The sequence below is a fragment of the Methanosarcina sp. 2.H.T.1A.6 genome, assembly GCF_000979455.1.
Lineage (GTDB): Archaea > Halobacteriota > Methanosarcinia > Methanosarcinales > Methanosarcinaceae > Methanosarcina.
In genome coordinates this window covers 1-57,671 of the sequence record NZ_JJOY01000028.1, presented here as the reverse complement: position 1 = coordinate 57,671, position 57,671 = coordinate 1, and the positions used below count along the sequence as shown (strand labels likewise).

Annotated in this window: 54 protein-coding genes (1 of these 54 running past the window's edge); 21 read left to right on the top strand and 33 right to left on the bottom strand. The window is 43.0% G+C overall.

From position 1 onward, the window contains the following. Positions 1-577 carry the 3' portion of an ABC transporter permease gene (locus tag EO98_RS07585; RefSeq protein WP_048137465.1) on the top strand. 329 nt of this gene lie to the left of the window's left edge, so the window shows 577 of its 906 coding nt (coding positions 330-906); its start codon lies beyond the left edge, outside the window; it ends in the stop codon at positions 575-577. After that, the gene (locus EO98_RS07580) at positions 574-1,482 is read left to right on the top strand and encodes an ABC transporter permease (RefSeq protein WP_048137467.1); all 909 of its coding nucleotides are present in this window, start codon (positions 574-576) and stop codon (positions 1,480-1,482) included. The genes EO98_RS07585 and EO98_RS07580 overlap by 4 nt, the downstream gene beginning before the upstream one ends. Positions 1,483-1,751: 269 nt before the next feature. On the opposite strand, the gene EO98_RS07575 is transcribed toward EO98_RS07580, so the two are convergent. The 6 genes from EO98_RS07575 to EO98_RS07550 form a co-directional block, all read right to left on the bottom strand. Continuing rightward, positions 1,752-2,636, bottom strand: a complete 885-nt coding sequence (locus EO98_RS07575) for an ABC transporter permease (protein WP_048137469.1) — start codon at positions 2,634-2,636, stop codon at positions 1,752-1,754. Between the two features lie 12 nt (positions 2,637-2,648). Next, on the bottom strand, positions 2,649-3,506 hold the full coding sequence (locus tag EO98_RS07570) for an ABC transporter permease (protein ID WP_048137471.1): 858 nt from the start codon (positions 3,504-3,506) through the stop codon (positions 2,649-2,651). 4 nt (positions 3,507-3,510) lie between these two features. Continuing rightward, positions 3,511-5,232: a hypothetical protein gene (locus tag EO98_RS07565; RefSeq protein ID WP_048137473.1), complete on the bottom strand. Its 1,722-nt coding sequence runs from the start codon at positions 5,230-5,232 to the stop codon at positions 3,511-3,513. Positions 5,233-5,370: 138 nt separating this feature from the next. Continuing rightward, positions 5,371-6,255, bottom strand: coding sequence for an ABC transporter permease (locus EO98_RS07560; RefSeq protein ID WP_048137476.1), 885 nt, complete (start codon positions 6,253-6,255; stop codon positions 5,371-5,373). 12 nt (positions 6,256-6,267) lie between these two features. Beyond that, complete coding sequence (locus EO98_RS07555) at positions 6,268-7,128, bottom strand: ABC transporter permease (RefSeq protein ID WP_048137479.1); 861 nt, start codon at positions 7,126-7,128, stop codon at positions 6,268-6,270. A 4-nt stretch (positions 7,129-7,132) separates the two neighbouring features. Continuing rightward, the gene (locus tag EO98_RS07550) at positions 7,133-8,854 is read right to left on the bottom strand and encodes a TolB family protein (RefSeq protein WP_048137481.1); all 1,722 of its coding nucleotides are present in this window, start codon (positions 8,852-8,854) and stop codon (positions 7,133-7,135) included. A gap of 466 nt (positions 8,855-9,320) precedes the next feature. Between EO98_RS07550 and EO98_RS07545 the strand changes: the two genes are divergently transcribed. The 8 genes from EO98_RS07545 (at position 9,321) to EO98_RS07515 (ending at position 18,304) form a co-directional block, all read left to right on the top strand. Further along, positions 9,321-10,892 (top strand): NEW3 domain-containing protein, encoded by a 1,572-nt coding sequence (locus EO98_RS07545; protein ID WP_048137483.1) that lies wholly within the window; start codon positions 9,321-9,323, stop codon positions 10,890-10,892. A 2-nt stretch (positions 10,893-10,894) separates the two neighbouring features. After that, positions 10,895-11,905 carry an ABC transporter ATP-binding protein gene (locus EO98_RS07540; protein WP_052734429.1) on the top strand — a complete coding sequence of 337 codons (1,011 nt, stop codon included), beginning with the start codon at positions 10,895-10,897 and terminating at the stop codon, positions 11,903-11,905. A gap of 162 nt (positions 11,906-12,067) precedes the next feature. After that, positions 12,068-13,666, top strand: a complete 1,599-nt coding sequence (locus tag EO98_RS07535) for a TolB family protein (RefSeq protein ID WP_048137485.1) — start codon at positions 12,068-12,070, stop codon at positions 13,664-13,666. A 14-nt stretch (positions 13,667-13,680) separates the two neighbouring features. Continuing rightward, positions 13,681-14,586, top strand: a complete 906-nt coding sequence (locus EO98_RS07530) for an ABC transporter permease (protein ID WP_048137486.1) — start codon at positions 13,681-13,683, stop codon at positions 14,584-14,586. A 5-nt stretch (positions 14,587-14,591) separates the two neighbouring features. Continuing rightward, positions 14,592-15,476 (top strand): ABC transporter permease, encoded by an 885-nt coding sequence (locus EO98_RS07525; protein WP_048137489.1) that lies wholly within the window; start codon positions 14,592-14,594, stop codon positions 15,474-15,476. A 610-nt stretch (positions 15,477-16,086) separates the two neighbouring features. Further along, entirely contained in the window at positions 16,087-16,758 is a 672-nt protein-coding gene (locus EO98_RS07520) for a YIP1 family protein (protein ID WP_048137200.1), read from the top strand. 117 nt (positions 16,759-16,875) lie between these two features. Beyond that, the gene (locus EO98_RS18355) at positions 16,876-17,028 is read left to right on the top strand and encodes a hypothetical protein (protein ID WP_156161061.1); all 153 of its coding nucleotides are present in this window, start codon (positions 16,876-16,878) and stop codon (positions 17,026-17,028) included. A gap of 496 nt (positions 17,029-17,524) precedes the next feature. Beyond that, positions 17,525-18,304, top strand: a complete 780-nt coding sequence (locus EO98_RS07515; protein ID WP_235283437.1) for an ArsR family transcriptional regulator — start codon at positions 17,525-17,527, stop codon at positions 18,302-18,304. Between the two features lie 109 nt (positions 18,305-18,413). Here the strand turns inward: EO98_RS07515 and EO98_RS07510 are convergent, their stop codons facing one another. Together EO98_RS07510 and EO98_RS07505 are read right to left on the bottom strand one after the other, a co-directional pair. Then, the gene (locus EO98_RS07510) at positions 18,414-18,998 is read right to left on the bottom strand and encodes a hypothetical protein (protein ID WP_048137206.1); all 585 of its coding nucleotides are present in this window, start codon (positions 18,996-18,998) and stop codon (positions 18,414-18,416) included. A gap of 68 nt (positions 18,999-19,066) precedes the next feature. Then, positions 19,067-20,377: a hypothetical protein gene (locus EO98_RS07505; RefSeq protein ID WP_052734414.1), complete on the bottom strand. Its 1,311-nt coding sequence runs from the start codon at positions 20,375-20,377 to the stop codon at positions 19,067-19,069. A gap of 838 nt (positions 20,378-21,215) precedes the next feature. On the opposite strand from EO98_RS07505, the gene EO98_RS07500 reads away from it, so the two are divergent. Continuing rightward, positions 21,216-23,012 (top strand): SLC13 family permease, encoded by a 1,797-nt coding sequence (locus EO98_RS07500; RefSeq protein ID WP_052734415.1) that lies wholly within the window; start codon positions 21,216-21,218, stop codon positions 23,010-23,012. Positions 23,013-23,271: 259 nt separating this feature from the next. On the opposite strand, the gene EO98_RS07495 is transcribed toward EO98_RS07500, so the two are convergent. The 6 genes from EO98_RS07495 to rpl7ae form a co-directional block, all read right to left on the bottom strand. Continuing rightward, positions 23,272-23,676, bottom strand: a complete 405-nt coding sequence (locus EO98_RS07495; RefSeq protein ID WP_048137211.1) for a 30S ribosomal protein S6e — start codon at positions 23,674-23,676, stop codon at positions 23,272-23,274. Between the two features lie 146 nt (positions 23,677-23,822). After that, complete coding sequence (gene infB / locus EO98_RS07490; protein WP_048137213.1) at positions 23,823-25,598, bottom strand: translation initiation factor IF-2; 1,776 nt, start codon at positions 25,596-25,598, stop codon at positions 23,823-23,825. Between the two features lie 157 nt (positions 25,599-25,755). Next, complete coding sequence (gene ndk / locus EO98_RS07485) at positions 25,756-26,205, bottom strand: nucleoside-diphosphate kinase (protein ID WP_048127228.1); 450 nt, start codon at positions 26,203-26,205, stop codon at positions 25,756-25,758. A gap of 37 nt (positions 26,206-26,242) precedes the next feature. After that, a complete protein-coding gene (locus EO98_RS07480) occupies positions 26,243-26,431 on the bottom strand; it encodes a 50S ribosomal protein L24e (protein WP_048134241.1) in 189 nt (62 codons plus the stop codon). Positions 26,432-26,452: 21 nt separating this feature from the next. Then, entirely contained in the window at positions 26,453-26,674 is a 222-nt protein-coding gene (locus EO98_RS07475) for a 30S ribosomal protein S28e (RefSeq protein ID WP_048134243.1), read from the bottom strand. A 24-nt stretch (positions 26,675-26,698) separates the two neighbouring features. Further along, on the bottom strand, positions 26,699-27,061 hold the full coding sequence (rpl7ae, locus tag EO98_RS07470) for a 50S ribosomal protein L7Ae (RefSeq protein ID WP_048137215.1): 363 nt from the start codon (positions 27,059-27,061) through the stop codon (positions 26,699-26,701). Positions 27,062-27,380: 319 nt separating this feature from the next. Between rpl7ae and EO98_RS07465 the strand changes: the two genes are divergently transcribed. Then, a complete protein-coding gene (locus EO98_RS07465) occupies positions 27,381-28,040 on the top strand; it encodes a TatD family nuclease-associated radical SAM protein (protein ID WP_048137217.1) in 660 nt (219 codons plus the stop codon). A 238-nt stretch (positions 28,041-28,278) separates the two neighbouring features. On the opposite strand, the gene EO98_RS07460 is transcribed toward EO98_RS07465, so the two are convergent. The 6 genes from EO98_RS07460 to EO98_RS07435 all read right to left on the bottom strand — a co-directional run bounded on the left by EO98_RS07460 (position 28,279) and on the right by EO98_RS07435 (position 36,992). Continuing rightward, positions 28,279-29,748, bottom strand: a complete 1,470-nt coding sequence (locus EO98_RS07460) for a WD40 repeat domain-containing protein (RefSeq protein ID WP_235283438.1) — start codon at positions 29,746-29,748, stop codon at positions 28,279-28,281. A 543-nt stretch (positions 29,749-30,291) separates the two neighbouring features. After that, on the bottom strand, positions 30,292-33,597 hold the full coding sequence (locus EO98_RS17465; RefSeq protein ID WP_052734416.1) for a nitrous oxide reductase family maturation protein NosD: 3,306 nt from the start codon (positions 33,595-33,597) through the stop codon (positions 30,292-30,294). 529 nt (positions 33,598-34,126) lie between these two features. Then, the gene (locus EO98_RS07450) at positions 34,127-35,485 is read right to left on the bottom strand and encodes a nitrous oxide reductase family maturation protein NosD (protein WP_235283439.1); all 1,359 of its coding nucleotides are present in this window, start codon (positions 35,483-35,485) and stop codon (positions 34,127-34,129) included. Between the two features lie 453 nt (positions 35,486-35,938). Further along, entirely contained in the window at positions 35,939-36,316 is a 378-nt protein-coding gene (locus EO98_RS07445) for a GNAT family N-acetyltransferase (protein WP_235283440.1), read from the bottom strand. A gap of 57 nt (positions 36,317-36,373) precedes the next feature. Continuing rightward, positions 36,374-36,766, bottom strand: coding sequence for a type II toxin-antitoxin system VapC family toxin (locus EO98_RS07440; RefSeq protein ID WP_048137221.1), 393 nt, complete (start codon positions 36,764-36,766; stop codon positions 36,374-36,376). Then, positions 36,753-36,992: an antitoxin VapB family protein gene (locus EO98_RS07435; RefSeq protein ID WP_048137272.1), complete on the bottom strand. Its 240-nt coding sequence runs from the start codon at positions 36,990-36,992 to the stop codon at positions 36,753-36,755. The genes EO98_RS07440 and EO98_RS07435 overlap by 14 nt, the downstream gene beginning before the upstream one ends. Before the next feature lie 204 nt (positions 36,993-37,196). Between EO98_RS07435 and EO98_RS07430 the strand changes: the two genes are divergently transcribed. Beyond that, positions 37,197-38,234, top strand: coding sequence for a DUF3800 domain-containing protein (locus EO98_RS07430; RefSeq protein ID WP_048137223.1), 1,038 nt, complete (start codon positions 37,197-37,199; stop codon positions 38,232-38,234). Between the two features lie 103 nt (positions 38,235-38,337). On the opposite strand, the gene EO98_RS07425 is transcribed toward EO98_RS07430, so the two are convergent. From EO98_RS07425 to fpoA, 13 genes are read right to left on the bottom strand one after another with little or no spacing between them, the layout of a single operon-like run. After that, positions 38,338-38,706, bottom strand: a complete 369-nt coding sequence (locus EO98_RS07425) for a F420H2 dehydrogenase subunit FpoO (protein WP_048137225.1) — start codon at positions 38,704-38,706, stop codon at positions 38,338-38,340. A 13-nt stretch (positions 38,707-38,719) separates the two neighbouring features. Next, positions 38,720-40,195, bottom strand: a complete 1,476-nt coding sequence (gene fpoN, locus EO98_RS07420) for a F(420)H(2) dehydrogenase subunit N (protein ID WP_048137227.1) — start codon at positions 40,193-40,195, stop codon at positions 38,720-38,722. A 3-nt stretch (positions 40,196-40,198) separates the two neighbouring features. Then, positions 40,199-41,686 (bottom strand): F(420)H(2) dehydrogenase subunit M, encoded by a 1,488-nt coding sequence (gene fpoM, locus EO98_RS07415; protein WP_048134267.1) that lies wholly within the window; start codon positions 41,684-41,686, stop codon positions 40,199-40,201. Next, complete coding sequence (gene fpoL / locus EO98_RS07410; RefSeq protein ID WP_048137229.1) at positions 41,686-43,704, bottom strand: F420H2 dehydrogenase subunit FpoL; 2,019 nt, start codon at positions 43,702-43,704, stop codon at positions 41,686-41,688. Before fpoL ends, fpoM begins: the two co-directional genes overlap by 1 nt. Next, entirely contained in the window at positions 43,698-44,006 is a 309-nt protein-coding gene (gene fpoK / locus EO98_RS07405; protein WP_048137231.1) for a F420H2 dehydrogenase subunit FpoK, read from the bottom strand. Before fpoK ends, fpoL begins: the two co-directional genes overlap by 7 nt. Further along, positions 44,003-44,254, bottom strand: a complete 252-nt coding sequence (fpoJ, locus tag EO98_RS19385) for a F420H2 dehydrogenase subunit FpoJ (RefSeq protein WP_048133001.1) — start codon at positions 44,252-44,254, stop codon at positions 44,003-44,005. Before fpoJ ends, fpoK begins: the two co-directional genes overlap by 4 nt. After that, complete coding sequence (locus EO98_RS19380; RefSeq protein ID WP_048137233.1) at positions 44,244-44,534, bottom strand: NADH-quinone oxidoreductase subunit J; 291 nt, start codon at positions 44,532-44,534, stop codon at positions 44,244-44,246. Before EO98_RS19380 ends, fpoJ begins: the two co-directional genes overlap by 11 nt. Beyond that, positions 44,531-44,941: a F420H2 dehydrogenase subunit FpoI gene (fpoI, locus tag EO98_RS07390; RefSeq protein ID WP_048137235.1), complete on the bottom strand. Its 411-nt coding sequence runs from the start codon at positions 44,939-44,941 to the stop codon at positions 44,531-44,533. The genes EO98_RS19380 and fpoI overlap by 4 nt, the downstream gene beginning before the upstream one ends. Before the next feature lie 4 nt (positions 44,942-44,945). Next, positions 44,946-45,983 (bottom strand): F420H2 dehydrogenase subunit FpoH, encoded by a 1,038-nt coding sequence (gene fpoH, locus EO98_RS07385; RefSeq protein ID WP_048137237.1) that lies wholly within the window; start codon positions 45,981-45,983, stop codon positions 44,946-44,948. A 5-nt stretch (positions 45,984-45,988) separates the two neighbouring features. After that, positions 45,989-47,113, bottom strand: a complete 1,125-nt coding sequence (gene fpoD, locus EO98_RS07380) for a F420H2 dehydrogenase subunit FpoD (RefSeq protein WP_048137239.1) — start codon at positions 47,111-47,113, stop codon at positions 45,989-45,991. A 10-nt stretch (positions 47,114-47,123) separates the two neighbouring features. Further along, positions 47,124-47,600, bottom strand: a complete 477-nt coding sequence (gene fpoC / locus EO98_RS07375) for a F420H2 dehydrogenase subunit FpoC (protein ID WP_048137242.1) — start codon at positions 47,598-47,600, stop codon at positions 47,124-47,126. A 30-nt stretch (positions 47,601-47,630) separates the two neighbouring features. Next, a complete protein-coding gene (gene fpoB / locus EO98_RS07370) occupies positions 47,631-48,182 on the bottom strand; it encodes a F(420)H(2) dehydrogenase subunit B (RefSeq protein WP_048137244.1) in 552 nt (183 codons plus the stop codon). Continuing rightward, on the bottom strand, positions 48,170-48,559 hold the full coding sequence (gene fpoA / locus EO98_RS07365) for a F420H2 dehydrogenase subunit FpoA (protein WP_235283441.1): 390 nt from the start codon (positions 48,557-48,559) through the stop codon (positions 48,170-48,172). Before fpoA ends, fpoB begins: the two co-directional genes overlap by 13 nt. 1,374 nt (positions 48,560-49,933) lie before the next feature. On the opposite strand from fpoA, the gene EO98_RS07355 reads away from it, so the two are divergent. The 8 genes from EO98_RS07355 to EO98_RS07320 all read left to right on the top strand — a co-directional run bounded on the left by EO98_RS07355 (position 49,934) and on the right by EO98_RS07320 (position 57,434). Then, a complete protein-coding gene (locus EO98_RS07355) occupies positions 49,934-50,095 on the top strand; it encodes a 4Fe-4S binding protein (protein WP_048133022.1) in 162 nt (53 codons plus the stop codon). Continuing rightward, positions 50,092-51,369: an NAD(P)/FAD-dependent oxidoreductase gene (locus EO98_RS07350; RefSeq protein ID WP_048137250.1), complete on the top strand. Its 1,278-nt coding sequence runs from the start codon at positions 50,092-50,094 to the stop codon at positions 51,367-51,369. The genes EO98_RS07355 and EO98_RS07350 overlap by 4 nt, the downstream gene beginning before the upstream one ends. A 39-nt stretch (positions 51,370-51,408) precedes the next feature. After that, positions 51,409-52,440: a 7,8-didemethyl-8-hydroxy-5-deazariboflavin synthase CofG gene (gene cofG, locus EO98_RS07345; protein WP_048137252.1), complete on the top strand. Its 1,032-nt coding sequence runs from the start codon at positions 51,409-51,411 to the stop codon at positions 52,438-52,440. Then, positions 52,437-53,567, top strand: coding sequence for a 5-amino-6-(D-ribitylamino)uracil--L-tyrosine 4-hydroxyphenyl transferase CofH (cofH, locus tag EO98_RS07340; RefSeq protein WP_048137254.1), 1,131 nt, complete (start codon positions 52,437-52,439; stop codon positions 53,565-53,567). Before cofG ends, cofH (EO98_RS07340) begins: the two co-directional genes overlap by 4 nt. 185 nt (positions 53,568-53,752) lie before the next feature. Next, positions 53,753-54,907: a 7,8-didemethyl-8-hydroxy-5-deazariboflavin synthase subunit CofH gene (gene cofH, locus EO98_RS07335; protein ID WP_048137256.1), complete on the top strand. Its 1,155-nt coding sequence runs from the start codon at positions 53,753-53,755 to the stop codon at positions 54,905-54,907. A 52-nt stretch (positions 54,908-54,959) separates the two neighbouring features. Next, complete coding sequence (cofC, locus tag EO98_RS07330; protein ID WP_048137258.1) at positions 54,960-55,586, top strand: 2-phospho-L-lactate guanylyltransferase; 627 nt, start codon at positions 54,960-54,962, stop codon at positions 55,584-55,586. Positions 55,587-56,244: 658 nt separating this feature from the next. Beyond that, positions 56,245-56,499 carry a hypothetical protein gene (locus tag EO98_RS07325; RefSeq protein ID WP_156161060.1) on the top strand — a complete coding sequence of 85 codons (255 nt, stop codon included), beginning with the start codon at positions 56,245-56,247 and terminating at the stop codon, positions 56,497-56,499. A gap of 77 nt (positions 56,500-56,576) precedes the next feature. Next, the gene (locus tag EO98_RS07320) at positions 56,577-57,434 is read left to right on the top strand and encodes a DUF3344 domain-containing protein (protein ID WP_369799034.1); all 858 of its coding nucleotides are present in this window, start codon (positions 56,577-56,579) and stop codon (positions 57,432-57,434) included. The last annotated feature ends 237 nt before the right edge of the window (positions 57,435-57,671 follow it).

Genomic DNA, 57,671 nt, shown 5'->3' with positions numbered 1-57,671 from the left:
AGCTCTTATTTTTGTAGTTTTTATTTCGGTCATCGCTTCAATAGGTATACTTCTGATATTAACGGGGATAGATGTTGGCTTTTCTGAACTGAACCGGATACTCATCTTTTCACTGCTCACTTTTTTGTACCTTTCAGGTTTTTTTGCCTTCAGCCTGTTAATGTCAATTATTTCGAAGAGTTCAGAAAGCTCTTTTATTTCCGGGCTTATAGTTTGGATAAATCTGGTTTTGATCTTCGGGGCTATAGTTACTGCTGCCTCATCCATCATTACCGGGGAATTGATAGTCGATCTTGGACACAATGAAGAGGCTATGAGCATGAGCGAAGACTTACAAAAACTTTCTCCTGCAAGTTATTATGCTGAAGCTGTAACCGGAGTCCGTGTAAGTTATGGAAGCTTTGGAATTTCTTCAGGTAAAGATACTAATGGAATTTTTGATACCAGATTCGGAATTGGAACCTGGCTTGCGGATTACTGGACAAATCTGGTTGTACTGACAGCCATACCTGTACTGATTTTTATACTTTCGTATATGGTATTTCTCAGAAGGGATATAGGAGGGGAGAAGGGATGAATTGTGATTTCGAAAAAGCTCTGATTATTGCCAAAAAAGAGTTTGCAGACAGGCTCTGGAGCCCTATTTTTGTGTCTTTACTCGGAACTTTAATACTGGCAATATTTGCAGTCACCTATAGAGAAATCCTTCAGACAGAATTCTATAGCCAGTTAGGAGAGATACCTGCACCTCTATCAGCAGTTCTGGAAGGGTTTTATAATACCTCATTGATGATGACCTGGTTCAGCCCACTTGTAGGTATCGCTTTAAGTTTTGATAGTGTGATAAAGGAAAGAAAGTCGGCATCTTTGAACGTTTTGTTAACACATCCCGTATTCAGGGACACGATAATTCTTGGGAAAATGCTTGGATCTGTACTTCTTCTTCTGGTGGTTATGCTGGTCTCAAGCGGAATTTCCTTAGGAACAATTATTCTCCTTCTGGGAACAAAAGTAAGCGTAATGGAATTAAGCCGAATTGCGGTCTGGTTCATTCTTACTTTCCTTTATGCTCTGGCGTTTCTTGGTATAGGGCTTGTTTGTTCTATCTTTATTCGAGAAGCAACGGACTCAGTTGTCTATAATATTGTTATCTGGTTAACTCTTTGTATTATGTTTACCTGGATACTCACTTTTATCCGTTATTCTCTTGAACCTATAGTAAGTGCTGGGTTTGATATAACCAGCAGTCTTTCTGCTTTGTCCCCAATGCACCACTATGCAGAACTAAGCACTGGAAGGGCAAACCTTGGCTGGGGGGCAGGAGGAGAAAGGGAAAATATAAGTGGGATTCTGGATATTCGTTTTACTCTGGCTCAGTGGTTAAAAGAATTCTGGACAAATCTTGTAGTCCTGTCCATAGCTCCTCTAATCCTTCTGATAGTTGCATATCTGAAATTCTTGAGGGAGGATATAAGTGCTTGATGTGAGGGAAATGAGTTTTTTGTCTTTTAACTGAGTTCTTTGTCTTGGAATGAAAGTGCTTTCAAGTACTTTCATTTTTTGTGCCTGCTATTTGGAAAAATTTCATGTGCGTTTTTTTGTGTGGAACTCTTACAACACAGGTTCGTCCTTAAATTAAGCTACGTAATCTGCTGTAAACGGCAAAGAACCTAAAAAAATATTTGTTTGTGTTTGAAACCATAGATTTTATCTCTTTATCGGTTAGTATTTCATGCTCTGAATTTTCTCCTTCAGTACGTTATGTCCTTTTTCAAAAACGCAAGTATGGAGCCTATAAGCAAGATGAATGGCAGCACAAAAAGATACGCCAGGTTGGGCCAGAATTGCCCTGCCCAGGCTCCAAGTGTGTAGCGTGTGTCAAATATCCCTCCTATTCCTGAAGTATGTCCTGTGTCAGCATCCTTGATTCCTATAGCAGTCGTAGTATACTGATAATCAGGAAGGAAATTCTTGAAAATCTGAGTCTGAGCCTGCGCTGAATGACTATCTCCAGATAAAATAAGACTTACAGTAAAGAGCAGATCGGTAATTAATATTGTTATTACAAGCCAGAAAATGATGTTGAACAGAAGAGAATTATTTGATTTTTTTGATATTGTCGAGATCATTATGGAAATTGCAAGGAAGAATAAGGCATAAAAGAAAGTCAGAAGTACGAATATCTCAATTCTTGTGATTTGCTGCATCGTAACCGGAACTCCTGAAATTATTAGCATGATTCCGGTTGCCAGATTGATGGAAAAGAAAAGCACCAGTAGAATACATAAGCCAGATCCAAGGATTTTGCCAAAAATTATATTATCCCTGAATACGGGATGTGTCAATAAAACATTCATAGAACTTGATTTTATTTCTTTGACAATTGCATCAAAACCCAATACTATTCCTATAATAGGTGCAAAACGACCTACAACCTGTACAATTCCTTCAAACCCTCTCATCAAATCAGGATTGCCAAGAACATTCAAAGTATATTCGACTTCCATGCCTTGTAAACACGAATAAGCAAGGATGACCAGCGTAAAAGTTGCCGTAAAAGAAAGGAATACAGGACTTTTCAAATGGTCAGCAAACTCTTTTTGTGCTATGACTTTGACGTTGGAGAAATTTTCCATACTGTTCCCTCTTTAAATATCATCTCTTAAAAATGAAATATATGCAGCTGCCAGAAATAGAAAAGGGAGAATTAACAAAATTATCGCATTTTGCCAGTAATATCCAGTTAGATAGGACATAGAATATCGAGTATCAAGAAACCCATTTATATCTGCCATAACATGAAACCCGAATAAACTCAAATCCAGTTTTCCAACAGTCACTTCAGCAAAATGATGTAAAGGTGAAATATTGTAAATTGCAGCTGTAGTCGAAACATATTCTTTTGTCATATCAAACAGCGATTGACCTGACACGAGAGACGCAAGTGTCATGATTGTAGGTCCTAAGGCGACACACATGTTGATCCAGACAAGGACTCCAAAGGTGAGGGATTCTATTTCTGTTTTACACCAGACTGAAGTGAAAAGTCCAAACGCTGTAAAAACTAAAAGATAAAGAAAAGTAAATATCCCGAAGATTAGCAGGCGCAAAAGGGAATCAAATGCAGCAATTTTTCCTGAAATAATAAAATCTGAAGCTGCAACTAATATTAAGGACAAAAATACCACAAGAGCAAGAGTCATTGAAATTCCGAGAAATTTGCCTGTAATAATATTATCCCTGAAAACCGGATGTGTCAATAAAACATTGAGACTTTTACTATTTTTTTCTTTAATAATTCCATCATACCCAAGAGCTATGCCTATTAACGGGAAAAATACCCCGATTGCTTGGACAACTTGCACAAAATTCTCACCACTTTCATTACTTCGCATATATATAAAAACTGTGCACATGAAAATGGTAATCAGTATAAAAAAACTAGGTTCATACAGTTTGTCCGAGAATTCTTTTTGTGCCAGTGTTAAAACACAGTTTTTGTTCATTGTATCACAACTTCCAGTTTTTATGTATTAGCCAGACTCCTAATATACAGACAAAAAGGTGTAAGAATATAAAAGAAGGAGATTGTTTGTTTGTGTTTTCAGGCTCCGTAACCTGTGATGAATTTGAAAACTGTGGGGCGTTTGTAGAGTTGGATTCATCAGTTTTAGTTTCATCAATGGTACTGGGCTCTTTGCTCCCGAGAATTTCCTTTACAGGCATATTTTTCCAGATGGGATAAGAATTTTCGGAGTTCAATTCGACCAGAGAATTCTCTCCATAATTCCAATCGCTATCTGAAGTAAACACTATAGATCCAATTGTGAGCTGTTCTCCATCAGGGTTCCACTCTCTAAACATGTCGTGTCTACCTTTTATTATAGGCGTTACCCGAGTGAGATTAGATCCATTAGAGTTAACAAGGAATAATGGAGCAGCAATACTTTGAAGTTTTGAAGGGCCGGGCTCATTTTCAATGAGCTTTCCGCTATCAGGATAAAGGGCAGATGTGAAGACTATGATATTTCCAGATGGACTTATCGAAAATTGTTTAGCCTTATATAGAGGGCTCCAGAATAAATCCCAGAAATAAGAAGATGTAAGTCCGAAATTAGTGATAAAGGTTAGGTTGGTCTCATCAATGTCAATTGAATATAGTTTATTTTTATTTTCAACGAATAGTATTTTCTTTCCATCTGAGAACCACTGGGGTTTGCTAGCATTGCCTTTATACAAAAGACGCTTATTATTTTCGTCTCCCTCTACAATATACAGATTTCCATCATTATTTACCAGCAAAAGAGAACCGTTTGGTTGCCAGAATTCTTTTGTCAAGATCTCTGTGTCTTTTCCATCGTAAGAAGAAATATTTCCTTTTAAATTCGAACCATCTGTATTAGAGATATAAGTCTGTAAATCGAAACTACCTGGTAACCCTGAAATTAAGAGTATTTTTTTTCTGTCAGGACTGAGTGAAAATTCCCAATATTTTTCATTATTGTTTTTAGGCTGGAAAGTTTGAATTAAAACACCATTCTCATTAATTAGCTCCACATTTCCGTCATCCATAACAATAAAGATTTTTTCAGAGTCATACCAGACCGGCTGTGGGTACGTAGCCGAAGAGAGTTCATGGGCGTTTGTTCCATCTCTATTTGCGATGTATACTCCAGTAGAAGCGTTTCCGGGTTTTTGCCATTCAAATGTAATTTTACTGGAATCGGAATTCCAGTTAAGATTTCTTTGACGACCAATATTTCCAATATCCTTCATTACGCTTTGAAGATCGGTAAAGTTAGTTCCTACACCCCTCAAATCTGTACCGTCTGGATTACAAATAACAAAGCAACTACCTGAGTCTCTCGGCCCGGCAAACTTTGAAACTCCAAAATAGATCTTGTCTCCAGATGGGACCCAGTTTGCTTCCAATATGCCGTTTGTATCTGACTCTTCAATTCCATAGTTGATCTCCCCAAAAGTATGAGAATTCATATCTAACAGATAATGTTTAACAATATTTTTTGAAGGAGGAACCCACTTGGAACAGGTTACAAGCAAATATTGTCCATCAGGACTCCAGTCTGTTGAAGTTATTACAAATCCTTCTTCTAACTGAAGAATTTTTTCAAGCGATGTAACGTTAAGATTTGGATCTTCTGATACTGGGTTTGCTAATGTTATATTTGTAGCAAATAATATCAAAAAAAGAATTAACATATTCTTTAACATTTGAATTCCCATCCTGAATTTTGAAAGTTAGATTTATTACAATCTAAAAAAATTAGTTCTTCTGGTTTTGGCACCAGAATGAAAGGATATTTTTGCTGTGCCACTTAACCGAGAGTTGTTTTCATAAGAGTTTCTTCTTCAGTACGTTATGTCCTTTTTCAAAAACGCAAGTATGGAGCCTATAAGCAAGATGAAAGGCAGCACAAAAAGATATGCTAAGTTTGGCCAGAACTGCCCTGCCCAGGCTCCAAGTGTGTAGCGTGTGTCAAATATCCCTCCGATTCCGGAAGTCATTCCTGTATCAGTACTCTTGACTCCCACGGCAGTTGCAGTAAAATGATAATCAGGTAAGAAGTTCTTTAATGCCTGAGTCTGGTCATTTGCTATATTTAGATTTTCAGAAAAGGCATAACTTACAGTAAATATTAGCTTGGCAAGCAATACTGTTATGATAAGCCAGAAAATAAGGTTGAACATAAGTGAATTATTTGATTTTTTTGATATTGTTGAGATCATAATAGATATTGCGAGGAATATTAAAGCATAGAAAAAAGTCAGAAATACAAACATTTCAATCCTTATGATTTGCTGCATCGTAACAGGAAGACCAGAAGCCATGAGCATAACTCCTGTTGCCAGATTTATGGAAAAGAAAAGCACCAGTAGAATACATAAGCCTGATCCAAGGATTTTACCAAGAATTATATTGTCTCTAAACACAGGATGTGTCAATAAAACATTCATGGAACTTGATTTTATTTCTTTGACAATTGCATCAAAACCCAGTACAATACCCATAACTGGAGCAAAACGGCTGACAACCTCTGCGACTCCTTCAAATCCTCTCATAAAATCAGGACTGCCAAGAACATTTACAGTATATTCGACTTCTGTTCCCTGTACATACGACCAGGCAAGGACAACCAGCATGAAAGTGGTCGTAAATAAAAGGAATACAGGACTTTTCAGATGATCAGCAAACTCTTTTTGGGCTATTACTTTGACATTTGAGATATTTTCCACGTTATTTCCTCCTTAAATATCATCTCTCAAAAGTGAAATGTATGAGGCTGCCAGAAACAGAAGCGGAAGAATTAGTAAAATCATCACGTTTTGCCAGTAATATCCAAGCAGGTAAGATAGTGAATAGCCGGTATCCAGAAATCCATGTACATCATTCTGAACATTGAACCCTCCATAAAAACTCAAATCCTGGGCTCCAACGGTTACCTCAGCAAAATGATGCAAAGGCGATATATTGTAAAATGAGGATGCTGTAGAAGCAAATTCTTTTGTCATATCAAACAGTGTTTGACCTGATGCGAAAGACGCCAGCATTATTATAGTGGGGCCAAGGGCGAAACACATATTGATCCAGACAAAAACTCCAAAGGTAAGGGACTCAATTTCGGTTTTACACCAGACTGAAGTAAAAAGCCCAAATGCGGCAAAAAGTAAAAGATAAAGAAAGGTAAATATCCCGAAAATAAACAGCCGCAAGAGGGAATCAAACTCAGCAATTTTTCCGGAAATAATAAAGTCTGAAGCTGCAATTATTACGAGGGATAAAAATACTACCAGAGCAAGAGTTATTGAAATCCCCAGGAATTTACCTGTAATAATATTATCCCTGAAAACCGGTTGTGTCAATAAAACATTGAGGCTTTTGCTATTTTTTTCTTTAATGATCCCGTCATATCCAAGGGCTATGCCTATTAACGGAAAAAATACTGCAATCACCTGGACGACATCCCCAAAATTATCTCCACCTGCACGATTTTGCAAATATGCAAATATAGTGCCCGTAAAGATGGCCAGCAGTATAATAAAACTGGGCTCATACAATTTGTCCGAGAATTCTTTTTGCGCCAGTGTTAAAACGCTGTCTTTGTTCACAATATCATATCTCCCGGCTTTTATGCAGTAGCCAAATTCCCATTATGCAGGTAAATAGTTGTAAAAACATAAAGGACGGAGATTGCTTGATAATTTCTTGACTCTCAGTAACCTGCGATGTGTTTTTGGAACCTGGTTCTTTGATTTGAACTTTATCAAAGTTGCCAGATTTTCCACCCCCGATAATTTCCTTTACAGGCATATTAGTCCACATAGAAGAAGAGTTTTGATTGTTTAACTCGACCAAAGAGTCTTCCCAATCAGTTATATAAAGGGAATAAGACTCAATCGTAAATTGTTTTCCATCAGGTCTCCACTTTCGGAGCATATCGAATCTACCCCTTGTTGTGGGTGTCACCTGAGTGAGATTGGAACCATTGGAATTAACAATAAACAAAGGGGCAGCAATGCTTGAATATTTAGATGAGTCATTCGCACTTTCAATAATTTTATCAGTTCCATTTTCATAAAATTTTCCGGTAGCTGGGTTAAGGGCAGAAGCAAATACAATAACATCACCAGACGGACTTATCGAATAAATTGAAAAACGATCGATTTTGTCTGAATTATACCAGGAATGAGATGGTGTCGATCCGAAATTAGTGATAAAGGTTAGGTTGGTTCCGTCAACGTTGATTGAATATAGCTTGTATCCATTTTCAACAAACAGTATTTTCTTTCCATCAGGGAACCACTGAGGTTCGCTGGCATTGCTTTCATACAAAAGACGCTTATTGTTTTCGTCTCCCTCTACAATATACAGATTCCCATTCTGACGTACCAGAAGAAGCGAACCATTTGGCTGCCAATATTCTTTTGTCAAGAGATTGGTATCTTCTGGATTGTCTCCATCATAATAAGAAATGTTTCCTTTTAAATTTGAACCATCGGTATTAGAGATATAAGTCTGTGAATCGAAGCTACCTGGTAACCCTGAAACTAAGAGGATTTTCTTTCTGTCAGGGCTGAGTGAAAAAACACAGTATTTTTCATCTTTATTCTCCGGTTGAAAATTCTGAATTAAATCACCGCCTTCACTGAGAAGCTCTATATTTCCTTCATCTTTAACAATAAAGATTTTATCTGAGTCATACCAGACAGGTTGTGGATATGTAGCTGAAGAAAGTTCATGTGCATTTTTTCCATTTCCATCTGCTATATATACTATAGTAGAAGAGCTTCCGGGTTTTTGCCACTCAAACACAATTTTACTATAATCAGGACTCCACTTCAGATTCCTTTGAAAACCAATATCCCCAAGGTTCTCTAATATCTTTGAAAGATCGGTAAAGTTGGTCCCTACACCCCTTAAATTCGTTCCGTCCGGGTTGCAAAATATATAACAATTACCAGGCCCCGTTGGTCCATATCCTGAAACTTCAAAGCATATTTTGTCACCAGAGGGGGTCCACTTTGCTTGCAATATGCCATTGGTATCCGGGCCATGGACCTCATAATCAATTTCCCCGAAAGTATGAGAATTCGTGTCTAATAAGTAATGTTTAACAATATTAGTTGAGGGAGGAATCCATTTGGAGCAGGTTACCAGTAAATATTGTCCATCGGGACTCCATGCTGTTGAGGTTACTATGAACCCTTCTTCGAACTGAAGAATTTTGTCAAGCGATGTAACGTTAATATTTGAATCTCTGGATACCGGGTTTGCTGACGCTACATTTGTAGCAAACAACAACAAAAATATAACTGCCACAATATTTTTTAACATATAAAATTCCCGTCCAAATTTAGAAAGCGATTGTAATCTTTAAAAAAATGTAAGTATTAAGTAATCTTAAAACTATGCAGATTTGCCTCTTTAAGGGGTTGGAGTTTAATCGTTTTTTCCACGCCGGTTGAACTCCATAACTTGCTACTTTTTTTCATGAATATAACTTTTATGTCCAAAGTCTCTAACAATTCGCACTTGTTATTATTATAAAAATGAGTTATCAAAATCTAAGCATTATTTCCTGATAGTTCGAGAAACTGGCCGGAAAACTTATAAGCAAATAATTTTTTTTAGAAAAGGATAGATATTTTTCAGGATGAAGTAGAGTTTTGGGAATTGAAGCTGATCCATGAGATGTGAAAAAAGTCAATGGTTTTTATCAGCTGAACCTTACAGCCCTGCTTAAAGCTCAACTAATTTTTCCTGATTGTTACATGTATGATGTTTTTGAGGACGGATATAAGTGCCTGAAAATGAAGCAAAATTCCTCCTTGTGTTATTCATGTTGTTTATTTTTATGCCATTTCCTGCCGGAGCTGACTTTGCCAAGATCACAGTTGGAAACGACATCAGTGGAAAGGTTGCAAGGCCAGGGGACCTTGTGGAGTTCAGCTTTACTGTGGAAAAGGGATACAATACTTCTGAGAGCACATCAGTTATGCTTTTCACAAGCAAAGTCCCCGAAGGCTGGACTGCAGGCATATATGCAGATGGAAGTCAGGTAAGCCACATCACCCTGCCTGAAAAGGCAGCTGAAAAAGAACTGGTTCTTAAAGTCAGAATCCCTGAAAATACAAAAGACGGTGAGTATACTCTAAAAATAGGTCTTCGCCCCTATGGGGAAAACGTCAGAAAATCTGATGATACGATATATAGGGAATTTACGATAACGGTTGACAGAGCTGCAATGCCTAACCTGGAAATTTATTCTGATATTCCGGGAAAAAAGACACATCCGGGAATTCCTGTCAGCTTTGGGGCTTTTGTGGAAAATAAATATGATAGTAGAGCAAACTTTCGGATATTTCTTGTATCAAAACCCGAGCAGTGGGGAGTTGACCTGCTTTCCACAGACGGAGCAAGAATTACGAGGTTAGGAGTTCCTGGAGACGGGAGTCAGGAATTTAAAATTCTCATAAATCCTCCTCTCAATGCAACAGAAGGAGATTATGAAATTTTGATAGCAGCATGTCCGGAAAAAGGAAACCAGAGCGTATTTTTGCCGGTCAGTGTAAGCATAAACCCTGAACTTGCGCATGATGAGGATCTAAGTGCGTATGTAGACCTGAGTTCCAATGTGGTCGGGATTGGAATCCGGCCTGAAAAAACTGCGGAATTTGCAGTTACCCTGAAAAACCGGTATGATCAGTCGCTTAAACTTGACCTTGAAGTCCTGAGCCTTCCTGAAGGCTGGAAAGTGGACTTTGTCAATAAAGAAAACAAGGAACAAAGGCTTGCTTCCCTTATGCTAAAAGCAGGAGAGGAGCAGGCTTTTACAGTAAAGGTAAAGCCTTCTCAGAACGCTACAGGAGGGCTTTATCCGGTCACAGTGGCAGCGGCAAACGGAAACAAAAAAGTTACACAGCAGCTTGAGGTAAGTATCAACAATAACATCGAAAATGAAGAGCTGCTCAAAATTGATTCAAGCTCCAGCGAACTGGCACTGAATCCCGGAGGTACCGCTCAAATACAGGTCATCGTCTCAAATCAGGGGGACGAAGAGCTAAAAGACGTCACTCTAGAAATTAACTCTGTCAGCGGTATCAGCACTCAGATCCGGAGTTTTGGGACAATAGAAAAGCTGGAAGCAGGAGAGTCCAGAAGCATTCCTGTAGAGATTACTGCAAATGCCAATGCAGGCTCCGGTGTTAAGGAAATTTTCATACGGGCAAAGAGTGACGACTTTATGAGCTCTGAGAAAAGTATCAAAGTAAATATTGAAAAATCAGCAAGCAGTGGGCTTCTTGGGATCGCAATGCTTGGATTTGCAGTCCTTGTGCTTGTTTTTGTAGTACGTAAATTCGGAAGGCGGTAAATATGGAATCAACAGGTTTGGAATCAACAGGTTTGGAATTTGAGCAAAGTGAAATTGTACAGCACACAGACCAATTTGCAATAGAAACCATTCATTTGAGTAAAATTTTCGGAAAGGAAAACCAGATCCGTGCAGTTGACAACCTGAACCTGCAGGTAAGAAAAGGAGAGGTATTCGGCTTTGTCGGGCCAAACGGGGCCGGAAAGACCACAACTATGAAAATGCTTATCGGACTGCTTGAACCAAGCGAAGGAAGCGGGAAAGTTGCAGGTTTCGATATAGTCCGTGAGGTAATAAACATAAGGGAAACAACAGGTGTCCTTCCTGAGCCTGCCGGTTTTTATGATAATCTCACTGCAAGACAGAACCTGCGGTTTTATGCAAAGCTCTATAATATGGATTCCAAAATCAGGGAACAGCGGATCGTAAGCCTGCTTGAAACCGTCGGCCTTGCCCGTGCCATCGACCAGAAAACAGGCGGCTTTTCCACAGGCATGCGAAAGCGTTTCGGGCTTGCTCAGGCTTTGATCAACGAACCTCTGGTCCTTTTCCTTGACGAGCCAACAAGCGGTATCGACCCCCTTGGAGCCCAGATGATGAGGGACCTTATAAAGGACCTGAACCGGAGCAAAGGAGTTACTGTTTTTCTGAGCTCGCATTCTATGGAAGAGGTCGAAGAGATATGTGACAGAATAGCAATAATAGCAAGGGGAAAGCTGCTTGCAGTAGGTTCGGTAGAGGATTTGCGGGATATTGTAAGGGCAAAGGAAGGAGTGCGTTATTTGCTTGAGGTTCAGGATATTCCTCTCTCTGAAGCTGCAGAAGCCATAAAGAATGTAGAGGGTGTGCAGGCCCTTGAAATTCAGGGTGTGACTCTGTATGTGAATACAAAAATGAAGCTCCGTACAGAGATTGCAAAAGCCATCAAAACCGCAGGCGGCACGGTATCCATGTTTGAGGAAGAAGAAATGAATCTGCAGAAACTGTTCCTCAAAATTATTGAGGGGACATAAGAGTATTTATGCATCATTTATTGATCATGGAATCGTCATAAATCACCTTTATGGAGTGGGTGCTCGTTTTTTTAGATTTGATCAATGACTCGCCCCCACTACCCAATTGATAGCATACAAGCAAGAAAAATCTTTAGCCGATGACCTATGGAGAAGGATTGAATGTTCAATAAACAGATCACATTAATACTGATGGTCACTGCTCTAATTTGTACTTCTTTTCAACCAGTTTCTGCAAGTGGTAGTCTAAACCAAACGAATGTAAGCGTAGTATCTGACTTGAATAAGACAGTGGGTAAAGATATCATAAGTCTTGTGGACACGAACCGCCTTGATATCGGAAATAAACCTGTTTTTGATATAATCTGGAGCCCTGATGGCAGCCATATGCTGATTGATGTTTTTGTTAGTGCATATCCGAAAGGAAAAACTAAGTTTGGTGGTGTAGATGCGTTGTATGCAGCAAATGCGGATGGATCTGGAATAACGCGTTTTGCATGGGCAGAAATGACTTCCAGAAATGGTGGAAAAACAATTACTCCTCCTGTATGGAGCCAATCTGGTGATTATTTTGCATATATGGAGCTGGTAGAAGGAAGCAGGTATAAGATAAAATCTGCCAGTCTTTTCGTTATGTCAAATGATCTAAATCTTATTGAAAAGGTAGAATTAGATTCAAAAATGATAGGATTAGAAACCGGTTTATCTAACTTTAAATGGTCTCCAAAAGAGAATAAAATAGCTTTACTCGTGTCTGGAAAAATTATCATTTACGATATGGATGAAAAAAATGATTTTAATTTTAGCATATCGGGTGATAACGTAGAAATAGACGATATGGAATGGTCTCCAGATGGTAAGAAAATTGTGTTTTCAAAAAACAGCCACGAGATTATTATTTTAGATATTGAAAATGGAACATTAAATCCGATTTACTCTGCAGAGCAGGTTGGAATGTATGGCGAAAAATGGAGTCAGGATAGTAAAAAATTACTATTCTATGAGATTAAAACATCAGAAAAAATAGATGATGTCAGTTACGATATATATTTTATGGATGAAGACCTGGAGAAGCCTATAAAAATTAAAACTTTTACTACTGGTTCTTCAAGGGTGATACAATGGTATCCAGACAGTGAAAAGATTCTAACTAAAAAATGTTCTGATGATTCATGTGCACTGTATTCTCTCTCAATAACAGGAGAGATGAAAAAACTGATCGAGAAGGATAAAGATATTGACGGTAGGGTGGTGCCTAATGGTTGTATCTCAGCAGTCAGTCTCAATCCCAACTCCCCGACTCCATCTTATACAAGAACTTATGACCTATTTTTACTCAACGGATCAGATATATTGACAATTGAGAATGTACTCTATTACTCGTGGGAAGGTACAGATGTTCTATTCGTTAAAGATCATGAGCTCTCAGTACTAAACACCAGCACACATGATATGTGGAACACACAACTACTATCGAACGATTTTGATAGGTTAAGTATAGACCCATCCGGACACTTCATTGCTGTAGATAATATTATTTTTGGAATACATGAACAAGGTACCCACACACAAACATCTGCAGGAAATTACTCAAACAGTACTGCATCCGAAGCTGTAATTATCAAAAAAGATATAGACGAACATTCAAAAGTAAATGGCACTGAAGATACCACTTCAAACACTTCTGGATTACCTGGATTTCCTGCAATTATTGCATTTATTGGGGTATTAATTGCATTCGTCTGCATACATAAAAAATAGTGTGAGGGTTAATTGTGGAAAAGTACCGGAATATGTTTGTAATCGCACAAAAAGAATTTGCAGACAATATATGGAGTCCGAGGTTTGCAATACTTGTCCTGGTATTCACTACTATTGTTTTCTCTCTAAGTTATGGTTCTGGAATTGGGCCCGAAGGGAATTCCATATCCAGAGGTTATCTTGACATCTCTCATATTGTTTCCCTTTTCTTGCCATTTATGGGAATTGCACTTGGCTTCGATGCAATTAGCAAAGAGCGGGAGTCCGGGTCTTTGAGTGTGCTTATGACGCATCCAATATATAGGGATGATATCATTGCTGGAAAAACACTTGGAGCAATGATTACACTAATTCTGGTAGTATTTATATCAATTTTCACAGTTCTCGGAACAATACTTTTGGCATCAGGAACCGAGTTAAGTTCACCAATTCTGAACCGATTGGTAATCTTTGCAATTCTTACATACTTATATCTATCAATATTTCTGTCACTTGGCATACTTAGTTCGATTGTGACAAAAAACGCAACGAAATCACTAGTATACAACATAGCGATCTGGGTTGTGTTATGTATTGTATTTGGTATGATTTGTGCTACAACTGCTTCTATTGTAACCGATCATAAACCCACGGATTTAGACAATAATGAGCGTTTTTTAGGACTCAACGCAGATATTCAAAAATTGACGCCAGCACATCATTATGCTATGGCAGTAAGTGGTAGTCCTAGTTTAAGTTGGGGAGGTGTCTCGAGTGAGAGACCAAACGTGAGAGGTATATTTGACATGGAATACACCCTGAAACAGTGGTGGAATGACCTCTGGATAAATGTTTTAATTTTGATTATTACTCCTATCTTTTTGATTATAATAGCATTTATAACATTTTTGCGTCAGGATGTATCAAAGGATATGGGGTAATTTGAATGAAAAATAATAATGTATTTGTGGTTGCTCAAAAAGAAGCTGCTGACCATCTTCAAGATGCCGGATTTTTGGTGTTGCTTGCAACATATACCGTAATAGTATTTGCCTCTACCTATATGCTTGGTTCCGTGATGGTCGGTTCCATGGCATATGGTAATAATTCAGTCCTCCTGAGTAGCATTCATGTCAAAATGATATCCCAATTTACTCCGTTGGTTGGCATAGCTCTGGGATTTGATGCAGTTGTCAGAGAACAGAAATCCGGATCACTGAATGTGTTATTAACTCATCCAATATTCAGGGATAATATTCTCGCAGGGAAATTACTTGGATCAATGTTATTGATAGCTGCTATAGTTGTATTTTCGGTTTTTGTATCTGTAGGAACACTCTTGATCTTTTATGGAGTTGAGGTCGGATACTCGGAACTTATCAGAATAGCCGTGTTCGCAATTCTCACATTTTTCTATGCGGTGACATTTTTGGGAATCGCAATTTTAATCTCCACGATAGTAAAAAACTCCACTGATTCACTAACCTGCAACATTGTTATATGGATTTTTATCTGCATATTATTTGGTGCAATTCTCAAGACAGTTGTTGCCATATTGACAGGTCAAGCATCGAATGAAGGGATATTGATCACGCAACTTTTGAATCTATCACCACTGCATCACTATGCAGAGGCTGTAACTGGCAGAGCTGATTTGAGTTTTATGGGAGTTAACGTAGAACCAATCATTAGAGGGATTTTTGATACTAGATATACTCTCACTCAGTGTTTTAGAGAATTCTGGATGAACATTGTAGTGCTGATAATAACACCTATTATACTTCTAATAATAAATTTCATTACATTTCTTAGAAAAGATATTACTTTGTAAAAGATAAATGAGATACAAAAAACAGAATTTCATTGCCAAGGATCATCCTTCTCTGAATGCGTTCGCTGGCAATTTCTCCATTATTGTGAGCAGTGTTTTGAAAAATTACAGATTGAAATCTGCCAGCAACTTGATCTTACTATCAATTGGAATGGAAGAAAAATAAGATGCTAACCTGCTTTCGGCAGGTAAATTGTTTTTTTCGCAATATTTTTACTGATAGTGTTTTTGCTGGAAAACACATTATCCTTGATACTAAACATTATTGCAAAAACGGCTCATTGTTTATATATGTCGTGAGATTTGGGTCATATGTTAACCAGTTTCAAACCCACTTCATATTTACATAATGTTTAAAAAACACCCTCAGCAAAAATACTCAAAATCTAATGTCGACCTGCCGAATATAGGTGCTAAGCATATTTTCAAGAGCATCACAATGAACCTCGGCTCCTCTAAATAAAAGGAAGACAAACGAATGGAAATCTCAGTGATCAAATCAGGCGAAACCTGAACTGGCGAAGTAAAACCTAAATACTTGATTAAGCATATTGAAGTTTTATAAATTGTATGACATTTACTAGATAAAATTTAAAATGGTGTAAAATATATGGATAATCTAAACCTAAATAAATTATTATTTGACCCGAATTCGTTTTTCAGGGAAAAACTAGGAAATGAAGTCAGTTTTAAGTATCCTCTATTGATAATACTTGTAATCGCTGTATTAACAATAGGTTCAAGTTTGCTGGTCATGAATAACCTTAAAGATTCGTTTTCTTCTGACATGGATTCATCTATATCTGCTTCAGTAATGTCAATCGGTATCATTGGAGGTGCCATCGGGGGTTTGATTGGAACATTTATTAGTTGGTTTGTACTGGCTGGAATCTTCTATTCAATATCCTATGTATTTGCTTCAAAGGGTTCTTTCAAGAGAACGTTAGAGTTTGTAGGTTATGGATTTGTGCCACAAATATTCAGCAGCGTGGTAAGTATTATTGCAATGTATTTCTTGTTATCTTCGGTTGATTTTTCCTCACTAGACTCACAATTTATGGCCCAGGGTATAGAGCAGATGTTCTCAAATAATCCCCTGTTTTATACCTCGCAAATAATTGCAATTTTATGTTTCTTACTGTCTGCATACATCTGGATATTTGCACTCTTGCATGCCCGAAATATGTCATTTAAAAACGCCGCTATAACTGTCGGTATTCCAGCAGGCCTGTCTATTGTTATCCAGATATATTCATTCCTGTTTACTTCCGCAAGCCTGTAATTCTGTAGAAATAATCTTATCAAAAATGTTGGAAGCTAATCAGGAATGTTGTAGCTAATCAGGAATGTTGTATCAAATCTGAGAGGGCATACACCTCGAGTTGGTTGAAATCAGCGCATGGGTGACAGGTTTCCTGAAAAAGCCCTCTCCATTACGGAGATCAAGAAGGTTATGAGTGTAAATCCGGAGCAGGAACCGGAAGCAGCTTCTTTGAAAGCCTTTCAGGCGAGATATAAAAAATTTATGATTTTATCCTGTCCGGGAGGATGAAATTCCATCCCCACAATTTCTCTTTTTTTGAAGAAATCTATCCTCCAAAGGCAGCATGTGCCTTTTTTCAGATGATTCTGCATATTTTATGAAATACATATTAAAGGACTACATGAGAATGATTGTTTGATACTTTGGAGAGAAACTATATATGCTCGGGTTTCTTACCCCATATGTGACAGTATGAAAAGATGAAATGTATCAATACTATGTATGGCTGCAGGCTTAGTATGTCTACAGGTTTACTGGTTGTACCTGCAGTCTCGGCAGAAGAGGAATTATTGCAAGTCCATTTCCTGAAGATTATTCACTCCCTCCTTAAAAGGAATATGTGGCAATCTCCTGCCCGGCAGATTCCTCTAATGCCGAGTTTTAATATTTTATTCTTCTGCCTGCTTATCGCATAATCTACGGGCAGACTAACTAACAATAATTCTCAAGCAGGAATACATAACTAAGGAAATTTAAAAGTTGAAAGCCTATGAGGAATCGGTCAGTGGAACCGAAGACTGAACGTTTAATATTTACAAGCTCTAAGCTTGAAAAAAAGCTTATCCTCTGTATATTCTTTTTTTTATTCACAACAACAGCCGGGGCTACCGAGTATATCATAACTCCGGCTACAAGTGATTACGCCGGAGCTTCAGTTAATGGAGAAGAGGTAGTACTACTAAAGGACTTTACAGTTTACTGGCAGTTTCTGCTCTGGCTAGCCGTGATGAATGTCTTATCGGTAACAGACATACTGCTGTTACCTGCAAATCTTATTTTTGCAATACTCGGATTTCGAGTGGTTGACTATTCAAATACTATCGGAGTTCTGAAAAGGAAAAACATATACACCTATATCAAGACCAGGCCCGGGACCTACATAGGTGAGATTGCAAACAATATGGGCCTGAACCGGGGAACATTGCGCCACCATCTCCAAATTCTCGAAGCAGAAAATATGATAGAAGCTCAATGTTCTTGTGGAAAAGTCCGGTACTTCCAGAACAGCTCCACATACGACGAAAAAGAAAAACGTGTTATTTCAGCTCTTCAAAATGAGATGAACCGAAAGATAATTTCAAAGATATTAGAGGAAGAATGCAACACCAATGGAGACCTTGCTCTTACAACGGGAATTTCCAGATGTACGATTTCCTGGTATATGAAGCAATTAAAGGAGCTGGACCTGATTGAAGAAAATAAGATGGGAAGGAGTAAAATATACAGTATAAATCCTGTTTATCGGGATACAATTGAAAAAACGTATGTGAAGTTTTTTGAATAATCTACCTTTTTGCTTAAACCCTATTAATCCCCTGGGATTTACATTCCGACACCTTCCATAGAATAGGACACAAATTCAGTATTTCACTAAAAACTTCTCTCCACTTTTCTCATTGCCCGTTCCAGACCTGGACCACTTCTCGTGTGTCCATGTCAATCAGCGCGGATACCGAATGATCCAGCCACGTCACACTGATCAGGGTCTTTCTGGAATAGAACTTCTCCGCTGTCTCAGGTAGTATCCGTTTTACGGATGAAACTCCGTATGCATTCGTATCAGTACTCAGAGCGTTCGCGACATCTTCACTTTGCATAGCCACGCCAATAGCTTCAGATCGGACAGATTCGGGAATGGCTTCAAGGAGATATCCAACCTGTATAAGGTCACCGTCACGGTATGTGAAATCATACAGGTCAGGATACCTCGAACCTGACGACTCAGCGATCGCATGTATGCGGAGTTTTTCATTTTCTCTCGATGCGCTAAGTGTAACGTTATCGTATTCCATGCCAGGGTAGGGACTTATTTGCTGTTTGATCTTTGTCTCGATCATGGAACTCTCTGCCGGTGATATACCCACCCATGTAATCTCATACCCGGAGGACGAATTTTCAGAGTCATTGATACATACAACACCAGCTATGAGGAACATTACGATCAATGCAGCCATGAACAATTTTGATAAATGGTCCATAAATGTCACCTGAAAAAATGTCACCTGAAAAAGAAAGAATGGGCGTTACTACGCCCGTATCCGCTTGTTCATTCAACGGCCCCGATAGAAATCAAATAGTTGAACTGTTCCGTATTTGCCGGAAGTATGTCGAGCTTCCATTCTCCGATGGCACCTGGTGCCTCATAGGTCTCCGTGTAGACTTCAATAGCACCATGATAGATCCCTGCTCCATCCATTTCCCAGGGAGGGAAGTCAGATGCTCCAAGACTGACAGTACCGCTGTAGGTCGTTTTAACCAGATTCAGTTCGACCTCACCTGATTCATCTTCCAGTGCCAGGTCAAAGGATGCCTCATCTTTCTCGTTCTGACTGCCTGCACCCATCCACATACCATAATTGTGGTCATTGGATGACACTTCAATGGTAATGGGACCGTCAGTTCTGGTGGTGAAAATCTTTGTGTACGGTTCACTGGGCTGGGTCCATACCTCGAAATTCATTTGGACCTGACCGTCCCATTCACGTATAGATGGATCGTCAATGTTCAGATCAATGGCTCCGTTGTATCTGCCTTTTGCATCATCAGGAACTTCAAGATGCACCTTGACAACAGCCGTTTCACCTGCTTTTACGATGGAAGGGCCGGTAATAGTGATAGCATCATCATCAAATGCAGGACCTCCCGTGCCATATGGACCGTAATACCTTTGGTTGTCATCACTCATTTTCGGGTCGATAGCAATATCCCTGTCAGCTACGCTCTTGAGCTTGATTTCATAGTCATATTCATCCCCTGCCTTGACACGGTCATTGAGATATGGCGTCTGGATCTGGATCTTCGGAGGAGTCCAGACATCGACATAAAGATGCATGACATTGATATACTGGGGATAGGGTGTTGGATATGGTGTTGGCATCACATCATCGGTGAATGCGATATCAGTTCCATAGTTCCCGATATCAGCATCTTGTGGGATATTCACCTTAATGGTAAACTCCTGTTTAGCATCCGGTTCGATGCCTTTTCTGGCAGGTGTTACGGTGACCCAACTTTCTTCAAAGATATTCTCCACATACGGGGATGGCACAACCCTGGGTTCTACTGTAATGGTTTTATTGTCCTTGTTTGTGACAGTCACAGTGATTTCATCGCTACTTCCAGGTTTTAACTGGGTGTTTGAATGACGTGGATTGATCTTGAGTTTTGCAAAATCCGTATCTGGATTGAAACCGGCATCAGAGGTCACTGTTACCACCTCATCAGCCATGATCATACCCGAGTTTGGAACTGGATGTGCTTCAACTTCAATTGCACTAACAGCGGGCATGAACGCTATGCTCACAAGCAGCATTGCAACAATTAGCTCGCCTATTCGTATTCCTTTGCTTTTTATCATTCTTAATTATCTCCTTTCCTTCATATTTATCCTGTATGTCTCCCAAAAGCAAAGCCAGCGAACTTTAAGCACAGTTAAAGTTAAAGTCAAAGCGGTTTTGCCTTAGGGTAAATATTCAGAAGATTCGGCTCTTCCTGATAGATTGCGCTGAATCAAACTCAGTTTTTTCACAATGTTCGAACTCAATATGTTTGTGGACCTTTTATAATTGCTTTATGTCCATTTCATCAAAATGAATATTGCCCAAATTAATTGGACATTAGACATAAAATCTCAAAAAGTCTTCATATAGCACTGAAGTTAGCACCTATATATGATTTCTGTCCAATATATCAAACCAATTTTAATACAAATAAATAATACTAAAAAATAGAAATATAACTCAAGTATATTTTGTTATAGTTTGATGATCTGGATAGAAAACTTATATAGGACGTAGTAAAAGTAGTTTTTGAAAAAAATAGTTTATGGAGTTGAAACGAATAGCAGATGTTAATGCCACAGGCAACGTGAACTACCCCTCCCTGCTTTCTAATGAAAGCGAGGAAGGGGACTTCCCGCCTTAAAGTTAAACAGCTCTACTCAAAACAATAGAGAAAATACTATCTTTCCAGTAGAAGGCATCTTAACCCTGCTGGATACCGGATATTATAGCAGGTATTTTTAAGCCCGTAAGGTACATACCCGCGGAAAAATGGCCTGAAAAATGTAAAGCGCATACTAATATAATAGTGTGACTATAATAATAGTTCGGGATAGGCAGAGACAGTAGGAGTTGGCTGTAATCCCGGAAGGTATCATTTTCTGAGGGAGGAGTGAACCGGAGGGTGGGCAAATTATGATGACAGCTGATGCCTGGATTACAGTAGGGATTCTGGCAATTACTTTTGCACTACTCTTATTTTCCAAATTGCCGGCGCACGTGATCTTCCTGGGAGCCCTCACCGCTGCAATAACGTTCGGACTTGCCCCGGTAGAAGAATTATTGAAAGGCTTTTCCAATCAGGGTGTGCTGACCGTTGCCGTACTTTTCATGATTGCCGAGGGGATGTACTCCACCGGGGCCATCACAATGATCTCGGACCGCATTGTGGGAATGCCAAAATCGCTTCTCAGCGGCCAGCTCAAGATTCTACCTCCCGTGGCATTAGGGAGTGCGTTTCTAAACAACACCCCGCTCGTTGCCATGATGATCCCTGTGATCCGCGACCTCTCTAGGACCACAGGCCTTGACTCCTCAAAAATCTACATCCCCTTAAGCTACGCATCCATACTCGGGGGCGCTTCAACCCTTATAGGTACCTCCACAAACCTGATTATCGCAGGTCTCGTAATCGAGCAGATTACAAAAAACGACCCGGGAACACCCGTGATGGAAAGGATCACCATCTTCGTTCCGACTGTCGTGGGGCTTCCTGCAGCTATCATCGGCATAGTCTTCCTCCTCTTCATCGGCACAAAACTTCTTCCGGCGCATGATGCAGGGAAAAAGGAGGAGATAAAACGGCGCCTCTACAGGGCTGAGTTCTTTATCGATGTAGATTCCTACCTCGCAGGAAAGACCCTGGAGAATGTCGGTTTTGCTGCCCCGACGGGATATTCCCTGAATTTGGTCCGCCGGGGGAAGAAAGAAAAGCCCCCGATAGAACCTGGCCTCGTGCTCAGGAAAGGAGACATCCTTACCTTTACCACTGATGCCGAAGGGCTGCCTGCGCTCTGGGCAACCATAGGGCTTACCCCCCTCAACACGCTTTCCCTGATGCAGGGCGAGAGGTACCGCCACCGCCTTGTGGAAGTAGTCGTATCTCCCCAGAGTTCAGTTGTCGGGCGCACCATAGAAGACCTCCCGGAGACCGGAGAACCTTACAATGCAGCGATTGTGGCAATTTCCCGGGGAGGAGAGCCTCCAGCAGTTCCCCTCAGGAAGGTGCGTATCAAGCCTGGAGATAATGCCGTGATTGAGGTTGAAGACTCGTTTTTCTACCACAACCGGAACGAAATCGAGTTTATCCTTATTAAGCGCCTGAGAGGTTACCGTGTAAAGAGGACGGACCGCGCTATCGCCGCAATTGTAATTACGGCGGCAATGGTTACATCGGCTGCACTCGGCCTGCTTACGATCCTCAACGCTGCGCTTCTGGCAACCTTTGCGATGCTTGCAACCGGGTGCATGAGCATAAGGAGAGCGACTAAGAGCATTGAATGGAACACAATCGTGGTGCTCGGATGCGCTGTCGGGCTTGAGGCGGCGGTTACGGAAAGCGGGCTTGCAGACGTAATCGGCAGCCTGGTCTCGGCCTTTGGGGGCAACGACCCGTATGTGGCACTTACAGTTGTCTTCGTTAGCTGTGTCCTGATGACAAACATCATCACAAATGCCGCAGCAGCCGCCTTCATGTTCCCGATTGCGGTCTCAATTGCAGGGGACATAGGTAGCAGCTTCATGCCGTTCGCAGTTGCCCTTATGCTCGGGACGAGTTATTCGTTCCTCAACCCCGCCGGGTACCAGACCAACCTCATGGTCTTCGAGCCAGGAGGATACACTACAGGAGATTACATAAAAGTAGGACTGCCTCTCACAATTCTGGTGAGCCTGGTCGTAATCCTGCTAACCCCACTCATATACGAGTTCTGATATTGTTGCGGTAGCTGAGATTTGGAAAAACTGGAGGAGTTGACTGAAAGTACTTTTCTTTTAAGTGCTTAAATTTATTCAGGAGGGGTAAAAGTGAGAACCGGACTATCACTATGTTTAATGCAAAAACTCAAAGTCTCTGAAATAAAATCAGTGAACTCGAAAAAATAAATAGTGATGCAAAAAGAATCTGAAATCAAAATAGATGAAAGAAAAATCAAAGAGTATTTTAAATCCCGCCCGAAGGCGGAACTTGAAATCACTCTGCAGGGGCTTCTACGGTTTCAAGGCCGAGAAGGGCTTTTATGGATTTGTCCCCATATTCAACGATCTTGGCGTTGACCTGGACGATGTCATGGGCAATTTCCTTGCCGCGCATCATCTTTCTCCTGCGCTGTCCCGGGTGTTTGGGGACATAGCCGACACCTACGGCCAGCAGAATTCTCTGTCTTCTGGGGCCTGGAAGGTCCGGTTTCATAACAAAACCGCTGCCGTCGCAGCCGCCAGTGATCTTGACTTTGTAGCCGGCGAGCCCGAAAATGGCACCGTCAACAACTTCACCGATTGATTTTCCAATTAATGCGTTTGCTTCAGCGTCTTTAACGTCGATCTGGTAAGCACGCGCTTCTTTTGGGTCAGAAACTACAACTTTGAAATTTGCCATGTGAAATCCTCCTATCAGATTTATCTGTAATAATAATTTCTTTGCCTTGCCTTCATTATCAGAATATTTACCTGACTTTTTTTACCTGACTCTTTAATTGAATCCTTGCTGCATCCTGAATATGCTGCTGCCCTGCATATCAGCCGTTACTTTGCCCAGAAAGGATTATCTTTTCTTTTGAGTTCAAGGAAAATATCAAAAGTTTCCTTTTCATCGGTTGAAAGGGAATTGTAGATCTCGTGCTCCAGTACTTTGGCATGCCTTTCAGGCACGTTCATATAAAGCACGTCTCCTTCTTTGATCTGCCTGCCTACGGTTGCACCGTCAATAGCCATTGCAACTTCTTTGCCTACCCTTGCAGAAGGAATATTTTCTCCATCGGACTGCAGACCCTTGATCTTGCCCACAACGTTTCCGTTTTCAAGCATGACATCTGCATTTGTCCGCACGACTCCTCCAAGAACCCTTACCCCGACTACGGCAGGTTTGCTCTGGCGGAACACGCATCCGGGAAGGATCTTGAACTTTCCGGGGCGAATAATCGTTTCGAAAATCTTCTTTTCAGCCAGTTCCTTCTGTTCCTTCACGTATTTCTGGTAATCTTCAACCAGACGGTAGATCACGTCACTTGTGAATACCTTTACAGTGCTTTCCTGCAGGAACTCTCTGGCATCAGGGTGAACCTTAACATTGAAACCTACAAGCACAGAATAGAGGGGATCTTCAACTGTTGAAGCCTCAATCGCGTCCCTGTGAGAGATGTCTCCTACTTCAGCTTTCCTGATAAGGACTTCATCCTTCTGGAACTCGTGGACAAGGGCTTCAAGGGAGCCGAGGGTATCTGCTTTAATCAGAATTCCAACGGAGCCCGTATCAATCCTGACCTCATCGATCTCGGACTTTACCTGGGCTACGATTTCCTCAAGGTTTTCTTCCGTTGCAACCCTTATGGGAGCGCCCGCAAGTGCGCCTTCCAGGCCAGGAGCAGAGATCTTCACACCAGCCGCGGCAGTGATCTTATTCACCTGCTGGAACTTGCTCTCGTAACGGATTTCGGAAAGTTCCCTTGGCTTTAAAAGAGCCCTTACCTTTGTCTGGATCGGCTCGCCCAGGCTTCCGATAACAACCGTATCCCCTTTCTTTAATGTGCCATCGTAGAGAATAACGTCAAGGGTTGCTCCGAGACCTTTTTCTTCCTTTACCTCAAGGACGGTCCCGATTCCCGGGCCTGTGGCACTGTACTGCAGGTTTGCCTCAAGGAATCTCTGAGCAAGGCCTAAAAGCACCATGAGGACATCAGGGATGCCTTCTCCAGTAAAAGCACTTACAGGGACTACGCCCAGAGTGTTCTGGAAGTTCGTGACCCGGTCATAACGTTCTGCAGCAAAGCCCTGGTTATAGAGTTCACCTATTACCTCGTAGAGCTTTGTTTCAATCCGTGCCTGGACATCGCCAGACTGCTTTTTGAAAGTAGCTGCAAAAGGCATGTTCTTGTATGAAACCCAGCCGCCGACCCTGTCGATCTTGTTAGCAACGACAACAAAAGGAGTTTTGAACCTTTTTAAGATCTGCAGGCTTTCGTAGGTCTGGGGTTTAAAGCCTTCGTTTATGTCAACAACAACAATAGCAAGGTCGGCAAGGGCGCCTCCTCTGCTCCTGAGAGTTGTAAAGGCATGGTGTCCCGGAGTATCAATAAAAAGAAGACCTGGCACCATGAAGCGGTCCCTTAGCCTTGGGTCTCCGAGCTTGTTGACAATCACGTCTATAGGGACTTCGGTTGCTCCGATATGCTGGGTGATGGCCCCGGCTTCTCCACTGACAATTGCAGTACCCCTGATCTTGTCGAGCAGAGTGGTTTTCCCGTGATCGACGTGCCCCATCACGCAGACTATAGGAGTCCTAAGATTTTTCTTGTCGGTCATATACAAAACCTCTCTCATTCCCGCGTCTTATTTGCTGCAGGTCCAGAAGGGCCCGGGTTTCCCCGGAAGGACCCATTTTGCAGGTGCCTGATAAACAAAGGCTTGGAATCGTGCCCGAAAAAATTCATGGACACGAAAAGGCTTTGGTGCACCTGCATTACTCGTACAGACAGACCTCATCGACTCTGGAATACTTCCCGATTTCGGAGTCCTTGAAGTGAATTGCAATTTCCCTTGCTGCAGCTTCGGGTGAATCGGAGGCGTGAACCACGTTCCTGCCTACATCCAGAGCAAAGTCTCCACGGATAGTTCCTGGAGCCGCATCAACAGGGTTTGTAGCCCCGTTTATTGCTCTCATAACCTTAACTGCATCCTTTCCGGCAACTACCATTGAGACGGAAGGACCGGAGGTAATGAACTCGATAAGGGAGGGGAAAAAGGGCCTTGCTGCGTGTTCGCCGTAGTGCTCTTTTGCAGTGGCTTCAGCAATGACGTTCATTCTGAGAGCGACAAGCTTTAAGCCTCTCTTTTCGATTCTGGAGATAACCTCTCCGACTAGCCCGCGCTGGACTCCGTCAGGTTTCACCATAACGTATGTCTGTTCCATATGCACACCTTACTATACTTTGAACTAATGACGGCAGTTATGCTTTTTTCAACTGGATTTTGCCTTTCTCAGTCCATTCGGTGCGGCGCGGAAGCCTGCCAAGGGCGAAGTTGCTCACGCACTTGGAAGAGCACAGGAAATAGGTAGAGCCGTCTTTTTTGACATAGAGTTTACCGGTACCAGGCTCCAGCATCTGCCCGCAAAAATAGCATTTTCTCTGTTCCATTTATTTTCACCGCGTATCTTTTTACCTGGTAGTCAGTTTCTTTGCTTCTCTTGACGTTTCCAGAAGCATCATAATGTCGCCGATGCGGATAGGGCCCACACAGTTTCTTGTGATTACTCGACCCTTATCTCTGCCTTCCAGAACCCTGCACTGGATCTGGCTGGCTTCACCATGCATACCTGTATTCCCGATAACGTCAATAACTTCGGCAGCAAAACCGCCGATTGTGCTTTCTTCAGCCATATTCAGCACCCCATGTTATCAGGATTATTTAAGAGCTTCAAGTTTCTGAGAAATGTCCTGAATCATTTCAGCTGCTTTCCCTGCATCCACAATTGCTACGGTAGCACAGGAGACACCAAGTCCGCTGGCTGCGCCAAGTTCTTTCTGGTTCTTGATGAAGATATAGGGAGCGTTCTTCTCTTCGGAAAGAGGGGCGATATGAGCGATAATCTCTGCAGGCTCGATATCTTCGGCAATCAGGACAAGCTTTGCATTGCCTCTTTCGATTGCTTTGGTAGCTTCATTTGTACCTTTTTTAATCTTTCCAGTGTCTCTGGCAAGCTCCAGAGCTTCAAGTGCTTTGTTTGTAAGTTCTTCAGGAACATCGAATTTAGCGAATCGTGCCATTTAAATTTCTCCTTCGAAATTGCGGATCTCGCAATTTTTCATCAATCATAGGTTTTTAACACATATCTGTCAACATTGAAAATTCAAATCCCTAAAAAAGAACCTGAAATCCTTCAATGCAGAGAGTAAATGAGTTGAAACATAGATACTGCTAGCTAAATGCTGCAGATTGAACCTTAGAAGTACATAATCACCTATAAACTTTCTGCTTGATAAGGAGGGCAAAAGACAGATACGGGGATAAATCAGCAAAAAACGGAATATATAAGGAAAGCCTCAGCCCATAAGTCAAAAATTAAAGAAAATTAACAAATGCGTCATGGTTATAAGGGATGTAAGGATTTTGATTTGTATGAACACAATCTATTATGAAGCCCATAATAATCTTTACCTCAACCTTACAAACCGATGCAGTGCGGACTGTGTCTTCTGCATCCGCAACTTTGCAGACGGCGTTTATGGGTATGACTTGAGGCTTTCAAAAGAACCATCAACAGAAGAGCTAATCGAAGCCCTTGAAGGGCTGGACCTTTCAAACTATAAGGAAATCGTGTTTACAGGTCTTGGAGAGCCAACCCTCAGGTTCGATGTGGTGCTGGCAGTCACCCGCTGGCTTAAAAACCGGGGTATAAGGGTAAGGCTCGATACCAACGGGCATGCTGCGTTGATTAATCCCGAACTGGACGTAGTTTCAGAATTGAAAAAGGCAGGCATGGATTCTATTTCAGTCAGCTTGAACGCAGAATCCGAAGAAAAATATAACAAGCTCTGCAGACCGGTCCACAAAAACGCTTACAGATCAGTGCTCGATTTTGTAAAGGGAGCAAAAGAAGCCGGAATCTCTACCAGGGTTACAGTGGTTAAGATACCCGAGATTGATGTGGAAAAATGCAGAAAGCTTTCAGAGGAACTTGGTTCGGACTTCCACATCAGGACACTGTCCGAGGCTGCAAGTAAAGAAATCGGGGGAAAAAATTAAAAAGCCCTGAAGAAAATCCGGGTTCCTTATCATAAAAATTGTATATACTCACAGTAATAAGAATGGTATTTCACTCACGGCCTATTTACAGTCACCTCTGTCTTCCTCACAGCCCATTCACAGTTATATAAGAATGGTATTTGCTCACAGCCTATTCACAGTCATATTTATCCCCGGGCATATCCTGTTTTTGGGGAAACTCCCTATTTCCGGAGTTATCCCCCCTTTCCGGATTTTCTCAGTTATTCCCTGGTGTATCGTTTTCTTCAAGGTTTTCAAAGTCCTCAAGGCTCTCATCCAGTTCCTTTTGTTTGAGGATTCTCCTTTTCAAAAAGAAGACTGTACCTGCCAGAGCTCCAATTAGAAGAGCAAAAAGAAACTTTACTGAACCAAACATTTCCAAAACCTTTAAAGAACTTTCTTCAGAAGGTAACTCCACTAAATCCGAATCTTCTCCGGTTTTCGTATTCCCGTCCACGCCGCTTGAGGTAGCTGAAGCGTCTTCAACCCGATTTTCAACGCCCCCTGTAGCTGCAGTATCTTCTTTTATGGGCTGGAGGACTTCTTCTGCAAGAACGGCATCTGTCTCCGTGATAGTTTCTTTTGGCAGGAAGCTTTCGTCCCCGAGCAGCAGGGCAAAAGCAGTGAGATTTCGTTCAAAAAGATATACTGCTTCTGCATCACTCCCGACAGCAATGGTTGAACTGTCGCGAGAAACATCCAGGCTGTTAATATTTCCTTCGCAGTTGTAGTTCCAGAGTTCTTCCCCGTCCATATTAAGGACATAGAGGTTATCGTCCCAGCTTCCGGCTGCAATGAATGAGGAGTCGGGGGATATCTCTACAGCATAGACATCATCTTTTACCTGGTAATCCCAGAGTTTTGCTCCGGTGAGGTTAAACAGGTAAATCTTGTCGTCAAAACTTCCTGCCGCAAGATGCGAGCCATTTGTTGTTAAAGAGACACTGCTGACCCAGTAACCCGGTTTGTGCACCCATGAAAACTCCCCTTTACGGTCAAAAAGATAAACGTTATAGTTAGATCCCCCGGCAGCCACATAGTAAGCAGAAGGCGTCATGCTTACGCTATTAATCAAACTTCCGGTTTTTCTTTCCCATATAGTTTTTCCCTCCATATCAAGGAGGTAGACGTAATTGTTAGCATTTCCAACTGTCACGTAAGACCCATCTATGGAAATAGCAACACTGCGGACAGCACCTCTGGAATCAAAACTCCATAAAAGTTTACCGTCCCTGTTTAGGAAATAAATCTTACCGTCTTCACTGCCTGCTGCGATGTACATGCCATCGGAAGAAATCGCTACACTATTGAGACTGCCTCCTGTTTTGCGACTCCATAACAGCTCACCTTCCCGGTTAAAAAGGTACACTTTTTTATCGTTGCTTCCCACCGCAACTCGAGCCCCATCTGAGGAAAGTGATACTGTATAAACAATATCATCAGTAGTATAATTCCAAAGTTGTGTCCCTTTAGAATTAAAAAAAGAAACTTTGTGATCAAAACCGCCAGCTACAAGATAGTCCCCTGTAGAAGAAATTGATACGTCATTTACTATACAACCGGTTTCACATCTGCTTAACAGATCAAAAGCCTTGAGTTCCGAAAGGTCCACGTCCCCGCTATCCCGAACAAGAGGATCTGCAGCTTCCGCCCCCGAAAGAAGACCGAAAAACAGACCCAGTGCCAAAAATAACCATATTCCCGATGAATGTTTCATATAATTTATAATGAAGTACTTTATTGCACATGAATTTTTTGTTACAGTAAGTTAAACAGGGAAACCAGAAAAAAGAGAAAGAAACAGGAAAAAAGAGAAAGAAACAGGAAAAAAGAGAAAGAAACAGAAAAAAACAGAAAGTTATCAGTTTCCCCGATTATTTCTATCTACTGTTTCTTAGAGGTGTCCTCAGCTGTTTTTACTTTCTGGCTTTTTTCTCATTTTACTCTTTCTTTTTCTTTCGGTCTTTTTGGGAAAGACCGCTCTCCTGCGTTGAGCGTGACAGAAACGGCACAAGATAGTGAATAAGGTTGTATGGGTAGAAGGCTCTGTAATTTAGTCATCCGAGTGAATCTCACTGCTAAAATCCATAAATTAGTCTGCTTGAGCGCAGCAAAAAGTAATGTTACTTGTCCATAAATAAGTCCTCTTGAGCGCAGCGAAAAGGACTGCGTACTGTTGCGATTACATCGCAACTCCCAGGAAATCTCCGATTTCCTGCGATCCCGAATCTCAATTCGGGAGGAACAGAGGGAGATAGTCAAATTCGCTCTCATTGACTTCATAGGGAAGATCACAGATCCCGTCCTCGTCCAGGTCCGTACAGTTCTGGCTGAACCCCGTACCATCGGGTTTTGCCCATAAATTGCCCCCTATGCTGGGTCCACCTGCGATGTTCTTTCCTGAAGTTTTTGTAGTGTTCCAGCTAATATCCTTATTCCCATAGGCTGATTCCAGGTTCAGGGTGTTGTTGAAAAGGTTGTTATAGAAAGTATTGTTACTGCCCGCAGCCATGTAAAGCCCGAAATTCCTGTTTGATTCTATCAGATTGTCCCTGAATAGATTATCACTCGAATGAGAGAGGAGAATTCCCATGTCATTGAGATTTATGGTGTTGTTCCTCACTGTATTGTTCTCAGAGAAAGATGTGTAAATCCCATAATCGTTTTCGGAAATAAGGTTATCTCTGATCAGATTTGAATCTGCAAAACCATAGTCTCCGGAATAAATGTAGATTCCCTGATATTCGTTCTGGTATACGGTATTATTTTTAAGGGAATTATTACCTGAATTATCCAAAACAATACCTTCAATATTGGTTAAAACCGTATTGTTGTTCAGTAAATTAGTTTCCGAATTTTTAAGGTATAATCCCCTCTGGTTGTTTTCGACATTGTTGTTTATAATGTTGTTCCGGTCGGAAGAAACCAGATACACCCCATAAAGGTATTCGGAGACAATATTGCTCTTAATGGTGTTTTCGGAAGTGTTGTACAGGTAGATCCCTGCTGCTTCTTTCCATATAGAATATGGTCCGGATATGTAAAATCCCGAAATCATAACGCCTTTTGAAGTCACTTTAATCACGGGTTCGGTTGTATTGGAAGCCCTGATAATTGTGCTCCTGGGATCCGCCGATTCCGAAACAAGGCTTATGTTGTCCACATCCAGAAGGACATTTTCTTCATAAGCACCGGGATAGACAAGAACAGTACTTCCCGGAACTGCGGAGTCCACAGCATCCTGAATCGTGAGAAAATCCGCAAAAGGAGAACTGTTCTTTATAAGCAATACAGGTCCGGGAGCTCTTGCAAGAGGAAGGGCATCAATTATGCCTGTATTTTCGATATTGTAAGCAGAATCGCTAATTCCATCAATATTGGAATCTTCAGCAGTTTCCGAAAAGCCGCTACCATCAGGTTTTGCCCAGAAATTGCCGCCAAGATATGGACCCCCCATAAAATTCGTTCCCCGGGTTCTTTCCGTGTTCCAGGTATTGTTTCCGCTCTTTTCCAGCTTTACATCTATTGAATTGTTGAAATAATTGTCATACAGCCTGTTGCTATTGGAATCAGACAGCAGAATTCCGCAGTCCGTATTTTCCCTGAGGCTGTTACGGATGATTGTATTATTCTCCGAAGCCTCCATTAAGATTCCACAGAAACTAGCCAGAATCTCATTATCGCGGAGGATATTTGAGCCCGAATTCGACAGATAAATAGCAGGTCCTGAAGAAGAGTTCGCATTGTATGCAGTATTATTAATCAAAAGGTTGTTATCTGAAAAGTTTAGGTATATTCCGGAATTCCCGTTGATCCCTGCACTGTTTTTGGTGAGGATATTATTGCTTGAAGACTGAAGGACGATACCGAGGGCATTTCCGGTCACACTGTTGTTGCATAACCCGCACCCGTAAACGGAGTCTAAGTATATTCCCGCTTTCCCTCCGGATTTCATGCCTGTGCCTTTCACCGTAAACCCGCAGATTGTGACATTGTTTGCATTCACATGGAAGATATTGTCATCAGGATCAAGAGCCTGAACTGTAACCTCTTCAGGGTTGATGGACCGGGAGTAGATTTTCAGGCCCTGCACATCCACAGCCACGTTTTCTACATAAGTCCCCGGATAAACAAGGATAGTTGATCCCTGCTCCGCAGCCGAAACAGCCTTCTGGATCGAATCATAATCGGCATCCTGCTCATCATCTCCAACAGTTATGGGCACCGATTCGGGAGGTGTTGAAAGTGGTAGATAATCGATATTTTCAGGGCCATCAATCTCATAAGCTGTATCACAAATCCCGTTAAGGTCAAAATCCCTTGAGGTCTGAGAGAAACCCGTACCATTCGGGTTTGCCCAGAAATTTCCTCCAAGATACGGGCCCCCGACAATGTTAGTACCCGGAGTAAGGGAATTGTTCCAGGTATTTCCTTTGCTAATTCCAAGCTTTACGTTTATAGTGTTGTTAAAATAATTATTATAGATCCACTCATCACCTTCCAGATCTGGAATAGAGATCCCGCATTCTGCACTGGAAGTTATTGTATTGTTGAGTATTTCAATACCATAACAGGCATCTCCTTGATTAATTCCGATGCTGCAGTTCAAGATCATATTATTATGAATTCTGGTTCCACTCGCCTGAGAAATATCTACCCCGTGAAAACAGTCCGTAATCGTATTATTCCGAATATTTATGCCCCGATCGTATGCATCGATCCCATTGGAGCAATTCGAAATCGTGTTTCCGGATACTACATCGCCTCCCCCGCAACAGGCGAAACTTACCCCTCCGCCGTTTGAGATTTCATTTTCGGCTATTAAATTATTCGATGACCATGGGCCCATTAAAATGTAACCTTTTTCAATGAGGTTCCCTGTCAAATTATTTGTCACGCTTCCTTCGCTCAGAGAGATCCCATCATTGAAAAGCAGGTTTTTCGAGATAGTATTATAACTGGCATTATCAAGGTAAATTCCTCTATAGTTTTCAAAAAGTGCGTTTTCGGTAATGACGCAATTGCTGGCGTTTTCAAGGTAGATTCCGCATAGAGGCCGGTAGTTTCCGTATCCCATGGTCTTAAAAATCTCCTCTGCTGCAGAAGTGCGAGCGTATTCCGGAGAAGATTCCCCGCGTAAATTCACAGGGTCTGCAAAATTTCGGGCAATAATTCCCCAGGGATAGTTGAAAGGCTCTCCAGCTCCTGTTATGTTAAAGCCACTGAGAGTCACATTGTCGGCTTTTATATGAAATACGCTTTCGTTTTCATCCAGAGGTTCCACCAGCACATCAGGATTTCCTGACTCCGACCTGACCTTAAGCCGGGTCACATTTACAATAATGTTTTCCCTGTAGGTTCCAGATCTGACTATAATCGTGTCTCCAGAAGACGAATTGGTTACTGCTTCTCGAATTGATCTGAAATCCGCTCCAGAATCGTCATCTACAGTAATTTCCTTTGCGGACGCGGAGCTGTAAACTTCAATCGTGATAAGCGCAATAGCTACTAAAATAATTATTCTGTTTGCTCTCATTAATTCCCACTCCCATGAACCATTCATGTTTTTGTGAACCTGTTTCAAAGCTCCATTTAGTTCTGTTTTGAGAGCAGCCAGATTTTTACCTGTTTTAAATTGTTTTAATGCTGTTTTATCTACGTAAGATACTGACCGAATTGAATATGGGGAATTTAAACAGGTTCGGTGAACTAATACAAATGGGAACTGTGAAAACCCTTTTCTGAACCGGGTATTTTTATCTGGATGAATGTAATACTTATCTATGTAAATGTAATACATTAGACAACGTGATAATAATAAATAGATCCATATTTCAAAATATCAAGAGTTGCTATTAACCGTAGTCAGGTGCGAGGATTTTTGCAGTACCCTATGAAAGAAGCTAAGCATACGGGCAGATATAATTATCTAATGGCAACTGGAAAACTACGAGAGATAGGAAGTTAGAGAAGCACGTGTTCTAAAGATAGGCGGCAGAGAATCATAGTTTAAAGATATTAAAAGAAAGAAAGAAAGAAAGAAAGAAAGAGTTTAAAATACGAAATCAACAGCTATCAGTATTATTTGTTATTTCTCCTGTAGAATTAAACCATAAAAAGAGAGGTAAAGAAGGAGGTTCGGCAAGCGGGAGATAGTCAAAGTCGATTCCGTTGACGTTGTAAGGCAGGTCGCAGATCCCGTCAGAATTCGAATCTTCAGCGGTCTGAGAAAATCCTGTTCCATTGAGGTCAGCCCAGAAATTACCGCCCAGGTATGGGCCCTTCACGATATTTGTTCCAGATGTTTTTGTAGTGTTCCAGCTGTTTCCTTCACTGTTTTCAGCCTTTACATTTATAGAGTTGTTAAAGTAATTATTATAGATGCGGTTGTCAGTACTGTAGTCCAGCAAATAGATCCCGGATTCATTGCTGGAAGTTATCGTGTTGTTGAACAGTTCATTATTCTGGCTGTTTTCTCTCAAAAAAATGCCTCTGCCGCTGTTCGAAATTGTGTTGTTATATACCGTGGAACCATAGACTAAAATCAGGTAAATCCCATAATCGCAGTCCGTAATCATATTGTCACGAAGAACAGTCCGTGCCTGAGTGTCATATAAATCAATCCCTGTACTGCAATTAAAGATCTCATTGTTCGAAACGAGGTTTCCTCCCCCGCAGCACGCAACTCCTATCCCTCCTCCGTTCGAAAGCCGGTTCCGGGATATTGTGTTATCCCAGCAGTGTGCGCCAATAATAACATTTCCTTCTTCAATAGAATTGTTTATTGCCATATTCTTGCTGCACCCTTCATCAATCCAGATGCCATTTCGGAAATAAGTATTGTTCGAGAGGGTATTGTTCATTGAGCCCTGAATGTAAACTCCATACTGATTTTCAAAAATATAGTTCCTTTCGATTGTACAGTTCTCAACCTGATCAAGGCAGATTCCTGCCTGAGGACATTCAAACCCGGTCGATCTCGAGATAAAGATCTCTCCTGAACCGGGCCCATAAGCCGTTCTCACTTCTGGCTTATCAGTTACACCCAGGTTGCCTGAATTTCGGGAGATAAAAGAATTTCTGAAGCTGGCAGCCTCAAAAAAACTGAAAAACTCTCCTGACCCGGTTATGTTGAAGCCGCTGATAGTTACATTATCAGCTTTAACCTGAAATACGCTGGAGTTCTCGTCCCTCACTCTGATAAAAACGCCACCAGGGTCTTCAGGTTCCGAAGTGACCGTTACCCCCGAAACATTGACAACGATATTTTCCTCATAGTCCCCGGCTTTCACAATAACGAAATCCCCGGTTGTAGAGTTATTTACCGCAGCCTGAATTGAAGCTCCGGGCTCCACATAAATGACCTCTCCACTCCCAACGCCTGCAGAAACCAGAAGCAAAGCAATACCCAGAGTTGCACTCATTAGCCTGGTAAAACAATCTCCGATAAGTATGATTTTCAGAACTAACCCCCCAGATGCTTACACAACCCTGCCGGTTTAGAATAAGATAAATTTTGAACCGACACTTTCCGTGCATAATGACTATTATTTCTTATGATATTATCAAGTTCATTACTATATATATCAACTGTTTCTTTGTTTTTACACAAAAAATGGCTACCAATCGTGAGATTTTTCAACAGAGAAGAAAACGAATTGATCAGACATTTCGGTAAATGATAAATAAAACTCTGAAAAAAAAAGCAAAAAAAATCTCTAAAAAGTGGAGTTGTGTGTGTTGCCCCTAATAAGAATTTATTTTACAAGAGCATACATGCAATAATCAAAGAATCTGCCGTTTTTATAAACACTTTTCTTCATTGTGCCCTCCAAGACAAATCCTGCTTTTTCAAGAGCCTTTCTTGAGCCGATATTTTATGCATAAGGCTCTGCAAATATCCGGATAATATCATACTGTTCAAAAGCTGTCTGGCAGAGCTGTTTTATTGCTCTGATCATTATTCCTCTGCCCCAAAAAGGCTCGCCAAGCCAGTATGCAATTTCTGCACTTTTACAATATACATCGTTTTTGATGAATAAGGCGACACACCCTACAGCTTCTCCATTCACAATAATTGCCCGGCAGCATTGTTGTGTTTCATCATTAGAGCTAAAGCTCTCTACGGTTTTCCTGCAATCCTCCAAAGTAGAGGGAAAAGCATCCCTCATATTTTCTGAGATCTTTGGATTGCTGGAATATTTGAAAAAGTTTTCAGCATCGGATTTTTCCCATTTTCGTGATTCGAAATCCATTTTAACGACATCCGTGAGAAGATACTGCTCTTTTTAAAATGCCTATTTTACCTGTTTTCAATAAACTATCACTTCGAGCCCTGTCACTTTTGTGAAGTGGTTATCTCTGGTAACTATTTTTCCATCGTGACACAATATTATAGAAGCTATGAGTTCATCGAATGCCCCAATGGTTCTTCCTTTTGAGAGTAAATTTGCAGAAAGGGAAGCAAAGACTTCGTAGACTGATTCTTCAAGCTCCAGAACCTGAAAACATTCCAGAAGCTTTTTGATTTCTTCCAGATTTTTGTGTGTTTTTCTGGACAGATACGCTCCCCGGTACAGCTCAAGGACATTAATCTCGGTTGTGCTTAAGGGAATTTCCTGAGCTTCCATTTCAGCCAGTTTCTGGAGAGCTTCTTCTCTTCCTCTCAGGAGGTCAACAATAAATGAGGTATCAAGCACTGGCATCAAAATCAATCTCCCTCATCTCTGCTTTTCTCATATCTCTGGAAGCTTTTTCAATTGCGTCAGCGAGTTCGGGGTTGGAGCCTATTTCTGCAAGCACTTCAGATAGCTTTCTTTTTCTGGGATAGTACTTGAGTATCACGTCAGAAAAGCTGTCTTTTTCTGAGGTTTTGAGGCTTTTGAGTTTCTCGTAGGCTTCATCGCTTATGCTGATCGTTCTGGTTGGCATGATAATATCTGTGTATGTATGTGTATTTAAGATTTTCAATAGGAAATGTGTACCTGAAAAGAAGCTGAACAATAAATGAAGGGGCGGGTTGCTTGAACCTGCATTTAATGCCAAAGAAGAAAATAAAACCTCAATTCCAAACAAAAAGAAACACATATAACATTTAACAGACTAAAAGGGATTGAACTCAAAAAATTAAGCCTGATGAATCATGGAGGCTCAAGATTTACGCCCTTAACCAAAAAGATAGAACTCGACATTTATTCAGATGAAGTTTTTAACGGCATAGATCCCTTTGACAACACAAATTGGATGTACTTAGGAGCTCTTTTTGTCCCCACAGACTACAAAGCAGAGGTTTTGAAAAATTTGAGTGATCTTCGCTGTATAAAAAACCATAATTGGAACACATCTGAATCAGACTGCCCTGAAAGTTGTAAGTTTCATAAAGAGAACAATACTGAAATTCACTTCAAAGAAATTCATAGATCGAGTGCAAGATTCATGATCGCAAAAGACTGGGTCAGTTTCTTCAGTAAGGAAGCTTGTCAAAAACATCGAAAAATGTTATATTGTAATATACTTGGCATAAATCTTTCAAACATAAATTACAGTGAATTTGGCAGCGGTGGAAAAACCGAACTTAATATTTATAATCGCTTTTATAGAACTCTTCTAATGAGTGGTTTAAATTATTTTTTTAAAGATTATTCCAATATTGTTGTGAACTCTATATTTCATGACAGAGGAAGTCAAGAACACCACGAATTCTTTCCCTGGCATCCAATTAAACAAACTGAATTTGAAATAGACAAGTTGAGTATAAACTGCAACGAAATAGAATTCATAGACTCAGATCACAGAAACAGCAAATCAGAAGAATCTCAGTTTATTCAATTAACTGACTTGATTCTTGGAGCTACTTTTTCAACGATCCACAACTCATCAAATAATTCAAGGAAAAAAGAAGTTTGTGAACTTTTCAAACCAACATTGCATAAACTATTGGATCGCAAAAAGAGCCCCAACGGTCAGATGATTGGGGATTATTACAAAAGTAATTATTATCGAACTTACCAAGTATCGTTTTTTCCAAAATACAATATGACACCTGAAGAAGTAATCACTTATCTTGATCTGCATGGCAAAATTCAAAGAAAAGAAAAACTAAAAGTAGACAACTTTTATTATTCCCGCTTAATTGGATCTAAAAACCAACAAACACTAGAAAAATGGTTTTAATTAATCAATAATTCATGCCAAAACAAAAAAAATCAATCAACGGGCTCCACCAAATAGCCGGCAACTATCAAAAAAAATAAAGCCGCTGTAAAAGCAGCTTTACTCAATGTTTACTGTGAGCGTGTTCCTGCTCAATCTGCTCTTTTTTATGCCTGAGATAAGACTCATCGGCTGCTTTCAGGCACCTGTAGCAGAGATCCACATCTTTTTTTACGACTCCCTTTGAGAAGTCAGGGACCTGCAGTTCTACGGAGAAAACTCCGGTTTTATCTCCGCAGAGGGCGCATTTGCCTTTTCTGCATGAAGTCTGATTTTTGTTTACAGTTAAGTAAGTTTTCTGGGCGGAATCGAGGCAGGTCTCACAGAGACCTTTCCAGACCCCGTTGGGGTAGGCGAATTTGAGGAGGGGGCGGATAGCCCGGACCGGGATGACGGTCGGGATTGCACGCCCGCAAAGATCACAATCTGTCATTTCTCATACCTCCTTAGAATGGTAATAGTACCAGTGCTGCTTCCATTGCCCATTTTATGAAGGGATCGGGCCAGAGACCCATTGCCAGTACACCGGCCACTGCAACAAGAAGGGAGGCTGCGTATGGGAAAGGAATGCTGACTTTTTTACCTTCGGGGGGAAGGAAGTACATGTATTTCACAAGCCTTGCGTAGTAGAACAGTGAAAGGGCACTGTTCAGGATTGCAATCACTGCAAGCCAGGTCATGCCTGCCTCAATGGTTGAGGAGAAGAGCACGAACTTGGCCATGAAGCCGGCAGTTGGGGGGATACCTGCAAGGGCAAAGACGAAGATCGTCATGGAAAGGGCTGCCAGAGGCATTCTCTTCCCAAGGCCCCTGAAGCTGTCAAGATGATCGGGGATGTCGAGGTTTCCTCTCTTTTCCGAGGTTACCATCCAGACAACTACTCCGGCTGCGATAAAAGCTCCTGCTTTCATAAAAGCATGGGCAAGGGCGTACATGATGCCACCTGTAAGAGCTACAGGGGTCATTACCGCAAAAGCCATTGCAATGTATCCTGCCTGTGCCAGGGAGGAGTAAGCAAGCATCCTTTTTACGCTGGTCTGAGCAACTGCGACCACGTTTCCGAAGGTCATTGTTACCACTGCCAGGATGGTGAAAGCAAGCTGCCAGTCAGGCTGGAGGGCTGCAAGAACCACAATGAAAATCCTGAAGGCTGCCACAAATCCCATCTTCTTGGACCCGGCTGCAAGCAGGGCGGAAACAACTGAAGGGGACCCCTGATAGGTATCCGGAGCCCACATATGGAAGGGCACCAGAGCCATCTTGAAGCCGAAACCTGCAATCAGCAGCACGACTGCGACAAGCCCTATAGGGTTTTGTGTCAGGAGGCCGGAGTTTGCAGCAATAATTGGTATGCTGGTAGTGCCGGTTGCCCCGTAAACAAAGGAAATCCCGAAGAGCATGAGCGCTGCAGAAACCGAGCCGATCACGAAGTACTTCATGGCTCCTTCGAGGGACCTTGCGTTCTGCTTTTCATAGCCTGCAAGCGCATAGGTTGCAAGACTTGCCAGCTCAAAGGCACAGAAGAGCACTATCAGGTCGTTTGCCGATGCTACAAACATCATTCCGACGGTTGCAAAGAGCATCAGGGTGTAGAACTCTTCTGTGTGCTCGCTGTTTTCAGTGTACTTGATTGAGGCAAGCGAAACAATCAGAGCAACTGCCAGGAAGACCAGTTTGAAAAACTGGGAGAGGGCATCGATACTCAGAGTTTCTGAGAAAATCGAATATCCAACCTGGAAGTCTTCCATCCTCAGAAGCCCGAAGCTTTTAACCGTCAGGACAAGGGCTGCAAGGATTCCAAGAGTTGCCAGGTAACCCAGTACATTCTTAGACCTGGGGGACAGGAAGACTCCGGCCATAAGTACGGCCAGGCCGGTTGCAACTAATACAATTTCAGGTGCAAGATACATTAATTCTTCCATTTCTTACACCCCCAGGACAGCCGCAAGGCTGACTATTGCTTCCGAATTTTTAATCATCATATCAAGCACCGGGCTCGGGTTCAGGCCGAAATAAAGCACCAGAAGGGCAAGAGCTGCCATTGAAAAGACCTGCAGGGAATTTATGTCCCTGACATCCCCGAGCTTCTCATTATACACTCCGAACATTGCCCTCTGCATTGCCCAGAGGTGGTAACCTGCAGTAATCACTATTGCCAGCAGGGCAAATAAGACAAAGCCAGGCAGGTTCACGAAAGTGAAGGTCAGGACCAGGAACTCGGCAATAAAGCCTGTTAGCCCCGGAAGGCCAAGGGATGCCATAAACCCGACCATCATAACCACTGTGAGCATTGGCATTTTCTTTGCAAGCCCGCCGAGGTCGTTAATGATCCTTGTGCCTGTGGTGGCCTGGATTGCACCGGCAGACATGAACAGGATGCTCATGATAAGCCCGTGGGAGAACTGCTGGAACATGGCGCCTGAAACCGAAAGGGTAACAAGGCCGGCTGAACCCAGGGTAACAAATCCCATGTGGCTCAAACTGGAGTAAGCGATCATGCGCTTGAGGTCTTTCTGCCGCAGAGCCAGAAGAGCCCCGTAGACTATGCTGAAAGAACCGAGCAGGCCCAGCATCATGATCATCAGCTTGGGATTACCAGTGTTCGGGAGCATAGGGAGTGAAATCCTGAAAAGCCCGTACCCTCCGATTTTGAGCAGGATAAAGAGTACACTGCCTGCAGTAGGAGCCTCGGCATATGCATCCGGAAGCCACGAGTGGAAGGGAAAAGTCGGCATCTTTGCCAGGAACCCGAAGAGGATTGCAAGGAATATTCCATCTTTCATCAGGCCGGGTTCGAAGAACTGGAACTGTGCGATCAGCTCTCTTATATCAAATGTAGGAACACCTGTCTGATGCAGGGCTGCGTAAAAGAGCCCGAAGATTCCGAGCAGCATCACGAGAGATGCAACATGCGTGTAGATAAAGAACTTGTAGGACGCATGAGCCCGCTTTTCTCCACCCCAGATATTTACAATGAAGAAGAGTGGCACCAGGGTAAGTTCCCAGAATATATAGAAGACTACAAAGTCAAGGGCTACGAAGACGCCTATGACTGCGGCCTGCATGGTAAGGATCAGCCCGTAGAACCTGTTAGGGGCTTCCCGATCTTCTTTCCAGCTATAGAGGATCATAAGCGGGATAACGAGTGCATTCAGGAGGATAAGAGGCATGGAAATGCCGTCAATTCCAACTGAATAGTTGACCCCGAGGAAGGGAATCCACTTCACAGATTCATAGAACTGCATTGCAGCAGTACTGCTGTCAAAGTTCAGATAGGCGTAAAGGGTAAGGCCCAGAGTCGCAAGCGACCCGACAAGGCCCAATCCTGCAGCCTGGTCTTTTGTTTTTGTGAAAAAGGTCACGACTGCGAAAATCAGCGGCACCAGAATCAACAACGATGCGACCGGCAGCATCAGAGTACCTCCATTATCAATTTAACGAGTATTATTAGCAGGCTCACACCTGCAATTATGACGGTTGCATAGGTCTGGACAACCCCTGTCTGAACCTTCCGGAGTTCTTCACCTATACCAACCGTGAGAATTCCTATTCCTTCCACAATGCTGTCAACGATCACATCAACTACCTGCGTGAGGAAAGCAATAACTCCGTAAACTATTCCGATTGAGAAAAACTCGGTATAGATTTCGTGCTGGTAGTAACGCTTGTAGAGCAGCTTGTAAATCGGGTTCTTCATGGAAGCAAGAGGCCCGAGTTTCACTGCTCTGAGGTAATAGATCACGAAAGCAATTGCAAGGCCTGCAAGGGCGACTATTAACGGAAGCCACAGAATAAAGAGAGGCTCGTGTCCTGCTGCCTCTACAAGCTCGTTTCCGCCTATGCCGGCAAGGCTTCCTATGTCAAGGTTTACGAAACTGTTGGCAAAGGTTTCTTCAAGGAACTTCATGAACCCTGTATGGGTCAGTGCGCCGAAAACAAGAGCAAAGAGTGCCAGAATGGAAAGAGGAATGGTCATAATGGCAGGGGACTCGTGCCCGTGATAGTTGCTTCTCGGCTTCCCTGTAAAGGTCATGAAGATCAGCCTGAAGATGTAGAGGGATGTCAGGAAGGCAGCAGCAATTGAGAATATGTACGGGATCCAGTTGTTGCTGTGTTCTCCGAAGAGGTATGCAGCTTCAATAATTGCATCCTTTGAAATGAAGCCGCTTGTCCCTATTGAGGTCCCGGGGATACCGAAACCTGCCAGTGCAAGAGCTGCAATTGTCATGGTGACAGCAGTAATTGGCATTACCTTTCCTACGCCTCCGAGTTCCCTCATATCCTGGGTGCCGACTGCATGGATTACACTGCCTGCACAGAGGAAAAGGAGAGCCTTAAAGAAAGCATGGTTGATCAGGTGGAAAAGGGATATACCAACTGCTTCAAGCCCTATTGCCGAACCGAGACCCAGACCCAGCATCATGTATCCGAGCTGGCTGATGGTTGAGAACGCAAGTACACGCTTGAGGTCGTTCATTACAATGCCCATTGTGCCTGCAAAGAGAGCGGTAAAGCCTCCAAAGTAAGCGACTACCATAAGGGAGTCAGGGGCTGCAATAAACATAGGGAAGGTCCTTGCGACCAGATAAACACCGGCAGTAACCATTGTTGCGGCATGGATGAGAGCTGAGACGGTTGTTGGGCCTTCCATTGCGTCAGGCAGCCACACATGGAGGGGGAACTGCCCGGACTTTCCTACTGCTCCACCGAAGAAGAGCAGGGTGATAATAGTAAGGTGGCTTATTTCAAAGCCGAAAATGTTTGCCTGCAGAGCCGAAAGCTGGGGGATATAACTGAAGATTTCGTCAAAACGAAGCAGGTAAACTCCGTCCTGGAACCCGCCTGCAACCTTAAGAAGATCGGAAGTGAGCACGATTATTCCTGTAAGGAACATTACGTCTCCGATCCTGGTTGTAAGGAAAGCTTTCTTGGCTGCGGCTGCAGCTGAGGGTTTTTCGAACCAGAAACCGATCAGGAGATAAGAACAAAGCCCGACAAGTTCCCAGGAAACAAAGAGCTGCACAATGTTGTCCGAGAGGATCAGGGAAAGCATTGCCGCGGTGAAAAGGGCGGTTTCTGCAAAATACCTGGCCTTTCCGGCATCATGGGACATATAGCTAACTGCGTAAATATGGATCAGCAGGCTCACGAATGTGACCATTGACAGCATGACTGCAGCCAGCGGGTCAATTAATATTCCAAGATTGAGCACTGCAAACCAGGAATAGGACTGGTTTACGACCTCTTCGGGGTTTGCCAGCAGCCCGAGGGTAATCGCAAAAGAGATTACGAAGGAGGCAGCAATGGCAAGGATGGGAACGATTGCCCCTCCCGAAGGCATTTTCTTGCCAAAGAAGAAGGTGATCGCAAAAGCCAGTGCCGGAAGCAGGGGGATCAAAAATGCAAATTCTTCCAGAGCCGTTTTTACCACCTCAGGATGTTAAGCTCATCAATATTAATTTTTTCGTGCATTCTGTAGATTGCCATGAAAATCGCAAACCCGACTGCTGCTTCAGCAGCTGCAAGGGCAATCGAGAATATGGCAAAGACCTGCCCGTTAAGGGTATCCGTATAGCTTGAAAAAGCCACAAGGTTCAGGTTTGCGGAGTTCAGCATGAGCTCTATACACATGATCATCCTGATACCGCTTTTATGCGTCATTACGCCATAAAGCCCGATTGAAAAGAGCAGGGCTGCAAGGCCGAGATAAAATGTTAATGGAATAGCAGTCATCTGTTGCCCTCCCCTTTTGCCATGTAGATTGCTCCTATAAGGGATGCAAGCAGGACAATTGACAGGACCTCGAAAGGCACTACATACTGGGTAAAGATCAACATACCTATGCCCTCGATATTGCTCGGGTCAGCCGGATTCTCAGGGAGTTCCGAAACCGTATTCCAGGAAGTCCCAAAAACTCCTGTAACAACAACAGCAACAAAGAGCAGGACTACGAGAAGAGCCGGGAGTCTGTTAATTCGCACCGGACCCACCTCCCAGTTCGCGCTTTGTCAGCATAACTGCAAAGAGGATCAGCACTCCGATTGCTCCGATATAGACCAGCACCTGGACAACTCCCAGGAACTGGGCGTTTAAGAGGATATAACACGCTGCAACGCCGAACATGCACATGATCAGGGAAAGCCCGGCTCTTACAACGTCCTTTGCAATAACAACAAAGATTGCAAAGAAGACTGTGACAACCGCAAGAAGCCCGAAGACAGCCATTTCCAGAGCTGCTCCGATAGTTTCAATTCCGATCATTTTTCATCACCTTCATCGATATCTACTTCCCTTGCGAGTTTGTCAGGAGTCATGAGCAGGTCTTTATGAGTCCATTTCACCATGCCTTTGGCGTATTCTTTCCCGCTGGAAAGAGCACCTTTGGGGCACTGGTCAATGCAGAGCCCGCAGAAGAGGCAGTGGCCTATGTCGATTTCAGGGAACCACCTCTGTTTGCCGCTGCCAGGGGCAACCGGGGCTTTAATGATCTTAATCGCGCTGTTAGGGCAGGTGTTGGCACAGATTCCACAGCCAATGCATTTGCTTTTGTCGAGGATCTGAAGCCCCCTGAACCTGTCGGAGAGCGGGGTTTCCACTTCCGGGCACAGCCTGGTTACGCGTTTTTGAGGGATGTTTTTAAGCGCATATCTGATGTTTTTAAGAACCATACTCTTAAGCCCCCAGATAGAGTCCAAGGCCCACTGCCCAGACAAGGTTCAAGAGGGACAGGGGGAGGAGTTTTTTCCAGCTCAGGTCTACTACCTGATCGATCCTGTACCTTGGGACAGCCCATCTCATTCCGATGATCGTCATCAGCACAAGCACGGTTTTAATAAGCAGGAAACCTGTGGGGACAATAAAGCCAAGCACCGGGTTGTTTGAGACAAAAGCCGGCACGTTCCAGCCGCCAAGGAAGAGAAGTGCAACAAGGAAGGAACCGAGGATCATGTGGATATACTCGGCAAAGAAACCGAGACCGAAACGCATTCCACTGTATTCGGTAATCCATCCAGCGACCAGTTCTTCTTCAGACTCGTTCTGGTCAAAAGGAAGCCTACCCATATCAGCCATAAGTGCAATAAAGAAAACAATGAATCCGATAGGCTGCAGGAAGATATTCCAGAGAAGCCCCTGGGCGCTGGCAATTTCCACTATGTTCAGGGAACCTGTCATTATACCAACACTGACAACAGTGATCCCAAGGGGCACTTCATACCCTACCATTCGGGCAAAGTTCCTGAAAGCTCCAAGAAGAGAATACTTGTTGTTAGAACCATAGGCAATCATGAAGATCCCGAAAATGGTAAGCGCAGACATTGCCTCAATATAAAGAATACTGATATCCATCTCGGTTACAGCCAGAGGGTACTCGACCCCGTTGATGAAGACTGCACCTACCGGGATTGCGACAAGCATCAGGAAGACCGAGCTCATCATGAAGATCGTGGCGTTGTCAAAGAGCATGCGGTCAGCATTCTTCGGCCTCAGGTCTTCTTTCGTAAAGAGCTTGATAGCGTCAGCCACCAGCTGCAGAAGCCCGAACTTACCTACTCTTGAAGGCCCGTACCTGAACTGGATGTCGGCTGAGAGTTTACGCTCAATCCAGACAGCACCCATTGCTCCAAGGAAGATGGCCCCCACAAGAGACAGGCCCACAAGCCCGCGGATCCAGGGGATAAAGGGAATTATTAATTCAGGGATTTCTATCATTACAATCACCTGTCCGCTTCACTGGTGCAGCCGTCCATACTGCCTGAAATCGCTGCAACGTCTGCAACTGTTGTGCCCTTGATCAATGGAGGCAGAGCCTGAAGGGTCGGGAAGTAAGGTCCTCTGACTTTTACCCTGTATGGCTTGTCTGTGCCGTCGGAGATCATGTACATGCCCATCTCGCCTCTTGGGTCTTCGACTCTGTGGAACACCTCACCTGCAGGAACTCTCATTACAGGAGTCCTTCTGCCGTAAGGGGTCCCTTCAGGGAATAGAGGTCCATTGGGGATCTGGTCAAGGCACTGTTCAAGGATGTAGATGCTTTCCCGCATCTCGTTAAGCCTTACCTGCACCCTTGCAAAACAGTCCCCTGCGGTTTCCGTGCAGACCTTGAAGTCCAGGTCTTTATACACAAGGTAGGGCTCATTCTTCCGGATATCGAAAGGAACACCCGTTGCCCGCAGAGCAGGCCCGGAAACCCCGAAGCTCTTTGCAACATCTGCAGTCAGGACTCCGACTCCTATGGTCCGTTCCCTGTAAATTCTGTCCGAGTAGAACATTCCCTCGTAATCTTCAATAACTTTCTTGAGGTTGTTCAGGATCGGGAGAGCTTTTTCCTTGAACCCGACCGGCAGGTCTTCGCGTACCCCTCCGAATTTAAGGTAGCTGTGAGTAACCCTTGCCCCGGTGACCATATCAATAAGGCCGACAACTTCTTCCCTTTCCTTAATCGTATACATGAACATGGACACGAAGCCGATGAACTCCCCGAACTCTCCCAGACCAAGCAGGTGACTCTGGAGCCTGGAGAGTTCTTCTAAAATAACCCTTATATACTGTGCTCTCTCCGGCGGTTCGATGCCTAACAGCTTTTCGGCGCAGCCCACAAAACATTCTTCGTTTGTCAGGGCTACAAGGTAACAGATCCTGTCAACTATCGTGATTCCCTGAAGGTAGGTCTTGTTCTCCAGGATTTTTTCAATGCCTTTGTGAATATAACCCAGTTCCACTTCAGCATCCATCACAGTTTCCCCTTTCAACCTCAGGTTTAACCTGAAAGGTCCGGGCTGCATGGGATGCTGGGGGCCCAGGTGTACGATCATTTCATTTGGTTCAAGCATTTCTTCCATTTTTCACCCCTCACACCAGGTTTCTTGCGGTCTTGTTCGGGAAACCCTCGTAGTCTTTTCGAAGAGGCCACTCACCCAGCATATCTTCGGGGAGCACAAGAGGCTTCAGATTAGGGTGGTTTTTAAACATAATCCCGAAGAGTTCGTAGGTCTCTCTCTCATACCAGTTCGCATTCCAGTATACCGGTACAATAGACTCGATTTCCGGAGTATTCCTGGGCAGCCTCGCTTTCAACATCAGAACTACAGGATGGTCATATGAAGCTATATGATACACCGCTTCCAGCTCGTTCCTCGGAGGGTAGTCCACTCCGCAAACGGAACAGAGGTGGTCGAACTGAAGGGAGTCCTTAAGGTACTGGCAGACTTCTTTTGCTTTCTCCTTATCCACATATGCCCGGATACGGATCGGAGATTCGATCCCGGCTTCGGAAATTGCCTCCGGAAATTTGCCGGTTAATGATTCTATGATTGTTCTGGCATCCATTGTATTCCCTCAAATAAGCCTGAAATCTCCTCAGTATTCCGTTCCCAGGTCTTTTTTGGCTTTTATCTTTTCCTGCAGTTCCACAAATCCCTGGATCAGGGCTTCGGGTCTTGGAGGACATCCGGGAATGAAGACATCGATAGGAAAAAGCTCATCGATATTCTGCACCGTGCTGTAGGACTCATAAAAGGGACCGCCGCTGATTGAACAGTCACCCATGCAGAGAACCCATTTAGGAGCAGGCATCTGTTCCCAGAGCCTCTTCAGGGCCGGCAGGTATTTTTTTGTCACATAACCACTGATGATCATGACATCCGCATGTCTTGGGGAGTTCCTGGGAATGATCCCGAAGCGGTCAGTATCATAGTGGGCACAGCCCGTAGCGATCATTTCCACACCACAGCAGCCCATTGGCTGGGTCATGAACCAGAGCGAATTTTTCCGCCCCCAGTTGATAAGATCCTGAGCCTTGGTTTTCTTAAGGAATTTGTGGATTGCACTGGTGGTTGTTGTGATAACGCCGGGGATTTCTTCCGGAGTTTCTTTTGAGTAATTCGTTTTTTTCTCCTTCACTTCACCCATGTAAGGGCCTCCTTCTTCCAGAGATAAACGTATCCGAAGAGCAGTATGAAGATAAATGCAAACATCTCAACTACTGCAATTGAGGTAATCCCATGCCCCTTATAGACTGTAGCCCATGGGTAAAGGAAAAGCACCTCAATATCAAAGAGAACAAAAGCAATCGCATAGAGATAATACTCGACATTGAACTGGATCCTGGCAGTTCCTATAGGAACGGAACCCGATTCGTATGTCGTGTATTTGTTGGCTGCCTTGCTCCTCGGACTCAGTTGCTTTACGATGAACATTGTCATGGGCGGCATGACCAGTCCCACGGCAAGAAATATTGCAACCGGTATATAGCTATCAATTATTCCAGACATTGTATCACCTATCAAAGTGCAGCAATCTGAAACTGCAGTTCCGCATGATCATGATTTTAGATTTATAAAGATGAGCGGACAAAAAAACTGTATCCGGATTCCCAGGTTATTTAGAAAAACCACAATGATCCGAATACAGGTCCTGTAGGGAATGCCCGTATCCGGGTACCCCCTCTTCCGAATAGGGCCCTTTGAATACAGACACCTGACTGCCGGGCTCTGAAAAATTTATTTTTTCCTTGCCCTATTTTAGGTAATAAATTGCCGAAAGTCAGGGGAACCCCTTCTTCCGATGGCATGGATTCAATTGCCGTGAAAGTAATATTATTAATAATTAAGATTCCAGGTAGCTATGCTAGTTCTGCAAATGAATCAGGGGTTATTTATAGCTATTTGCTAGATAATTAATATTATATAAATATTAAGTCTAAATAATTAAAACTCTGTTTTTAAAATATACATATGTTGAAAAAAATCAGAGGAAAAGCCCTGACCTGCTGACGAAATTATATATACAACATAAATATGTTATTATCTTTGAACCGCCACAAAATTTTGTGAATAATTTAATATAATGACAACATTTTCTCCGGAAATGGCAAGGAATTATATATATTAGTTAATTATTTTAGTCCCCATTAAAAACCCTTTGAATATAGTATAAATAATAATGATAAATCCCGAGGATAAAGGGCTCTTGAGGCAACCTTTAAAATAAAAATAATAAGGAACTGAAAGTGTTGAAAATTTCCTTCTTAAGTGCGGGAAAGGCGGCACTCAATTTCCTTCAAATATGCAGGTCAAGGGCATCAGATAGAGAAGAGCGGTCAAAAAATACAAAGATTATTCAAAAATACAATTATAGTAAGAAAGATACAAAAGTTGTCAGGAAAAATATGGCCCTTGTCAGAAAAATACGATCGGTGTCAGAAAAAGACGATAGACGTCAGAAAAAGACGATAACCATCATACCATGTGGCATATCAGAAAGGTCATAGTAGCTATATGCAATGGGTACTGTCATGTGCGTTTACTATTCCCCGGGGATGTATCCATTAAAAGACAGTACAACAGTTACTCACATCCCTTCGTTTTAGACTTCAGTACAATCCCTTAGCAATATATGTACACTGTACCTGCCTGAACTCAAAAGAATCATAAATATTTATGAGGAAAACGGGTCTTCTTGACCATTTGACAGCGTTCTTTGAAGCCATATTATGTTCTGAAAGGGATAAATCCATAGTGTGCTACCGATTACATATTACAACAAGCACATTATCATCAGGGAAGCCCGCTTTCCATTGACCCTGAGAAACTAATATGAGCAAAACGCTATACCAACACATTATAATAAGTCTTTTCACGATAGAAAAGCTGGTGGATCGCATGAAGATAAACGATAATTGTGTAGGATGCGGCCAGTGCGCTTCTTTTTGCAAAAAAGGAGCAATAGAAGTAAGGGGAAGAGCACGAGCTACAGATGCCTGCGTGGAATGTGGGATGTGCATCCCCTACTGCCCTGTAAAAGCCATCGAGGTACCGGCATGAAAACAATTGTAATCGGTGCAGGCCTTGGAGGGCTCTTAAGCGCTGCCAGGCTCTCGAAAGCAGGGCATGAGGTTGAAGTTTTTGAAAGGCTTCCTATTACAGGAGGCAGGTTTACCAATCTTAATTATAAAGGGTTCCAGCTCTCAAGCGGAGCTTTCCATATGCTTCCGCACGGACCCGGGGGCCCACTTGCCCGACTTCTCGAAGAGGCCGGAGCTGAAGTGAGGATAGTGCGGTCAGAACAGACCACTATACGCGTGCCTCTGAAACAAGGAAAACCTGATTATGCGGAAGGCTTCAAAGATATCTCTTTTATTGAATTTCCATCACTACTTTCGCATAAGGACCGCCTGAAAATTGCTTTTTTGATCGTGAGCACAAGGAAAAATCGCCCTTCAGGAGTCACTCTTGAGGCCTGGATAAAAACTCAGGTTAAGGGCGAATGGCTGGTAAAGTTTGCCGACTCTTTCTGTGGCTGGGCACTGAGCCTGAAAAGCAATGAGGTCCCTGTAGAGGAGATTTTTGAGATAATTGAAAATATGTACCGGTTCGGAGGCACAGGCATCCCGGAAGGAGGGTGTAAAGGAATTATTGACGCCCTTGAAGCCGTGATTCTGGAAAATGGTGGGAAAATATATACCGGGCAGGAAGTTTCAAAAATCCTGGTTGAAAAAGGAAAAGCTGCAGGGGTGATTTCTGAAAGCAAGAAACATGAAGCTGACCTTGTAATCAGTAATCTGGGGCATGCTGCAACCGCTTTGCTCTGCAGCGAAGCCCTCTCAGGAGAAGTGAATGCAGGTTACCTTAAAATGCTTGAGACCATTCAGCCATCTGCAGGCATAAAGATTTGCCTTGCCGCGGATGAGCCTCTGGTCGGGCACTCCGGAGTCCTGCTAACCCCCTATACAAGACGTATAAATGGGGTCAATGAGGTTACTCAGGCTGACCCGAACCTGGCACCTCCGGGGAAGCATCTTACTATGTGTCATCAGTATGTAGCCCCTGAGAACGTAAAGAACCTCGACTCCGAAATAGATATGGGACTTGCGGACCTCAAAGAACTTTTTCCCGGCAAAAAATACGAAGTTCTTCTTATCCAGTCCTACCATGACAGCTGGCCCGTAAACAGGGCAGCCTCAGGTACGGACCCTGGCAATGAGACCCCGATTCCCGGGCTCTACGTCGTAGGGGACGGAGCCAAGGGAAAAGGAGGCATAGAAGTCGAAGGAGTAGCCCTCGGTGTGGCTGCAACCATGAAAAAAATCCTCGGCTAAACCCAGAGAAAAAAAACAAAACTCAGCAGGTGTTTTACCATTCCACCGGAAAACCCTCCTTTCGTAACCTACTCTAAAAACGTATTCATCCCAGTAACCAACATCTGCAGGAACCACTGCGGCTACTGCGGCTTTAAGCGGGAACCCGGACAACCCGGCGCCCGGCTGATGAAGCCTGAAGAGGTAGTCCCGATTCTTGAAAAAGGAGCAAAGGCAGGGTGCACTGAAGCCCTCTTCACCTTTGGGGAGTATGCAGAAGAGGTACCTGGGTACAGGGAATGGCTTGAAGAGCTTGGATATTCTTCAACCCTGGAATACCTTGTTTTTCTTTGTGAAACCGCAATCGAGATAGGGATTCTCCCTCACACGAACGCGGGGATTATGACACGTTCCGAACTGGAAGTCCTCAAGCCCTTAAATGCGAGCATGGGGCTGATGCTTGAGACTACGGCAATTCTGGAAGCCCATAAAGACTGCCCCGGCAAGGTTCCGGAACGCAGGCTTGAGACTATCCGGGAAGCCGGGAAACTTAAGATTCCCTATACAACCGGCCTCCTTGTAGGGATCGGAGAGAGCAGGGATGACAGAATAAAGTCTCTAGAAGCAATCACAAACCTTCACAGGGAGTACGGGCACATTCAGGAAGTCATTATCCAGAACTTTTCCCCAAAAGCCGGGACACCCATGGAAAATTTCCCTGAACCTGCAGTGGAAGAGATGATGGATACCGTAGCCCTTGCCAGGCAGATCCTGCCGCGCGATGTGGCAGTACAGGTCGCCCCAAACCTCATTGATCCAAAAGCCCTGATAATAAAAGGTGTAACGGACCTGGGAGGAATATCACCCCTGACCATTGACTGGATCAATCCTGAGGCCGAATGGCCGGATGTAAAAGACCTGCAGGAAAAGCTCGGGGCCATCTCGCTCAGAGAACGCCTCCCCATCTACCCGCAGTACGTGGAAGAAAGGTGGTACTCGGACAGGATCGGAGAGCTTATAGAGCGGCTCTCGGACGGGGAAGGTTACAGGAAGTTGCCCGGAAAAAGGCACGCGAAGGAGTCTGAAAAATGAACCGCAAAATTCCCGAAGACCTCATAGAACGCGCATACCAGGGGAAGAGCACAAAAGAAGATGCTCTCATGCTCCTGGGGATACCTCCTTTCGAACTCTTCAGGTTTGCAGATGAACTCCGCTCCCTTGCCGCAGGGGACACAGTAACTTACGTCGTGAACAGGAACATAAATTTCACAAGCCGTTGTGTGGGAACCTGCGGTTTTTGCGCATTCCGGACAAATAAAGGCCATGTAATGAGCATCGAGGAAATCATGACAAAGGTAAGAGAGGCAGATAAGGAAAATGCCACTGAAGTCTGCATTCAGGGAGGACTGCTCCCCGATGTAGGCCTGGACTTCTACCAGGGGATTGCCGAAGCCATAAAAGCCGAATTTCCGGAAATGCATATTCATTCTTTTTCGCCAATGGAAGTTTACCATGCTTCCCGTATCAGCGGGATTAAGATAAACGAGGCCTTAAGAAGGCTCAAAAGAAGCGGGCTTGATAGCATGCCAGGCACTGCAGCCGAAATCCTTTCTGACAGGGTGAGAGAGATAATCTGCCCCTCAAAACTAAAGACCGGTGAATGGATTGAAGTGGTAAGGCAGGCGCATGCTGCAGGAATTCCAACTACCTCTACCATGATGTACGGGCATGTGGAAACTCCGGAGGAAAGGATAGATCATATGCTGATCCTGAGGGAGATACAGAAAGAAACCGGAGGAATTACCGAATTTGTGCCCCTGCCTTTTATGCCTTACAACAACCCCGTAGGGGAAAAAATGATCCTGGAAGGCAGATATGCCACAACGGGATTAGAAGACCTGAAAATCTATGCAATCTCACGTGTCCTCCTCCACGGGCATATAGATAATATCCAGGCAAGCTGGGTGAAACTCGGGAAAAAATTTGCCCAATTTGCCCTCCACTGCGGAGTCAACGACCTTGGTGGAACCCTTATGGAAGAAAGTATCTCCAAATCGGCTGGGTCCTGCCACGGGGAAATGATCACTGTCGAAGAACTGGAGTGGATGATCCACGGAGCCGGAAGGGTCCCTAAAGAGAGGACTACCCTGTACAGGGAAGTGCATGAGCTGGCTTCCGGGAACTCCCGAAGGATGTCAAAGTGCGGAGCTTCCGAATAAACCAGATGCCCATTACCCTACTTCGGTAGTGGGGAACGATTATTTTATTCCCATTACAATAATAAAAAATTAATTAAATAAATAGCAGGGCTGGAGTTGACGCATTCCTTCCCCACCTACCTCCTTCGGAGTCGAGGAAGGGGTATCCTGCTTAAAAGAGATGAAATCTGAAAGGAACGATAGGGATGTACACGAAAAAACCGGCAACCCCTGAGACTGTCATTGAGAGAGCACATCAGGGAAAATGCACTAAAGAAGACGCCCTTCTCCTGCTTGAAGGAAACCCATTTGAGCTTTTTGAGCTTGCAAATGAACTTCGAGCCAATGCGGTAGGCGACATTGTCAGTTATGTGGTAAACAGGAATATCTACATCACAAACAAATGTATCGGAAACTGCGGGTTCTGCGCCTACAGGACCGAGACTGGTTATATACTGAGTGTGGAAGAAATCCTGAAAAAAACAGAAGATGCAAGAGCAGCCGGAGCCGTGGAGATCTGCATCCAGGGAGGGTACACCCCGGAAGCTGATATGGAGTTCTACCTGGAAATTATAGAGTCCATAAAATCCAGTTTCCCTGATATCTGCGTCCACGCCCTATCCCCTATGGAAGTAAACTATGCAGCAGGAATTTCCGGCATGTCCGTAGAAGAAGCGATGCGTAAACTTAAAAAAAGCGGGCTTGACTCTCTTACCGGAACCTCGGCCGAGATTCTTTCCGACAGGGTGAGGAAAATTATCTGCCCCGGAAAAATCAATACCCAGCAGTGGATCGATACGGTGACTGCGGCTCACAGGGCAGGGATTTCCACCAATTCAACCATCATGTACGGACATGTGGAAACCCTGGAAGAGCGCCTTGACCATATCTTTACCATCCGCAAAATCCAGCAGGAAACCGGCGGGTTTTCGGAACTCATCCCTATGTCTTTTTTGCCCTACAACAACCCTGTAGGGGAAAAGATGCTCGCATCCGGAAAGTTCTCAAGCACAGGGCTTGAAGACCTGCAGCTTATTGCAATTTCTCGTGTGATCCTGCACACCCATATAAACAACATCCAGGCAACCTGGGTAAAGCTAGGAAAAAAACTTGCCCAGTTTGCCCTCCAATGCGGTGCAAACGACCTCGGAGGCACACTTATGGAAGACCAGATCTCGACAGCATCCGGCGGCAACTACGGAGAATACGTGTCTCCTGCGGAGTTTGAATGGATGATAAAAGGTGCCGGAAGAATCCCCATGCAGAGGGACACCCTGTACCGGAAGGCAGAACCCAGGTTTCCTTACCGGGAAGGCGCGCTGCCTAATTGCGGAAGAGCTGGAATAGGCAGCAGGGAATAAGGAAAAAAAGTATCAGTAACTAATAAAAAGATCATGATTTTCAGGAGTCCGTATGAGAGCCGTCATCCCCTATAAGAAAGCTGGTGCAAAATCCCGATTATCCCCTGTCCTGAGCCTTGAAGAAAGGGAAGAGTTTGTAGAACTCATGCTGAACCAGGTAATAGATTCTCTCAAGGAAGCCGGAATTGAAAAAGTCGACGTTCTCAGCCCTTCTGCCTACGGGCTTGAGGACATGACGAAAGCGAGAGTTCTACTGGATGAAAATGACCTGAATGAAGCTCTTAACAGGTACCTTGAAGAAGCAAAAGAGCCTGTCCTGATTGTTATGGCTGACCTGCCTTTACTCTCCCCTGACCATATAAAAGAGATAACTTCAACTAAAAAGGATATCTGCATCGTTCCCGGGAAAGGCGGAGGTACGAATGCCCTGTATATAAAGAACCCTTCTATCTACAGGGTAAGGTACTACGGTTCGAGTTTTCTGACCCATTGTTCAATTGCAACGGATTCCGGGCAGAACTTCGAAATCTATGACTCCTTCCTTGCCGGCACGGATATAGATGAGCCCGAAGACCTGGTAGAACTCCTTATCCATGGAAAAGGAACTGCAAAAGACTACATTAACCGAAAATTCAAGTTAGAGGTCAGCCGGGGAAGGGTTGGACTGGTCCCTCTTTGAACCCAATAGAGAGAACGTGTTACTGCCGGTCTGTCTGCCGGCTTTTCAAAAAAGAAAGTTTCCACAATTTGGAATTTCTTTTTTTGGAATTTCTTTTTTTTGAATTTCGATTTTATGGCAAAGTCCCTTCACCTGAGAATTCTCACATGCCAGCTTTTTGTTAGTAGCTAATAGTAACTGACCCCTCCGGTCAAACCGAATAACCTTAAAAATCCAGAAACACGAGCAGTTTTCAGGCGACAAACAGAAAAGATTTCAGAAAAGATTTCAGAAAAGGTTCAATATTAGGCAATAGACAATTTATCTGGCTTCGCCCCTGCACCTGAAACTCCCCACCTGGCTGCACTTACAGGTGAGGAATTCACGGAGTTGCATGTTCAATTAACCGATTTAGGAGGCGTTTCTGTTTTTGTATCTGTTCGCAGAGACATATGTTGTGTATGAGAATATTTTATTTAATACTTTTCATTTAGTTCATAATACCAAATGTTATTATAGTCAAGATACTTATCGCCGCATATAAAGAAATCTACACTTAGATAAAAGTATAACCAGATTATACCCCCTGCCCCTGAAAATCAACGTCAATCTCGATCAATTCAAACGGCTCCATGTCGAAGGAATGAACTACAAAGAAATAGCTGGAGCCCTGGGCGTTTTGTCTCGAATCGCATGGAATACACGCAACGACATAGGTTTGCCACCACAGTTAAAATTGCTACAATCTACCAAAATCAAAGAATCCGAATTTCTTGTGCATTATCAACAGGACAAGAGCACAAAAGAAATCGCCAACGAACTTCATGTCACTTATGATTTCCTGTATGAGTGGATGAGGAAGCATAAATACAAAGTCAACCGCAAAAAAGATCTCCGGAAAGCCGGAATGCTGCCTTCGCCCCTGCACCGTTAGCTCCCCGCCTGCATTCTCTTTCTTCTACAGGCAAGGAACTTTCGGTATAATACTGCTCATTATCTCAGGAGACGTTTCTGTTTATTGTAAACGCTTCTGCGAAGATATGTACGAAAGCATCATATTTAATAATTTTTTTAATACTAAGATTATTTAGAGTTATTTTATTAAAAATTAATAATAACAGCAGTTACTATGACATTGGTGTTGAACCAACTATGACAGTAACTTTCGATGGAAATGTTCTCTCTAAACCCGAGAAATACGTGGACTGGAAAGATGATAGTGCTAAAGGAACAAATAATCCAACATTTAATTATCCAAGCGCGACGTATGCTTATGATGTCACTAACTATGTTAATGCAAGTAACATCGATACGTATTATGTGACTGTTGCAAACACCAAAGCTTACAATGGTAACGACCCCAGCACCACTGGAGATGACAAGAAATCATTCAATATTCAGGCCATCGGGCTTCTTACATTATACAATGAATCTGGAAGTAAGGTCTACGATTACTGGGTTGATGAAGGATGTGACCTGACATATCTCAAGTGTACTGATAACTCTGCAACTCCTATTGTGTGGCAAGATAACAGAAAACCGAGTGATACCAAGTGTTGGGCAAATTTCTCGAACGTGGACAATAGTAGTGTGTCTTCTGTAACTCTTATTACTGTAGCTCCATCCGCAGGCACAGAATACAATCAGATATACTTGAATAGCGATCCGTTAGCAGTATTTTCTGGATTATGGGATGGAAATCCACGAGACAAGGATTTCTCATGGGATGATACTGCGGACGTCAAAGATTTCCTTCTGAATGGCCAGAATTATGCGATATTCCATAATGGGCTGGATGATGATAACTCCAACACTGACGGTCAGATGCAAGCAGCGAATGCATTCCTGCTGGTGAATAAGACTGCTTAAATAAGTGTTTTTTCTTGTAACACGAAGAAATGGGATGATTATATTCTGGGTAGGTGTAGGCAGCCTGAATAAAGCGGCTAACCTTCCCATTTACTTGGCATGAAAGTACATGAGGATATCTTCCTCACGTGCTCTCTCGTTCCTTTTTTCCCATAATTGCGATAATTCCACTAATTATTGTTATCCTTTCATCAACCGAGAATATCTCGGTTTCCACAATCTTCCTCTTTTGAACTT

Excerpts from the sequence above, each read along its gene's own strand:
- EO98_RS07480 (WP_048134241.1), bottom strand. The coding sequence starts at position 26,431 with ATGGAACAGAGAAAATGCTATTTTTGCGGGCAGATGCTGGAGCCTGGT.
- EO98_RS07465 (WP_048137217.1), top strand. The coding sequence starts at position 27,381 with ATGGTTATAAGGGATGTAAGGATTTTGATTTGTATGAACACAATCTAT.
- fpoM (WP_048134267.1), bottom strand. The coding sequence starts at position 41,686 with ATGCTGCCGGTCGCATCGTTGTTGATTCTGGTGCCGCTGATTTTCGCA.
- EO98_RS07565 (WP_048137473.1), bottom strand. The coding sequence starts at position 5,232 with ATGTTAAAGAATATGTTAATTCTTTTTTTGATATTATTTGCTACAAAT.
- EO98_RS07520 (WP_048137200.1), top strand. The coding sequence starts at position 16,087 with ATGGATAATCTAAACCTAAATAAATTATTATTTGACCCGAATTCGTTT.
- EO98_RS07575 (WP_048137469.1), bottom strand. The coding sequence starts at position 2,636 with ATGGAAAATTTCTCCAACGTCAAAGTCATAGCACAAAAAGAGTTTGCT.
- EO98_RS07445 (WP_235283440.1), bottom strand. The coding sequence starts at position 36,316 with ATGGATTTCGAATCACGAAAATGGGAAAAATCCGATGCTGAAAACTTT.
- EO98_RS18355 (WP_156161061.1), top strand. The coding sequence starts at position 16,876 with ATGGGTGACAGGTTTCCTGAAAAAGCCCTCTCCATTACGGAGATCAAG.
- EO98_RS07550 (WP_048137481.1), bottom strand. The coding sequence starts at position 8,854 with ATGTTAAAAAATATTGTGGCAGTTATATTTTTGTTGTTGTTTGCTACA.
- cofC (WP_048137258.1), top strand. The coding sequence starts at position 54,960 with ATGAGAGCCGTCATCCCCTATAAGAAAGCTGGTGCAAAATCCCGATTA.
- fpoH (WP_048137237.1), bottom strand. The coding sequence starts at position 45,983 with ATGATAGAAATCCCTGAATTAATAATTCCCTTTATCCCCTGGATCCGC.
- cofH (WP_048137256.1), top strand. The coding sequence starts at position 53,753 with ATGTACACGAAAAAACCGGCAACCCCTGAGACTGTCATTGAGAGAGCA.
- fpoI (WP_048137235.1), bottom strand. The coding sequence starts at position 44,941 with ATGGTTCTTAAAAACATCAGATATGCGCTTAAAAACATCCCTCAAAAA.
- EO98_RS07535 (WP_048137485.1), top strand. The coding sequence starts at position 12,068 with ATGTTCAATAAACAGATCACATTAATACTGATGGTCACTGCTCTAATT.
- cofH (WP_048137254.1), top strand. The coding sequence starts at position 52,437 with ATGAACCGCAAAATTCCCGAAGACCTCATAGAACGCGCATACCAGGGG.
- EO98_RS07355 (WP_048133022.1), top strand. The coding sequence starts at position 49,934 with ATGAAGATAAACGATAATTGTGTAGGATGCGGCCAGTGCGCTTCTTTT.
- EO98_RS07505 (WP_052734414.1), bottom strand. The coding sequence starts at position 20,377 with ATGATAAAAAGCAAAGGAATACGAATAGGCGAGCTAATTGTTGCAATG.
- fpoD (WP_048137239.1), bottom strand. The coding sequence starts at position 47,113 with ATGGAAGAAATGCTTGAACCAAATGAAATGATCGTACACCTGGGCCCC.
- EO98_RS07475 (WP_048134243.1), bottom strand. The coding sequence starts at position 26,674 with ATGGCTGAAGAAAGCACAATCGGCGGTTTTGCTGCCGAAGTTATTGAC.
- EO98_RS07525 (WP_048137489.1), top strand. The coding sequence starts at position 14,592 with ATGAAAAATAATAATGTATTTGTGGTTGCTCAAAAAGAAGCTGCTGAC.
- EO98_RS07425 (WP_048137225.1), bottom strand. The coding sequence starts at position 38,706 with ATGACAGATTGTGATCTTTGCGGGCGTGCAATCCCGACCGTCATCCCG.
- EO98_RS07430 (WP_048137223.1), top strand. The coding sequence starts at position 37,197 with ATGAATCATGGAGGCTCAAGATTTACGCCCTTAACCAAAAAGATAGAA.
- EO98_RS19380 (WP_048137233.1), bottom strand. The coding sequence starts at position 44,534 with ATGATCGGAATTGAAACTATCGGAGCAGCTCTGGAAATGGCTGTCTTC.
- EO98_RS07500 (WP_052734415.1), top strand. The coding sequence starts at position 21,216 with ATGATGACAGCTGATGCCTGGATTACAGTAGGGATTCTGGCAATTACT.
- EO98_RS07570 (WP_048137471.1), bottom strand. The coding sequence starts at position 3,506 with ATGAACAAAAACTGTGTTTTAACACTGGCACAAAAAGAATTCTCGGAC.
- EO98_RS07435 (WP_048137272.1), bottom strand. The coding sequence starts at position 36,992 with ATGCCAACCAGAACGATCAGCATAAGCGATGAAGCCTACGAGAAACTC.
- EO98_RS07440 (WP_048137221.1), bottom strand. The coding sequence starts at position 36,766 with ATGCCAGTGCTTGATACCTCATTTATTGTTGACCTCCTGAGAGGAAGA.
- fpoK (WP_048137231.1), bottom strand. The coding sequence starts at position 44,006 with ATGACTGCTATTCCATTAACATTTTATCTCGGCCTTGCAGCCCTGCTC.
- EO98_RS17465 (WP_052734416.1), bottom strand. The coding sequence starts at position 33,597 with ATGAGAGCAAACAGAATAATTATTTTAGTAGCTATTGCGCTTATCACG.
- infB (WP_048137213.1), bottom strand. The coding sequence starts at position 25,598 with ATGACCGACAAGAAAAATCTTAGGACTCCTATAGTCTGCGTGATGGGG.
- rpl7ae (WP_048137215.1), bottom strand. The coding sequence starts at position 27,061 with ATGGCACGATTCGCTAAATTCGATGTTCCTGAAGAACTTACAAACAAA.
- EO98_RS07580 (WP_048137467.1), top strand. The coding sequence starts at position 574 with ATGAATTGTGATTTCGAAAAAGCTCTGATTATTGCCAAAAAAGAGTTT.
- EO98_RS07350 (WP_048137250.1), top strand. The coding sequence starts at position 50,092 with ATGAAAACAATTGTAATCGGTGCAGGCCTTGGAGGGCTCTTAAGCGCT.
- EO98_RS07510 (WP_048137206.1), bottom strand. The coding sequence starts at position 18,998 with ATGGACCATTTATCAAAATTGTTCATGGCTGCATTGATCGTAATGTTC.
- ndk (WP_048127228.1), bottom strand. The coding sequence starts at position 26,205 with ATGGAACAGACATACGTTATGGTGAAACCTGACGGAGTCCAGCGCGGG.
- EO98_RS07450 (WP_235283439.1), bottom strand. The coding sequence starts at position 35,485 with ATGAGTGCAACTCTGGGTATTGCTTTGCTTCTGGTTTCTGCAGGCGTT.
- EO98_RS07540 (WP_052734429.1), top strand. The coding sequence starts at position 10,895 with ATGGAATCAACAGGTTTGGAATCAACAGGTTTGGAATTTGAGCAAAGT.
- EO98_RS07495 (WP_048137211.1), bottom strand. The coding sequence starts at position 23,676 with ATGGCAAATTTCAAAGTTGTAGTTTCTGACCCAAAAGAAGCGCGTGCT.
- fpoB (WP_048137244.1), bottom strand. The coding sequence starts at position 48,182 with ATGGGTGAAGTGAAGGAGAAAAAAACGAATTACTCAAAAGAAACTCCG.
- fpoC (WP_048137242.1), bottom strand. The coding sequence starts at position 47,600 with ATGGATGCCAGAACAATCATAGAATCATTAACCGGCAAATTTCCGGAG.
- fpoN (WP_048137227.1), bottom strand. The coding sequence starts at position 40,195 with ATGGAAGAATTAATGTATCTTGCACCTGAAATTGTATTAGTTGCAACC.